This window comes from Streptomyces violaceusniger Tu 4113 (assembly GCF_000147815.2).
GTDB lineage: Bacteria > Actinomycetota > Actinomycetes > Streptomycetales > Streptomycetaceae > Streptomyces > Streptomyces violaceusniger_A.
Genome location: NC_015957.1, coordinates 10,145,804 through 10,203,474, shown reverse-complemented (window position 1 = coordinate 10,203,474; position 57,671 = coordinate 10,145,804). Strand labels below are relative to the sequence as shown.

Genomic DNA, 57,671 nt, shown 5'->3' with positions numbered 1-57,671 from the left:
TGCCCGGGTACACCCGGGTTGCCTTGTCGTACGTGACCGTGGCCATGGTGATCTGTCCCTTCACCGGCAGGAACGTGCCGGACGATCCGAGTAAAGGAGGGGTCTAGTCCACCGGAGGTGGATTGGCGTGACGCTATACCGGACAGGGCGGCCCTGTCTCTAGGCAGGCCCCGGGAATTTTCGAACGGATCACGCCCCGGGGGCGGGTACACTGCAGGGGATGCCGACTTAGCTCAGCTGGTAGAGCACCGCTCTTGTAAAGCGAAGGTCGTCGGTTCGAACCCGACAGTCGGCTCTCTACCTGAGCAGGGAAGAAGCCTCGGACGGTCTGCCGTCCGGGGCTTTTGACATCTACAGGTGACATCAAGCGTCGGAGCCCAGTTCGAGGGTAGCTTTCGCGTCAGTTGTGGCGAGAACGGTCCTGAGTACAGGTACTCATGTGCCTCCCGTGCGGGTCGTGATGGGCTGGACAGGTGGCTGAGCGAACCCCAAGCGGGTGTAGCGGGTGTGTCCTGGTCGGCGCTGAGCTGACTGCCCTGGTGTTGATCTTCCTCGCCTGGGGCGCTTCCTACTTCTCTTGGGATCCGCTGGACGTCGGAGACCCGATCAGTCCGTACATCGCGAAGGCGGCGCCGACCGCTTCGGGGGCGATGTCGGCCCAACAAGCAGAGGCAGCAGCTCCGCCGCCTTCCCCGACAGCGTGGCGCCCAGCGTCAGTTGATGCGGGATGGCCCGGTAGTCCCGGACGAACGGCCTCGCGTCCTCCCGCAGCGGCACCGGCACCCTGAGTCCCAGCAGGGAAGAAGCTCCGGATGGCCTGCCCTCCGGGGCGTTGGACATCCACGGCTGAATGACGAAAGCCCGCCATCGACGATGGCGGGCTTTCGTGACGGTGGAGCGTGTCAGCCGTGACCCGTGCCGAGCCGCTGCCGGCACCGCCACCGCGGCCCGCTCGGACGGCCGGTGTCGCGGTGGCCGCCCGCGGCCGGACGGGCGGCGGCACCTCCCGGGGGGCTCCGTGCGGGCGTTCAGGCACTCGCGCCGTGTGCGGTGAACGTGGGGTGAACTTTCCTCGGGGCCGGGTTCTTCACCTCCGGTGTTGCAGCATGTTCCGCTCTTGTGAAGTCTTCGCGGCCCGTCGTATTGCAGCTTCCTGCACCGGATGTTGCCTTCCGAGATTGAGTACGTTGATATGGTCTCGACGGATCGGATAACCCGTGCGTTCTTGGCGACGGGTTCTCGACGGCCACCGGTCGGTGGTCGCCGGACAGGGGGCAAAATGCATGAGCGGGAGTTCCGCGCTTTCGTATCCATCGCCGAGATAGGGCGTATGGATCAAGCGGCCAAGGCGCTCGGCTATTCACAACCGGCCATCAGCTACCAAATCAAGTGCCTCGAGCAGATGCTGGGCACCAAGCTTTTCACTCGCGACTCCACCGGTGCGCAGCTCACCAGGGAAGGTCGCATGATTCTTCCGTCCGCACGTGCGGTGCTCGCGTTGATCGACAGCATGAAGGGCGTCTGCGCCGCGGCCTGACGCGTGCTGCAATCGCTACTTCGGTCCGGATTGTGGCGGCCGTCACCCAGGAATGAGGAACTCCTCATGTGGATGATCGCCACATGGGTTTGGAGTGGTATGACCCGCTGGTTCGCGGCTCGTCGGAGTCGTTCTCCGATTCCCTATGTTCGCTGGCAGTAACAGGACAGAAACGACCCGGGACGCTCGCTGAAAGCCTCCTGACCGATGCGTACAGTGATGATCGCGACGGTGGGGGCGCCGGAGCTCGGGGGTTGCACTACAGCTAGCTGACAACTTCAGGGGTTCGCGCGGCGGGGCCGAGGGGGGCGTTAACGGGGCGGCCCACCTGCTCTTTCCGGGCCAACTCGGATGCATTGACTGGCGTAGGAGTGGGAACTACTGTCGGCCGCGCATCGATGATTGAAGTGTTCCGCCTTTCAACCTTTATCGACGGGACATACCTGGCCATTCAGGGGGATGGTCACTCACTTCAACCTCCCAGCCGCATCCTGGACCTACCGGTCCGAGGTCCGCTGGTGATCGTTGTGTCATAACGGGGGTAATAAGCGTGGCAGGTTTGGCGATGGCGCCTGTTTCCGCGAGAGCGCGGGAACAGGCGGCGATAAGCGCGGCTTCGGGAGCCGGCGGCCCCGAACCGGGGCGTGACGGTGTGGTGCAGGCACTGCTCCAGGCCCGTAAATTGATCGAATCGACGGTGAATCTGCACCGTCGCACCGTGGCCCGGCACGCCGTGGTGACGATGAAGGGGAATGACGCGGCCGTCGCGAACGCCGTGGAGGCGCTCGTCGACCGGGCCCGGCACGGCATCAGCATCGCGCTCCCCGCCGGCGGCGACCGGGCCGAGGTCATGCTCTCGGCGCTGCGCCGGCTGAACGGGCCGGACCATGAGCGCATTCCGGTGCGGCTGCTGTGCACGCCCGGTTCGCTTTCCGACCCGGCGATCCGGGCCGCCATGGAAAGCGGTGTGAACACGCAGGTCAAGGTCGTCGACGCGGTCATGGAGATGCTGATCGTGGACGGCGGCGTGGCGATGGTCCGGTCCTCCGCGGAGCGCGGGGGAGGGGATGTGGTGTCGGTCATCGAGGACACGGCGTCCGTCCGGGCCCTGGATCTGCTGTTCGCCGGTGCGTGGTCGGGCGCGGTGCGCCCCGCGGAGCACCGCTGGATCAGCGAGCGGCTGCGTACCGAGTCGGCCCGGCGCATCCTGGAGCGGCTCTGCAAGGGCTACACCGACGATGTCGCGGCCCGTGAGGTCGACGTCTCGTTGCGCACCTACCGGCGCCATGTCGCGGAGATCATGCGGGCGTTGGGGGCCAATTCCCGGTTCCAGGCGGGGGTGCGGGCGGTCGAGCTGGGTCTGCTGTCGACGGCCGAGTGACCTGTTGAGCGGCGCGGTGCGGCGCGGCGCGGGTCGGGCCGCGCCGCTGGGCGGACACGAGTGGGTGTTCCGCGCTTGATACGCGATGAAGAACTCACACGGGGGTGAGTGGTGTGCCATCCGGGATGTCCGAGAGCGCTTCGGGCAGCAGCCGTCGAGAGGTCGACCTCGTTCCGGTCGAGGCCGCCGATGAATTCGAACGGGAGCTGCTGGAAGTCAGCGCGCTCCTGGCGTCCACGGTGGACAGACGCCGCAACCAACTGCACCGCGACTCCTTGGTGGACGTCATCGACGCCCATGAGGACGCCGTCGAGACGGCGGCGCGGCTGGTCACCAATGCCACTACGCGCGTCGATGTGGTGCTCGCCGCGGAGTCCGCGTACTCCGACGCGGTCCACGAGGCCCTGACCGCGCTGCTGTCCGGTGCGGCGCGGAAGAGCTCCCGGGTGCGGCTGCTGTGCACGCCCTCGACGCTCGACTGGCGGTTCGTCTCGGCGCATGCCGCCGAACCGCGGGTACGGACCCGGGTGGCCCGGATCCCCGCCCTGGTGGCCGTGATCGCCGACAACGAGCACGCGCTGGTGTGCGCCGCGTCGGTGGCCGGCCGCCGGGCCTCGGTGGTCCGCGCCCCCGGTGTCATCCAGCCGCTGGTCGCGCTCTTCGACGGGGTGTGGCGCAACGCGGTCGAGGTCTCCGACCGCATCGAATTCGGCGACAAGACGCGGGCGGATATCGCCCAGCAGATACTCGAGCGGTTACGGGCCGGGGTGACCGATGAGGTCGCGGCCCGGGAACTCGCCATGTCCGTACGCACTTACCGCAGATATGTCGCGGAGATCATGGCGTTACTCGGGGCGAATTCACGATTTCAGGCCGGGGTGCGCGCCGCGGAACTCGGTCTGCTCATCTCGCAATCCCCCGGCGAGCGACGGTGATACGCCATCGCATTTTTTTCAGCCGCCCACGGCAGCTTCATGACGGGCCGTTGCCCGGTGCGTCGGGGCGCGGCTAGAACTGGCCGCAAGGAATGCGGGCGGGTCACCAGGGCGACGGGGGATCGGCCGACGATGACGAGGAGGTGCGTGGAGACGATGGCCGTCGGCATCGACAGCAAGTGGTTCCGCAGATACGGGACCGAGGCGGCGCCGCGCAGGCGGCTGGTCTGCCTGCCGCACGCGGGGGGTTCCGCCGGGTTCTTCCACGGCTGGGGGACCGCCTTCGACTACGGCGTGGAAGTACTCGCCACGCGCTATCCGGGCCGGCAGGAGCGGCTCGTCGAACCGGGCATCGACCGCATCGAGGACCTCGCCGACGAGGTCACCGCGGCCCTGCTGCCCTTCGCGGACGTGCCGTTGACCCTCTTCGGCCACAGCATGGGCGCGTCCGTGGGGTACGAGGTCGCGCTGCGGCTGGAGAGCCGGTACGGCATCCGCCTCCAGGCGCTCTTCGTCTCCAGCCGGAAGGCCCCGCACAAGCTGACGCCCCACACCACCTACCTGGGCGGCGACGAGGCGCTGCTGGAGGAGGTGCGGGGGCTCGGCGGCACCGATGGCGCGCTGCTGGACGACCCGGATCTGCGCGAGGTGGTGCTGCCCGCGCTCCGGGCGGACTTCAAGGCGGTCGGGACGTACGGCCCCCGTGCCGCGGCGCCGGTCAGCTGCCCGGTGGTGGCCCATGTCGGGGACGGCGACCCGCACATCACCGCGGAGGACATGGCCGCCTGGGGCGAGGTGGCACCGGCGGGCTTCGACCTGCGGGTGCTGCCGGGGCACCACTTCTACCTGGTGGAGCAGCGCGACGCCGTCGTCCGCGCGCTCGCCGAGCATCTGGGCTGAGCTCATGGCCCACTCGACGATGACCTCACCGCCGCTGCTGAGCGGAGTGGGCGTGCTCGACAAGGCGTCGCTGCTGCTGGGCGTGTTGGAGGGCGGCCCGGCCACACTGGCCCGGCTGGTCTCCGACACCGGTCTGAAACGGCCCACCGCGCACCGGCTGGTGCTGGCCCTGGAGCGGCTGGGACTGGTCGCCCGCGACGGGCACGGGCACTTCGCCCTCGGCCCCCGGCTGGGCGACATGGTCGTCGAGGCCCGCCAGGACCGGCTGAAGGCCGAGGCGGGCCCGGTGCTGGCGCAGGTGAGCGCCCGGACCGGGGCGAGCGCCCGGCTCCACCGGCGCCGCGGCCGGATGCGGATCTGTGTGGCCTCCTCCGAGGGGCTGGGCGGTGAGCCGATGCCGGTGGGCACCGCGTTTCCCATGAAGTCCGGGGCGGTGGCCCAGGTGCTGCTCGCGTGGGAGGAGCCGGAGGTGCTGTACGAGGCGCTGCGCGGGGCCCGGTTCACCGCGGCCATGCTCTCCGGCGTACGGCGGCGGGGCTGGGCGCAGAGCGTCGGGGGCTGGGAGCCGGACACGGCGACCGTCGCGGCGCCGGTGCGCTCCCCGGACGGGCGGGTGATCGCGGCGCTGTCGCTCTCCGGGCCGATCAGCCGGGTGGGCCGCAATCCGGGGCATCAGCTCGGCTGTGAGGCGATCGACGCGGCGGTGCGGATCGCCGAGTTGTCAGGTTGCTGACGCCTCGCGGACGGCGGGGCGGGACGAGGGCGGGGGTGGTCGGGCCGAACGACACCGAGGCCGTGGGGAGGCAGCAGTGCGGCAGGTGGAGTTCGGGATCCTCGGACCGGTGGAGGTGCGCGTGGACGGGCGGCTGCTGCCCGTCGACGGCGCCAAACAGCGGACCGTGCTGGCCGCCCTGCTGCTCTCCGGCGGCCGGGTGGTCTCGGACGACCGGCTCAGCGAGCTGCTGTGGGGACGCAATCCGCCGGTCACGATGACCGCGCAGCTCTACACCCATATCTCGCGGCTGCGCAAACGCTGCGCCCCCTGGCTCCATCTGGCCCGCCGGGGCCCGGGATACACGATGGACCACAGCGGGGCCCGGTTCGACTGGGAGGAGTTCCAGCGCCTGGCCGAGCAGGGGCGCGGGGAACTCGCCGACGGCCGGTACGCGGACGCCGCCGAGCGGCTGCACACCGCCCTGGCGCTGTGGCGGGGGCCCGCCCTGTCGGATGTGACCGGCTTCCTGGAGGAGACGGAGCTGCCGCGGCTGGAGGAGGCCCGGATCAGCGCGGTGGAGCACCGTATCGAGGCGGAGCTGGCGCTGGGCCGGCACGCCCGGTCCGTACCCGAACTGACCCGGCTGGTGGCCGAGCATCCGCTGCGGGAGGCGCTGCGCGGCCAGTTGATGACCGCCCTGTACCGGTGTGACCGGCGGGCGGACGCGCTGGCGGTCTACGAGCGCGGACGGCGGGTGCTGCGCGACGAGCTCGGGATGGACCCCGGCGCGGGGCTGCGCCATGTCCATCACGGCGTGCTGCGCGGCGATCTGCCCGGCCCCGCCGCCCCGGAGCCGGTCCGGGTGCGGCTGCACAAGGCGGGGCGGGCGGGCGTCCCCGGACCCGAGTCGATGGCCGGGGACATCTGGGCCGGCCTGGTGCCGGCCATGCTGCCGACCGACATCGGCGATCTGAGCGGGCGCGCCGAGCAGCTCGCGGTCGTGTCGGACGCGCTGCGGGCCCCCGGGCGCGGCGGGGCGACGGTGCTGACCGGAGCTCCGGGGACGGGCACCTCGGCGCTGGCGGTGCACGCCGCGCACCGGTGCCGTGAGGACTTCCCGCACGGGCAGCTCTACGCCGATCTGCGGGAGGAGGACGGCGGGCCCAAGGATCCGCTGGATGTGCTCGGCTGGTTCCTGCGGTCGCTCGGCGCAGGGCATCACGATCTGCCCGCCGCCCTGGACGAACGGGCGCAGCTCTACCGCAGCCGGCTGGACGGCCGCCGGGCGCTGGTGGTGCTGGACAACGCGGTCGAGGACCGGCAGGTGCGCCCGCTGCTGGTGAACGGCGACGGCTGCCGCACCCTGATCACCGGCCACTCCTCGCTCACCTCGGTGGAGGGGGTGCGCCTGGTGCGGCTGGATCCGCTGGACGCCGCGGAGGGGCGGCTGCTGCTGGCGGCGCTCGCGGGGCCCGGGAGGGTGGCGGCGGAGCCGGAGGCGGCCGAACGGATCGTGGCGCGGTGCGACGGGCTTCCGCTGGCGCTGCGGATCTGCGCGGCGCGGCTGGCGGCGTATCCGCAGTGGCGGCTGACGCATCTGGCGGACCGGCTGGCCCCCGCGGACCGGCGGCTGGGCGAGCTGTCCCTGGGCAGCCTCGATGTGCGGGCGACCCTGAGCCGCTGTCACGCCCGGCTGGCGCCGACGGCCCGGTACGCGTTCCGGGTGCTGGCGCACCAGGAGGAGGGCTCCGCGTTCACCGCGCGTCAGGCGGCCGTGGAGCTGCGGTGGCCGGAGGGGCGGACCGAGGACGTGCTGGAGTCGATCTCGGAGGTCCGCCTGCTGGACATCATCGCCGACGGGGATCAACTGCGGTACCGCTACCGCCCGTTGGTGCGGCTGTTCGCCCGTGAGCAGCGGGGTGGCCGGGGCCCGGGGCCGCAGCCGCCGGCGGACGGTACGGGCTGATCCGGCCGGGCCTTCGGGGCTTCACCGGGCCGGGCCCCGGGCGATCCTTGGCGGTCGCCGGGCCCCGGCCGATGCGCGTGGCCGATGCGCGTGGCCGATCCGGCGCACACGCCTCAGGACGTGTCCGCCATGGTGCTGTGGACGGCGTTGATGAGCATGGCCACCAGGCTGGCCCAGCGGGCTCCGGCGTCGCTCATCAGCGACTGCCGGGACCCGATGTACTCGGCGTACTCCGTGCGGTGCGGGTCGAGCGCCAGCTCCCTGACGACCGCGGCGAAGTCCGCCGGATCGCTGAGGTCCCGGCGTTCCAGGTGCCGCAGCCAGGCCGTGAAATCGAGTTCCACCCCGGCCGGAATCTCAGTGGTCGATACGTTTTCCACTGCACCTCCCTGGTTCGTGCGGACCGGCATCCATGTCCGCGGGACCAGGATGGAATGCCCGCCTATGGTTGGCCTATTCCCAAGGAGGTCCGTGGCTATAGGCCGGTGATAGACGGTTCGGCGGGCCGTACGGCGTCCGGCTAGACGCGCGGGAAACGGGCCTGCAGATTCCAGATGGCGGGGTTGTCCGCGAGCCCGTCGTGCAGATCCACCAGATCCGCGATCAGATCGTGCAGGAAGTCCCGGGCCTCGCGGCGCAGCGCGGTATGGGAGAAATTCAGCGGTGGTTCCGTGGCCGGTGCCCAGTCGGCGGTGATGTCCACCCAGCCGAAGCGCCGCTCGAAGCGCAACCGGTCGGTGGATTCGGTGAAGTCGAGTTCCGCGTGGACGGGGGTGGCGGAGCGGCTGCCGCGCGGATCCCGGTCGAGCAGTTCGACGATGTCGCACAGCGCCCAGGCGAAGTCCAGCACCGGCAACCATCCCCAGGCGGTGGACAGTTCACGGTCGGCCGCGGTGTCCGCCAGGTAGACATCGCCGCAGAACAGGTCGTGGCGCAGGGCCTGGACCGGTGCGCTCCGGTAGTCCGTCTGCGGCGGGTCCGGGAAGCGGTGGGAGAGGGAGTAGCCGAGCTCGATCACCGACCGATGGTGTCATGGTGTTCCGCCGGCCCGCGGCCGGGGCGGGCCATGCGCTGGCACCTTCCTGTTAGCGCCATTGTGGAAGATCAACGGACTCGGATAGAAATCCAGTCAGTTGGCGGAACACCCCGTGTCCAGTACGTGGACGGCGGGAGATCCGACTCCGGCGGTGGTCATCCCCCGAACGACCGCCGGTGTCTCCCTTCGGCGCGCCCGTGGTGCTCCGCGCACCCGCCGCGGCATGCCGGGGGAGGAGATCAGGGGCCCGGACACACCGTGCGAACCGATCACGGAACCGAGCCCCTGATCAGGGGATGGCGGCGGATGAGAACGCTTCGCTGGCAGCTTCCTGTACCGGCTGTTGCGCGGTTCCGGCCGCGCGGATAGTTCTGGTGGAAGCGCCGATAAATAACCGCCGTTGAGCGGGAATCCGGGTAGCGGGCAGGTCTGCCGACCGGGTTGTGGCAGCTTTATGCAGTGGGCATTGCGCGGTATGGCGGGGTGCCATAGAAAGATCCGAGTCCGAAATGGAAACGGCCTGCGGGTCGGCCTTGTTCGAAAGTGGGGGATCCATCATGAGTTCGGTGCACGAGGAGCGGGTGCAGAAGATCAAGGAGATCGTCTGCGACGTTCTGGAGATCGAAGAGGACGAGGTTACGGAGACCAGCCTCTTCAAGGAGGACCACTCGGCTGACTCGCTGCGTTCCATCGAAATTCTCGCGAATCTCGAGAAGGAATTCCACGTCACCATCGACCAGTCGGAACTTCCCCGGATGGTGCACCTCAAGGGTGTCTACGAGGTAGTCGCCGAGTCCGCCGGCTGGTAAAGCGGCGTTTTCGTAATCGCGGACACGGCCGGAACAGCGGACGAGGGGGACGGGATGGCGGAGTCGGGGCATGCGAGCCCGCGAAGAGTGGTGATCACCGGTCTCGGTGTGGTCTCCAGTATCGGTATGGGCGTCGAGGAGTTCCGGCGGGGACTGCGCGCCGGAAGCAGCGGGGCCAAGCCGATCACGGTGTTCGACGTCGAGGGGTTCGACCACGCGAACGGCTGTGAGGTGGAGGATTTCGACCCCGAGCGGTGGATACGCCACCTCGCGGTCGAGCAGCTCGGCCGGGCGACGCAGTACTCGGTCGCCGCGGCCCGGATGGCGATCGAGGACGCGGGGGTCTCCATCGCGGACTGGCGGTCGCTGCCGGGTCTGATCTCCATCGGGACCACCGACGGTGAATCGAGGGATCTGGACCACCTGGTCGAGGCCGAGATCACCCACGGTCCCGAGCACATGCCGCCCGAACTCGCCCGCCGCGTTCCGGCCGGCCGTCTGTCGGCGGCCATCGCGCAGGAGCTGCAGCTTTCCGATGTGGAGGCGGTGACGATTCCGACCGCCTGCGCGGCCGGCAACTACGCCCTGGGCTACGGCTATGACGCCGTCCGCTCCGGGGACGCGGAGTACGCGCTGTGCGGCGGCGCCGACGCGATGTGCCGCAAGACGTTCTCCGGTTTCTACCGGCTGGGCACCATCGCGCCGGACCGGTGCCGGCCGTTCGACGTCGACCGCAAGGGCATCCTCACCGGTGAGGGCGCCGGGGTGCTGGTCCTGGAGAGCCTGGAGTCCGCACTGGCCCGGGGCGCCCGGATCTACGCCGAGGTGCTCGGGTACGGCCTGAACTGCGACGCCTACCACCAGGTGGCGCCGAACCAGGACAGCGTCGGCCGGTGCATGCAACTCGCCCTGGAGAACGCCGGGGTCAAGGCCGACCAGGTGGACCTCATCTCCGCCCACGGCACCGGCACCAAGGCCAATGACGTCACCGAGGCCCGCGCCATCCGCGAGGTGTTCGGCAGCCGTCCGCCCAGGACCATCTCGATGAAGTCGATGATCGGCCACACCATGGGCGCCGCCAGCGCGCTGTCGGCCATCGGCTGCGCCCTGGCGATCACCGAGAAGTTCATTCCGCCGACCATCAACCACACGACCACCGATCCCGAGTGCGATGTGGACTGCGTGCCCAATGTGGCGATCGAGGCGGAGCTGAAGGTCGTGCAGAACAACGGCCTGGCCTTCGGCGGCAACAACGCGGTGGTGCTGCTCGGCCGGTACGACGGGGTGCCCGCATGAGCTGGGCGGTGACCGGCATGGGGGCCGTGGCCGCGGTGGGCGGCGATGTGGACGAGCTTTTCCACAACCTGTGCGCGGGCCGCTCCGGAGTGGCCGAGCTGCGCGGCTTCGACCACGCCCGGCACACGGCCCACCACGCCTACGAGGTGGACAACCGCCCCGCGCCCGGGGTGGACGTCACCCGCCGGGCGACCGGGCTGCTGCTGGACGCGGTCGGCCAGGCGGTCCGCGACGCGGGCCTGGACGAGAGCGATCTGAGCGGGGTGCCGATCCTGGTCGGCACCGGACTGCGCGAGCTGCGCTCGGTGGAGCTGTGGCGCACCCAGGGCGCCGAATTCCCCGCCGCGGAGCTGCACTTCGGCACCGCGCTGCGCGAGGCGTTCCGGGCCGATGACACCCACACCCTGTCCAACGCGTGCTCGGCCGGGCTGTATGCCCTGGCGCTGGGCGTGGACCTGCTGGCGCAGGGGGCGGACACGGTGGTCGTGGCCGGGGTCGATGTGCTCACCGAGACCATGTACGGCCTGCTGGAGCGGGTGCAGCCGGTGCCCCCGACCCGGGTGCGGCCCTTCGACCGCGACCGGGACGGCGTCCTGATGGGCGAGGGCGCGGCGGCGGTCGTGCTCAGCCGGGTCCCCGGCACACGTCCGGTGCACGGCCTGGTCCGGGACGTCGCGGTCAACTGCGACGCCTTCCATGTGACGGCGCCCGACCCGGCCGGTATCGCCGAGGCGATCAGGGAGGCGCACTCCCGTGGCGGGGTGAAGCCCGCGGACATCGACCTGCTGATGGTGCACGGCACCGGGACGCTGCTCAACGACGAGGCGGAGGCGACCGCGCTCGCGGACGTCTTCGGCCCGGACCGCGACAAGCCCCTGGTGACCGCCACCAAGTCGATGACCGGCCACACCTCGGGCGCCTCCGGGCTGCTCAACCTGGTGGTCACCCTGCGCTGCCTCGCCGAGGGGCGGGTGCCGCCGACCGTGGGTCTGGACAACCCGGTGGACGAGGCGGACGGATTCCGCTTCGTCACCGGCGAGGCGGCCCACCGGCCGCTGACCGTGGCCCAGTTGAACGCATTCGGCTTCGGCGGGATCAACGCCGTCGCGATCCTGGAGGCGGCTCGATGACCGTGGTGGTGAGCGGGGTCGGCGTGGTGCTGCCCCGCGCGAGGACGGCACCGGAGCTGATGGCACCGGTGGCCGAGGCCCCGCCGGTCGAGCCGAAGGACCTGGTCGGCCGGAAGGGCCTGCGGTACAAGGACCGGGCCACCCAACTCGCCTACTGCGCGGCCGACGCGGCCCTGCGCCACGCCGGTCTGCTGGACGACGACGGGGGCCTGCGGGTCCCCGGCGGAAGCGTCGCGGTGGTCGCGAGCTCCAACTACGGCAATCTCGACACCATCTGCCGGGCGATGGACACCATCGCCGAACAGACGGCGGCGGCGGGCAGCGCCATGGATCTGCCGAACGCCTCGAGCAATGTCATCGCCTCCTCCGTCGCCATCCGCTTCGGGCTGCGCGGCCCCAATCTGATGCTGTGCAACGGCGCCACCTCCGGGCTGGACGCCGTCCACTGGGCGGCCACGCTGATCCGCGGCGGCCGGGCCTCCCGGGCGCTGGTCCTCGGCGTCGAACCCGACAACGAGTCCGTACGCGCCTTCACCGGCGGGGCGCGGACCATCGACGGGGCGGCGGCGCTGGTGGTGGAGAGCGAGCAGTCGGCGGCCGAACGGGGCGCGCACGCGCCCGCCGTGCTCGGCGACTACGTCCGGGGTGCCGGACTGGGCCGCACGCTGGAACGGCTGGCCGAGGCGACCGGTGACCGGCCGGCCCTGTGGCAGCTGCCCGAACAGCGGGCCGCCGCCGTACCGGACACCTTGCTGGAGGGCGTGGACCGGCACGATCTGGCCGAGGTCTTCGGCCTGGGCTCGGGTGCGCTGGGAGTGCTCCAGTGCGCCGCGGCCGTCGGCTGGTTCGCCCAGGGCGGCGCCGGTCCGGTGTACGCCACCGCGGGCACCGACGCCGACGACGCCAGCGCGGGCATCGCGCTGCACGGGCGGGCAGCGGCCTGATGTCGACCGGTGACCGCCTCGTGCCGGGGCTCGCCCAGGAGGACGGCGGGCCCGCCGTGGAGTCCGCGCGGGGCGACAAGGACAGCCCCGTGGTCGTGACCCGGCGCGCCCAGGGCGAACCGGGGCGGGGCCGGGTGCTCCTCCTGCACGGACTGTCCAACAGCAGCTCGGTGTGGGACGCCTGTGTCGAGCACGGCCGCCAGGCCGGCGGGCCCGAGATGTGGGCCGCCGATCTGCCCTGGCGGGGCCGGAGCGTCGCCGGGTGGAGCGCCCGGGGCGATCTCGTGCCGTACATGGGCGACGCCCTGCGCGCGGTGCCGGGCGGCGCCGGTGTGGTGGTCGCCCACTCGATGGGCGCGAACGTCCTGATGGAGTTCCTGGGCCGCCGGATCGAGGAGGGCCTGGACCCGTTCACCGAGTTCGGCATCCATGGCATGGTGCTGGTGGCCCCGTTCTACCGGCGCACCGCCGAGGAGTTCGACTGGGCGAGCCTGGCGTACTCCGTGGACACCATGGCCCCGCTGATCGCCGAGGGCATCCGGGTGCACGCCGGGGACCGGGTCCCCGGGGCGACCCGCCACCACCTCGCCGAACGCATCCGGGACTGGGTCGGCCCCTACGGCTGGATGCGGTTCTTCGAGATCTATCTGCGCACCCCCGCCCTGCGGCTGGGACGGTTCACCGTGCCGTGCCTCGTGCTCTCCGGTGCGGACGACTTCGCCGCGCCGCCGGCCGAGGGCCGCGCGCTCGCGGACGGCCTTCCCGACGCCGAGTTCCGCCTGCTGCCCGACTGCGGGCACTTCCTGATGATCGAGCGGGCGCGGCAGTTCGCCGCCCTGCTCGATCGCTTCGTCAGCACGACCTGTTCGGCCGTCCGTCCGCACGGCGGTCCCGGCCTCGGATTCCCATGGGAGCACGATCGATGACCACAGTGGCCGAAAGCGCCGTCAAGAGGCTGCTCACCAGCGAGACGACCGCGTCGCTGCGCACCCGGTACGAGGGCTCCAACATCTGCACCTGGATCGGGTTCAAGCACATCAACTACCTGGTGGAGGAGGCCATCCTCTGCCACTTCGCCGACGCGGACCTGCCGGCGCGGGCGCTGTACGCGGAAGCCGGCCTCGGTGTGGACATCGTCGACCTCGACACCCGGATCCTGCACGCCCTCTACATGGACGAGACGGTCCAGGCGCATGTGGTGCCGAAGGCCGGGGACGACGACTCCTTCCTCTCCTTCACGGTGGCCCTGCACGCCGACCGGGACGGCGAGGACACCAAGGTGGTGGCCGCCAACGCCAAGGTGGTGCTGCGCTCGGACAGCTATGTCGAGGCGGCCGGTGAACCGCCCGCCGAGCTCGCCCGGTTCGTCACCGGCCGGCTGAGCACCCCCGGCGCCGTCGCCCCCGAGCCGCCGGAGCTGACCGGCGCCGACCTCACGGCCGTCACCACCTCGCTGTCGGCCGGCCGCGGCACCTCCGGCCCCGACCCGGTGCTCGACCTGCTGACCTCGGGGAAGAACGCGTTCGGCTGGAAGTGGCGGATCCCCTACCCGTACTGCCACTTCTCGGAGCGGCTCCAGATGTCGAGCTATCTGCGGCAGATGGAGGAGGTCGTGGACCTCTTCCTCGCCGACCGGGGCATCTCGGTGAAGACCCTGCTGGACGAGCGCCGGTGGATCCCCGCCTGCCCGCACTCCCGGATCCAGATCCTGGACGAGGCGCTGATGGAGGAGGACCTCTACACGGTCTACACCGTCGAGAACGTCTTCAAGGACTTCACCTACACCTCCCGCATGGACTGCTATGTGGTGCGCGACGGCCGGCTGGTGCCGACCGCGACCGGCAAGGTCACCCATGGCTACGCCCTGATCGAGAACCGGCGGGACTGGAACCTGATCAACTTCGACGAGCGCGTCTCCAAGGCGCTGCGCGGCGAGTCCTGACCGACGACGGCGACGAGCGACGGAGCAGACATGAGTGGCGGCACAGCTCTTGTGAATCGACCGGTCATCACGGCCTGGTCCGCGGTATCGCCCTTCGGGATCGGCCGCGCGGCCTTCACCGAGGGGATCAGGGAGCGCCGGCCCGCGGCGGCCCCGCTCGATGACGAGCGGTGGCAGGCGGCCGGGGACCGCGCCTGTCTGGTACCCGACTTCGACCTGCGCACGGTGCTCGGGAAGAAGGGGGTCCGCTCGATGGACCGGGTGACCGGCCTCGCGGTCACCACGGTCGCCCGGCTGCTCGACGACGCGCCGCGCAACCGGTGGGTGGCCACCGGCGAGGACGCCGCCCTCGTCCTGGGCACCACCACCGGCAGTGTGCAGAGCCAGATGGACTTCACGCGGGACTCGCTCACCGGGGAGAAGCCGTATCTGGTGGACCCGGCGCGCTTTCCCAACGCCGTCATGAACTGCGCCGCGGGGCAGAGCGCGATCTGGCACCAGCTCAAGGGGCCGAACACCACGATCGCCGGGGGCCACGCGGCGGGGCTGTACGCCCTCAACTACGCGCGCCGGCTGCTCACCTTCGGCCGGGCCAGGACCGTACTGTGCGGTGCGGTCGAGGAGTTCTCGCACTCCCGCTCCTGGCTGGAGCGGCACGCCCACCAGCCGGGCACCGAGGGGCCCGCCCAACTGCCCGGTGAGGGCTGCGGACTGCTGCTGGTGGAGCAGCGCGGCCCCGACGCGCGGGGCGACGCCGAGCAGCCGGTGCTGGCGGAGATCCTCGCGGTGGAGATGGGCATCGCCCTGGACGGCGGGGTCCGCCCCGCGCTGGCGTCCTGTCTGCGCCGGGCGCTGGACCGTGCGGAGGTGCGCCCGGAGGAGATCTGGGCGGTCTCCACCAGTGAGGCGCCCGGCCCGTCCGGGGAGCAGGAGCGGGCCGCGGTGGCGGAGGCCGCCGAGGGGGCGGACCTGGTCCACCTCACCCAGGCCGCGCTCATCGGGGACACCGGGGCCGCGGCGGCGGCGTTCCAGATCGCCGGGGTGCTGGTGCACGCCGAAACCACCCCCGAGGCCGCCGGCCGGGTGGCGCTGGTGACCTCCGTCGACCGTGACGGCGCGGTCGGCTGCGCCCTGCTGCGGCTGGCCGGGCCGCGATGACCGGGGCCGCCGGGACCGTTGGAACCACCACGATCACCGGGACCACCGGGAGTACCGGGAGTACCGGGACCACCGGGATCACCGGGACCACCGGAACGCCGGATACCCGGCCGTGCAGTCCGGTCGCCGCGCGGGTGGAGGTCGTCCGTCCGGCCGCCGCCGACGACCGCGGCAAGGTGCGTGCGGCGACGGCCGTCACGGTGGGCGAGGACGAGGCGGTCTTCCCCGGGCACTACCCGGGCTTCCCCATCTTCCCCGGGGTCTGCGTGATCGAGTGCGTGCACCTCAGCGGTCTGCGCACCCCGCCGCCGGGCTCGGCCGGTCTGGAGCTGGTGGCGGTGGAGAGCACCCGGTTCCTCAGCCCGGTCTTCCCGGGCGACCGGCTGGCGGTGGACCTGGTGTGGACCGGCGGGTCCGGGGCGTGGAAGTGCGCCGCCAAGGTGGCCACCGAACGCGGGCCCGCCGCCCAGGTCAGACTGCGGTTCGCCGCCGAGGAGGCGTGATGATCGGCCAGTTGGAGATCAGAAAGGTGCTGCCGCACCGGTTCCCGATGCTGCTGCTGGACCGGGTGACCGAGGTGGTGCCGGGGGAGCGGGTGACCGCCGTGAAGGCCGTGACCTGCAATGAGCCCTGGTACCAGGGGCTCGGACCGGACGCGCCGGCGGAGGCTTACGCCTATCCGCGGGTGCTGCTGCTGGAGTCCTGGTGCCAGTCGGCCGGGCTGCTGGCCACCTGGGAGTCGCCGGATCCCGATGTGCTCGACGGCCAGGTCATGCTCTTCGGCAGCGTCTCCGGGGTCGAGTACCACCGGCCGGTGCTGCCGGGGGACGTACTGGAACACCGGGCGTCCATCACCCGGGTGGTGGACGACACCGTGATCATCGAGGGCGGTTCCACGGTGGCCGGTGAGCCCGCTCTGACAGTCGGTCTCGCGGTGCTGGCCTTCCGCCCGGCGGCGGAGCTGCGGCCCGGGGACGCGGCCCCCGCCCCCGCCCTCGCCTGACCCCTGGCAACAGACCTCCGGCCCCCTGCGGCCGGCCGAATCGCTTTGGAGAACCAATGGCAGAGAACGCATCCCGGGTGGCGCTGGTCACCGGCGGTTCACGGGGAATCGGCCGGGCCACGGTGGTGCGTCTGGCGCGGGACGGCTTCGACGTCGCCTTCTGCTACCAGTCGAACGAGGCGGCCGCCCTGGAGCTGGAGAAGGAGGTCACCGAGGCCGGGGCCCGGGTGCTCAGCCGCAAGCTCGACGTCCGTGACGCCGAGGCGGTGCGCGCGCTGGTCGCCGAGACCGAGCAGACCCTCGGCCCGATCGACGCGGCCGTGACCGCCGCCGGGATCACCCGTGACAACCCCCTGCTGCTGATGAAGGACGACGAATGGCATGACGTGCTGGACGTCAACCTCGACGGGGTCTACCACGTCTGCCGCTCCGTGGTGTTCGGCATGATGAAGCGCAAGAGCGGGGTGATCGTCAACATCTCCTCGGTCGCCGGTGTGCACGGCAACGCCACCCAGTCCAACTACTCGGCCTCCAAGGCCGGGATCATCGGCTTCTCCCGGGCCCTGGCCAAGGAGGTCGGGCGGTACGGAATCCGCGCCAATGTCGTCGCCCCGGGGTTCATCGACACCGATATGACGTCTGTGCTCACCGGCCAGGTGAAGGACAAGGCGCTGGAGTCGGTGCCGCTCGGGCGGCTGGGGCGGGCCGATGAGGTCGCCGACCTCGTCTCGTACCTCGTCTCGGACCGTGCGGCCTATGTCACGGGCTCCGTCGTCCAGATCGACGGCGGCATCACCATCTAGCATCGCCCCGAACCCAGGAGGTTCCGTTGGCCGTCAAGCCACCGCGCTGGTATTTCTCACTCCGCAGCCCCTATTCCTGGCTCGCCTACCGTGAACTCACCGAGAACGCCCCCGATGTGGCGGACGCGATCGAATGGCGCCCGTACTGGGAGCCGGACGAGGTGAGCGAGGGCCTGCTGGCCGACGCCGGGATCCACCTTCCCTATGTCGCGATGTCCAAGGAGAAGCACTTCTACATCCTGCAGGACGTCAAGCGGGCGGCCATCGAGCGCGGCCTGCGGATGGTCTGGCCCATCGACACCGCTCCCAACTGGGACATCTCCCATCTCGCCTATCTGGTCGCCGAGGACGCCGGCCGCGGGCGGGACTTCATCGACGCCGTGTACCGGGCCCGCTGGGAGAACGGCGTCGACATCTCCGAACGCGCCACCATGGCCGCGATCGGCCATGAACTGGGCCTGGACCCGGATGCGTTGGCCGGTGCGGCCGACGATCCGCGGATCCGCCGGCGGGGCATCGAGGCGCTGCGCGCGGTGGACCGCGACGGAGTGTTCGGAGTGCCGTTCTTCATCCACCGGCACGACAAGTTCTGGGGGCTGGACCGGCTCTCGGGCTTTGTCGCGAGCGTCCGTGCCAAGACCCGGACCGTCGTCATCGAACGGCCGGAGAACGACCGCGGGATCGAGCCCGCCCTACTCGTCCCGGCCGGTGACGCCGGGCACGCCGGCGGCTGCGGCTGACCGGACGTACGCGAAAAGAACCGACAGACCTCATAGACCCTCGTCGACCCGATAGACCTGTCAGAAAGGCGATCACGCCATGAGCAACCCCTTCGAGGACGAGAACGGCAGCTACTACGTGCTGGTCAACGACGAGCGGCAGCACTCGCTGTGGCCGGCCTTCGCGGAGGTACCCGCGGGCTGGACCGTCGTCCACGGCCAGGACAACCGCCAGGCGTGCCTGGACTACATCAACGAGAACTGGACCGACATGCGGCCCAAGAGCCTGATCGAGGCGATGGGCTGACGCACGGCCACCTCCTCCCTTGCCACGGGGCCCGACCACCTGACGTCGGGCCCCGTGGTCTGTTTCCGGCGGGTTGCCGCATGACATCCGGGCAGCCACGGTCCGAGCAGGACGATCCGGACTACTGTTGACACCCTCTTCATCGCACCCGGGGGAACGTGCCATGACCTGGCTGGCTGCCACCAGCATCGACGACCTGTCCTTCGGACTGCTGATCGTGCTGATCGCCGTGTCGTCGCTGGGCGTCTTCGTCTTCGGCGTCTCGGCGATCTCCGGCCGGCTGCTCGGCATCCGGGTGGGGCCGCTGCGCGCCCTCGGCGCCGGTCTGGCCGGGCTGGGCGCGATGCTCGCCTTCAAGCCGACCATGCACGACCAGCAGAGCATGGGCGTGCTGTACGGGGTCCAGGTCGGGGTGTCCGTCCTCGCCGCGATGGCCGCCCTGGTGCTGGCCGAGGTCTTTCTGCCGCGCGGCAGTTGGGCGCTGCCCATGCGGCTGTGGCGCGCGCTGCGCAGCCGGCTGCGGCGCACCCGCCGCTATTCGCAGATCAGCCGGATCTTCATGCGCCACGGCCTGAGCCGTCCGCTGCGCAGCCGGCACAGTCTGGAACGGGCCCTGCGGCCCGGTGAGTTCGGCGAGCGGATGGCCAGGGGGCTGCGGCTGGCGCTGGAGGAGTGCGGCGGGGCCTTCATCAAACTGGGCCAGTTGCTCTCCACCCGGCGCGATCTGCTGCCCCCGCACTTCATCGACGAACTCAGCCGGCTGCAGAGCGATGTGCCGCCCGCGCCATGGGGGGACGTGGCGGCGCTGCTGCGCGAGGAGCTGGGCAGGCCGGTGGACGACGCCTTCGAGTGGATCGAGCAGATCCCGCTCGCCGCCGCCTCCATCGCCCAGGTCCACCGCGCCAAGCTGACCGGGGGCCCGGTGGTCGTGGTCAAGGTCCAGCGCCCGGGGATCCGCGAGCGGGTCGAGCGCGACCTGGACATCGTCGTCGCGATCACCCGCAGCCTCCAGCAGCGGTCCCGGTCCTCCCACGCCATGGGGCTGCGGGATCTGGGCGACGGCTTCTCCACGTCGGTGCGGGAGGAACTGGACTTCCGGATCGAGGCCAACAACGCCGCGGTGGTGGCGGCGTCCTGCGACGGGTACGAGGCGGACGCCCTGGTGCGGGTGCCCCGGGTGTACGAGGAGTTCACCACGGCCAGGGTGCTGGTCCAGGAGTGGCTGGAGGGGGTCACCTTCGACCGGGCGGCGGCCGTCGCGGACCGCAAGGGGCTGGACCGCCGCCAGATCGCCAGGACCGCCTTCGCCGCCATGCTCCACCAGATCCTGCGGGCGGGGGTGTTCCACGCCGATCCGCATCCGGGCAATGTGCTGCTGCTCGACGACGGGCGGATCGGCCTGCTCGACTTCGGCTCGGTGGGCCGTATCGACCCGACCGTACGCCACGCCCTGCAGGAGATGCTGGTGGCCGTCGACCGCGGCGACCGGGCCGGTCTGCACGACGCGCTGATGGCCCTGCTCGGCACGCGGGCCACCAGGAGCGAGGACCTCATGCTCAACTCGATGCTGCTGGAGCGTGAGTTGGGGCAGTTCATGGCCCAGCACCTGGGGGTGGGGGCGCGGCCGGACACCGAGATGTTCACCGCGCTGTTCCAACTGCTCGCCCGGTTCGGCCTCGCCGTGCCGCCGGAGGTGGCCGCCGTCTTCCGGGCCCTGGCGACCATCGAGGGCACCCTGGGCCGGGTCAGCCCCGACTTCAACATGATCGACGAGGCCCGGGCGATCGCCGTGGACCTCCTCACCGCCCGGCTGCGGTTCCGCGCCACGGGTACAGGCACAGGCACGGGCGCGGGGAGCGAGGAGGAGGACGGGATATCGTCCGGGTTCTCGTCCCTGGCGCGGGGCGCGGCCCATGAGTTCCTGTCCGCGCTGCCGATGCTGCGGCGGCTGCCCCGGCGGGCGGAGCGGATCGGCGCGTCGCTGGAGGAGGGGCGGTTCACGGTCCGGGTGCGGGTGCTCGCCGACGAGCGGGAGCGGCGCTTCGTCTCCGGGCTGATCCACCAGTTGACGGTCACGCTGCTGGCCGCCTGCACGGGGCTGATGGGGGTGGTCCTGGTGGTGTTCGGCACCGGGCGCGGGCCCCGGGTCACCGCGGAGGTGGAGCTGTTCCCGCTGCTCGGCTATCAGGTGCTCGCGGTCAGCGCGATCCTCATGCTGCGCGCCCTCTACACGGCGATACGCCGGCCCAACAGCCAAGACCCGTTCTAGCGCCCGGGCCGGGGCGAACCCTGGCCGACGCGGTACAAGACACCCGTTGCGCACACCCGTGGACCGGCTCCTGGGCGGAGCCGGTCCGGATACCTTATTCCTCAGGCGTCGCCGACCAGCAGGGGCTTTTCCCGCATGGTCCAGCCGTTGGCGTCCAGCACCCGCCGTACGCCCGCGACGGAGGTCGACTCCACGAGCAGTTCGACCAGACCGCTCGGCTGGTCGAGGGAGTGCTCGATGCGCACGTCCTCGATGTTGACCCCGGCCTCCCCGACGGTGGAGAACAGCCGGGCCAGCGCACCGGGCTGGTCCGGGATGGCCACCGGGATCGCCACGTACTCGGCGGGCTGCGAACGCTGTTTGTGCGGTACGCGGGCGTGGCCCCGGTTGCCGCGCCGCAGCAGCTCCTGGAGATCGGCGGCGGCCTGCCGGCGCGCCTCGGACTCCGCGCCGGGCAGCGCCCGCAGGACGGCGATCAGCCGCTCCAGGTCCTTGGCGAAACCGTCGAGGACGTCGGCCACCGCGTCGGCGTTCGCGGTCAGGATGTCGCTCCACAGGGCGGGTTCGCCCGCCGCGATGCGGGTGACGTCCCGCAGCCCCTGTCCCGACACCCGGATGTGCTCGGCCTCGGCGTGCTCCAGCCGGGCCGCCATCATCGAGGCGACCAGATGCGGGGCGTGCGAGGTCAGGGCGACGGCGCGGTCGTGGGCGTCGGTGTCCATCAGGACGGGGACGCCACCGCACAGCGAGACCAGCTCCAGCCCCCGGTTGAGCGCCGAGCGATCGGTGAGGGGCGAGGGGGTCAGCACCCAGGGGCGGCCCTCGAAGAGGTCGGCGCGGGCCGCGAGCGGACCGGAGCGCTCGGCGCCGGCCAGCGGATGTCCGCCGATGTAGCGGGACGGATCGCCGCCGGCCGCGCGGACCTCCTCGTGTGGCCGCACCTTGACGCTGGCCACATCGGTGTAGGTGTGCGCCAGCCCGTCCCGCTGGCAGCGGGCGAGCACGGTGCCGATGCTCGCGGGCGGCACCGCCAGGACGGCGAGGTCCACCTGCCCGGCGGGCAGCTCCAGCGAACCGGCCCCCATGGCCTCGGCGGTCCTGGCGGCCGTGGTGTCGGCGTCGTCCAGGTACACCAGGACGCCCCGGCGGCTCAGGGCGAGGGCGATGGACGTCCCGATCAGCCCGGTTCCGACGACGACGGCGGTTCTCATGTGTCACGTCCCGGTGTGGGTACGGTGGCGCCGGAGCGCTCGATCTCCGCCCGGAGGAAGGCGGCGAACCGCCCGATGCCCTCCTCGATCTCCGCGGGGCTCAGATAGCTGAAGGCGAGCCGGATCGACCGCTCGCCGCCGGGGCCCGGGTAGAAGTAGGCCATCGGCGTCCAGATGACGGCGTGGTCCCCGGCCGAGCGCAGCAGCGCGGCGTTGTCGGCGGGGAACGGCACCCGGACGGTGAGGAAGAAGCCGCCGCTTGGCCGGTTCCAGCCGATGCCGAGCCGGTCGCGGACGTCTTCGGGGAAGTGGCGGTCCAGTTGCTCCAGGGTGACCCGGAGCGCCTCGCCGTAGTGCTTGGCGGGCACCGCGTTGCGTTCGGTGAGCCGGCCGCCGCAGGCCAGCAGGGCACCGGCGACGGCCGCCTGGCTCAGCGCCGGGGTGTTCACCGTCACCATGCTCTTGATCTTGGCGAGTTCGTCGGCGAGCAGTGTTTCGGCCCCCGACGGATCCCGCACGGGCTGGTCCGCGACGACGAATCCGACGCGGGCGCTGGGGAAGACCGACTTCGAGTACGACCCGAGGTGGATCACTCGCCGCGCCCGGTCCATCGACTTCAGGGTGGGCAGTTGGACGCCGGGGCTGACCAGCCGGTACGGGCTGTCCTCGAGGATGAGCAGATCGTGCCGGGCGGCCAGTTCCAGCAGCTCCTCGCGGGCGCGCCGGGACATGGTGTTGCCCGACGGGTTCGAATGGTCCGGCACCACGTAGAAGGCGCGGGGGCGGCGGCCCCGGGCCCGCTCGGCGAGGACGGCGGTCTCGACATCGGCCACGTCCAGCCCGTCGGCCCGCTCCTCGACGGGGTGTACGGGGACCTGCAGCAGACTGGCGGCTCCGGTGATGCCCACGTAGCAGGGGCTGGCGACCAGCAGGACGTCCGCGGGGTCCGCGAAGAGCGCGCGCAGGGACAGCAGCATCCCCTCCTGCGCGCCCACCGTCACCACGATCGCCTCCGGTGCGGCGTCGATGCCCTCGTCGGCGCGGAGCGAGTCGCAGATCAGTCCGCGGATCTGGCCCGCGGTCGGCCCGTACTGGTACAGCGCGGTGCGGATGGCGTGGTCGGAGGCGCCGCCCGCGGCCAGGTGGTCGAGGTAGCGGCGGATGTGATCGAGGATCTCGTCCTTGTCGAAGAACTCCTCGTACGGCCTTCCGGGGGCGAAGGAGACCACGTCCGGGAAGCGGCCGGTGATCTCGTTGAGGAAGTTCATGGTGTCCAGCACCGGATCGGACACGCTGCGGTGCAGGTCCTGCTTGCGCAGCGCGGTCGCGGCGGTGTTCTGGGGCGTGGCAGTGTTCGCGGGCGCGGCCGGCAGCGACGTGTCCGCCACGCCGCGGTGCGGATCCTCCCCGGTCAGCAGCGAGGCGTCGGCGTCGGCGACGGTGGCGGTGCCGGTCAGCGTCATGGCCTCCGACAGCTCGTCGAGGACCAGGTCCAGGACGCCCGCCGCGCCGTCCGCGCCCGCCACGGCCAGGCCGTGCAGCACCGGGCGGCCCAGCAGTACGGCGTCCGCCCCCAGGGCGAGGGCGCCGAGGACGTCCCGGCCGCGGCGGACGCCGCCGTCCATCAGCAGGGGGCAGCGGCCGTCCACGGCGGCGGCGATCCGGGCGAGCACGTCCAGCGTGGCCGGTGCCCCGTCCAGCTGCCGTCCGCCGTGGTTGGAGACCACGATGCCGTCCGCGCCCGCGTCGATCGCGCGCCGGGCGTCCTCGGCGGTCAGGACGCCCTTGACCAGTACGGGCAGTTGGCCGACCGAGCGCAGCCAGGCGATGACCGACCAGTCGAGCGAGGGGTCGAGGCCGGTGCGGCCGTGCTCGGACGGGGACGAGTAATCGGCCTGGTCCGCGGGCAGGTTGGCGGGCACGATATGCGGCGGCAGCCGGAAGTCGTTGCGCAGGTCGCGCAGCCGGCGGCCGAGCCGCGGGGTGTCGACGGTCAGGACCAGGGCCTCGAAGCCCGCGGCCGCCGCGTGTTCGATGAGCCGCCGGGTCGTGTCGCGGTCGCGGAAGCAGTAGACCTGGAGCCACAGGGGCGAGCCGGCGGCCGCGGCGATCTCCGCGAAGGTCCGCCCGGCGAAGGTGCTCACCACGAGCGGGAGGCCGGCCGCGCCCGCGGCCCGCGCGGTGGCCGTCTCGCCGTCGGGGTGCATGAGGGTGTGGTAGGCCATGGGCGCCACGGCCACCGGCGCCCCCCACCGGCGTCCCAGGACCGTGGTGGACGGGTCGCACTCACCCACCCCGGTCAGGACTCGGGGGCTCAGCCGGGTGCGGTCGAACGCCGCCAGGTTGGCGGCGAGCGTCCGCTCCTCCCCGGCCCCGCCCTCGATGAAGTCCCAGACCGCCGGGTCCAGCCGGGTGCGTGCCCGCTCGGCGTACTCCTCGAGGGACAGCGGCGGCCGGGAGCCGCCGGAGGGGGCCGTACGGCCGGTCACGAGGTGGCCGCCCGGGCGCGCTCGACGGCCTCGTACAGCGCGCGGATGTTGGAGCTTCCGAAGCCCTGGGCCCCGTGGCGCTGGATGAGTTCGAAGAACAGGGTGCGCCGCTCGTAGGGCGAGCGGGTGAAGAGCTGCAGCAGGTAGCCCCACTCGTCGCGGTCGGCGAGCACATTGGCCTTGCGCAGATCGGCGATGGCCTCGTCGAGGTTGTCGATCCGCTCGGCGAGGGCGTCGTAGTAGGTGCCGGGCGTCTGCAGGAACTCGATGCCCAGGCTCTCGAATTCGAGAACGGCCGGGATGATCTCGTCCACGAGGAACGCCAGGTGCTGCACCCCCGGGCCGCCGTTGCGCTCCAGGAATTCGTCGATCTGGCCCGGCTTCTTGGTGCTGTCGGGCTCGATGATGGTGAAGGTGATCCCGGCCGAGGGGCTGCGCACCACGATGGAGTCCATGGCCTGCTCGCCGACGGTGACGTATTCGCTGGAGTACTCCTCGAAGCCGAATCCGTCGATGTAGTAGCGGACCGTGTCACGCAGGGTGCCGGCGTCCAGGCAGACCGCGATGTGGTCGAGCAGCCGCAGTTCGGTCGTCGTGCCGTCCTGGGCGGCGCGCTCCGGCGAGGCGATCCAGTCGCGGCCCGGGGGCAGCGCGTGCGGCTGCCCCGCGGTGCGCTTGAGGAGGGTGTGGCGGACGGCGCCGAAGCCGGAGACGGCGGGACCGGCCGGGTTGCCGGAGGTCAGATCGCGGGCGCCGGCGGCCAGGGCGCCCTCCCGGGCCGCGAGCGGGTCCTCGCAGGCGAAGGCGATGTCGGCGATGCCGTCACCGTGCGCGGCCAGGAAGTCGGCCGTGCCCGGTCCCGAGGTGATGAGGAGCTGGATGTCCTTCTGGCGCAGGAGTATCGAATCCAGCGCACCGGTCCGGCACCGGGCCTTTTCCTGGAAACCCATGCTGGACACGAAATAGTCCGTGGTTTTCCGCTGATCGCTGGTGTAGATCTCGATGTACTCGACGTCATACGCGGTCACGATGTCCCCATCCGACGATTGCCTCGCCACACGTGTGTGCAACTCGTGGAATCGCACGCTACCGGCACGGGGGAGCGGTGCCATGGGCCGCCAAGAATTCTTCTATGGCCGGAAAGAGACGGGTGCGGCATTTTTACGGAAGGCGGCGGAGGGGGTACCGCCGAGAAGGTCCGCCGACCGCGTCAATCGCCTCTTTTCGGGCGGTCGGCGGTGATCGAGAAGGCGGTCGGCGGACCCTGGCAACGGCTTATTCGATTCTCTTCATTTGAACGCTTTGCGGCGCACCGCGTATGCGTAGGTGACGGCGGCCAGCAGCGGCCCCCAGGCGAGCAGCGGCAGATAGGCGCTGACGAACACCCAGGCCCGCCAGCCGAGTTCGCCGACGTCATGGGTGAGCGATCCGCGCCAGCCGCCGTCCCCGAACTGGCGGCCGTCCAGCGCCTGCCCCCGCATGGAGAGGATCAGGGCCATGGTCCAGGTGATCGTGAGGGCCAGCGCCCCGAGTGCGGCGGGAATGATCGCGGACAGCGGCCGTATGGGCTTCCCGGCGACGAACGGGACCCAGCGCGGCCACATTTCGCCCCAGGTGGAGACCAGTCCCACGGCGAGGAAGGCCAGCCCCTCGGCGACGATGGACAGGATGACGACGTAGCGGGATCAGAAAAGCCGCACGTTGTGCCCACAGAGGCACCCCTTCGGCGGGAGTTCCGTGCAGCTTTCGATAGCCACGGGAAACGGCGGTCAGGATTCCGGACACGGGGCCCTCCAGTAAACACCGGGAAACTGCGTCAGTTGCCGGATCGCTGCCAGGATCATGGCATGGGGCACCCCGCGCCCGACGCCTCCCGCGGAGGCAAACCCACACGCCGTCGGGTGGAGCGCCCCTTCGCTTCCTCCTCCGTCCGGATGACCGCCGAGGAGTGGAGGAACGACTTTCGAACGCCCTCCGAGGGAGCTCGATAGAAATCCTCGAAGTGCGCCGGAAGAGCGCGGAAAACACTGCTATCAACGGGTCGGAGACGTCGTTCACCCACCCTGCGTCCGCGACATGTGTCCCGGGCCGACCGAGAGGACCCGACATATGGCCGAGGAGACGAGCCGGACGCCGGAGGTGCTGGGTGAGGACTTCATCCGCGACCCGTACCCGGTGTACGCCCGGCTCCGCGAGCGGACCCCGGTGGCGCGGGTCGTGCTCGGCGGGGCACCGATGTGGCTGGTGCTCCGCCATGAGGCGGCGCGCGCCGCGCTGACCGACCCGAAACTGCACAAGGACCCCGAGCGCTGTGCCCGGCTGGCCGCCAAGCACGCGGGCGTCGACCCCGTCGAGCAGCCCGCGGCGAAGTCGCCCGGCCGGCGGATGCTGGTGGAGCACATGCTGGGCATGGACCCGCCGAACCACACCCGGCTGCGCAAGCTGGTGGCCAAGGCGTTCACCGCACGGCAGATCCAGGCGCTCCGGCCGCGGATCGAGCACACGGTCGGTGCCCTGCTCGACGACATCGCGGGGCAGGGCGAGGTGGATCTGCTGAAGGTGTTCGCCTTCCCGCTGCCGCTCACCGTGATCTCCGAGATGATCGGCGTGCCCGAGGCCGACCAGGCCGCCTTCGGAGCGTGGTCCAACGCGCTGACCGTGGCCGTTCAGCCGCAGGAGATGCACCGCATCGCCGACGAGATGGCGGAGTACCTCACCGGGCTGATCGCCGCCAAGCGGGCCGCCCCGGCCGACGACCTGATCAGCGGGCTGATCCAGGCGCGGGACGACGAGGACCGGCTCAGCGAGAACGAGCTGGTGTCGATGGTCTTCCAGCTCCTGGTGGCCGGATACGAGACGACCGCGCATCTGATCGGCAACGGGATGCTCGCCCTGCTGCGCCATCCCGACCAGCTCGCCGCCCTGCGCGCGGACCGGTCGCTGCTGCGGGGCGCGGTCGAGGAGTTCTGCCGCTACGACAACTCGCTGCACCTGAACACGCTCTCGGTGACCACGGAACCGGTGGAGATCGCCGGTGTCCGCGTCCCGGCCGACGAGTTCGTCCTCGTCTCGCTCGGCTCGGCCAACCACGATCCCGAACGCTTCGATGACCCCGAGCGGTTCGACATCCGCCGGGAGGCCGGCGGCCATCTGGCCTTCGGCCACGGCATCCACCACTGCATGGGCGCGCCCCTCGCACGACTGCAGGCGGAGATCGCCGTCGGCGCGCTCCTGGACCGCTTCGCGCGGATCGAACTGGCCGTTGCGCCGACGGAGTTGCGCCGCGAGATGAACCTGACCCGGGGGCTGGAGTCACTGCCCGTCCGGCTCGGCTGAGCGAGACGGACCGGACCGGCGTACCGGCCGATGAAGAGGAGTCTGATGGATATCGCAATCTCCGCGGCTGGTCTGCGGAAGCGCTACGGCGACCACGAGGTGCTGGGCGGCGTCGACCTGTCGGTCGAGGCGGGCACGGTCTACGGGCTCCTGGGCCCCAACGGCGCCGGCAAGACGACCGCGGTGCGCACGCTGTCGACGCTGATCAAGCCCGATGAGGGCACCGCGACGGTGGCGGGCTACGACGTGCTGACCCAGGCCCACGAGGTGCGCCGCAGCATCGGGCTGACGGGTCAGTACGCCGCGCTGGACGGTGAGTTGACCGGCCGCGAGAACCTGGTGCTCATGGGCACGCTGCTGCACTTGGGCCGCAAGCGGGCCCGTTCCCGCGCCGATGAGGTGCTGGAGATGTTCGACCTCACCGGCGCCGCCGACCGGGTCGTCAAGACCTACTCGGGCGGTATGCGCCGCAGGCTGGACCTGGGCGCCAGTTTGCTCGGGAGCCCGCCGGTGATCTTCCTGGACGAGCCGTCCACGGGGCTGGACCCGGTCAGCAGGAACGCGCTGTGGGACATGGTGCGCAAACAGGTGGCCGAGGGCGTCACCGTGCTGCTGACCACCCAGTACCTGGAGGAGGCCGACCAGCTCGCCCACCGCATCGCCCTGATCGACAAGGGGCTGGTGGCGGCGGAGGGCACGCCCGACGAGCTGAAGAAGAAGGTCGGCGGCGAGCGGCTGGAGATCACCGTACGGACCACCGAGATGGTCGAGGCCGCCCGGGCCGCGCTGGCCCGGATCTCCGCACGGGGCTCCGCCCCGCCGGTCGTCGACGAGAGCGGGATGCGGGTGTCGGTCGCGCTGGAGACCGGTATCGCCGGTGTCTCCGCGGCGGCGTCGGAGCTCCAGGGGGCCTCGGTGGAGGTGGTCGACTTCCTCGTCCGGCGCCCCTCGCTGGACGACGTGTTCCTGGAGCTGACCGGAACCGGACCCGAGGCCGAACTGGAGACGACGAGCCGATGACCACCTATGTCCTGAGCGACGCGCTCGCCCTGGCGGGCCGCCACATACGGCACCTGAAGCGGGCACCGCAGCGGATCCTCAGCATCACCCTGATGCCGATCATGTTCGTGTTCCTCTTCGGCTACCTCTTCGGCAGTTCGATGAGCGTGCCGGAGGGCGACTACCACGAGTACATCATGGCGGGCATCTTCACCCAGATGATGCTGGCCGGCGTCATCAACACCGGTGTGGGGGTGGCCGAGGACCTCTCCAACGGCCTGGTGGACCGGTTCCGTTCGCTGCCCATGGGCAGGGGCTCGGTGCTGCTCGGCCGGACCCTCTCCGATGTGGTGCTCAACACGATCTCCTGTCTCGCGATGCTCTCCGTCGGCCTGCTCATCGGCTGGCGCATCCACGGCGGGCCGCTCAAGGCCCTCGCGGGCTTCGGTCTGCTGCTGCTGCTCGGCTACGCCACGGCATGGCTCGGCTCGCTCATCGGGCTGCTGCTGCGCGATCCCCAGGCGGTCAACTCGGTGGCCATGGTGATCACCATGCCGCTCACCTTCCTGTCGGCGACCTTCTACCCGGCCGAGAACCTGCCGGGCTGGGTGCGTCCGGTGGCCGAGTGGAACCCGGTGACCACCCTGACCACCGGGATGCGCGAGCTGTGGGGGAACCCCACGGGGAACGGCGCCGATCCGGCGTTCCCGCTGCGGCATCCGGTGGCGGCCTCGCTGATCATGGTGGTGGTCCTGCTGATCGTGGTGATCCCGCTGGCCAACCGGGCCTACGAGCGGGCCGCCGCACGCTGACCCGCGGCCGTAGGAGACCCAGCAGCCGAAGCCCGGACGACCGTGAGCGGTCGTCCGGGCTTCGGCTCGCCCCGCCGGGGGAGCGCCGCCGGGTCAGCTCCCCAGATGCGCACGCCAGGTGTCATGGAGGCGGGCCAGGTGCTCGAAGCCGCCGACCACCACATCGGTCGGCACACCGAAGTCCACCAGACAGGCGACCTCGTCCACCCCCGCGTCCCCCAGCTGCTTGAGCATCGCCATGCAGTCGTCGACGGTGCCGAACATCCCGCTGGTGTCGAAGTACCGGTCGAACGCCTGGGCCACGAGGAACTGACGGTCCTCCGGGCCCATGCTCTTCAGCTCCCGGGACATGTCCGCGCCCTGGGCGCCCGCCGCCTCGGCCGCCTTGATCAGCAGGTCGAAGGAGCTGGCCAGGTAGCGGGAGAACGGCTCGCGCACGGTCTCCCGCACGGCGTCGCGGTCGGTGCCGACGAAGGTGTGCACCATCAGGGCCACATGCCCCTGCCCGGCCGAGGCGCTCTGGTGCTCCCGGTACGCCCGGCGGTACTCGGCGATGCGCTGCGCGAGGACGTCGACCTCCTGGCCGAGCAGATGGGTCAGCATGCCCATCCCGTTCTCACCGGCCAGGGTGAACGTCGCCGGGGTGCCACCGCTGGTCAGCCACATCGGCAATTCGGGCTGGACGGGCGGCGGGAACATGGTCAGCTCCACCGTCTCGCCCGCCCCGTCGGTCAGGGACACGCTCTCCCGCCTCCAGAGCCGGCGGATGGTGTCGACCGTCTCCATCAGCCCGGACTTGCGGGTCTCGTAGTTCTCCGGGCGGAGCGCGAAGTCCGCGGCGTGCCAGCCCGAGGCGAGTGCCACCCCGGCCCGGCCGCCCGACAGGTTGTCGACGACCGACCACTCCTCGGCGATCCGCATCGGGTGGTGCAGCGGCGCCACGACGCTTCCGGCGCGCACCGCGACCCGTTTGGTGACCGCCGCCACCGCGGCGCCCGTCACCGAGGGGTTCGGGTAGAGCCCGCCGAACGGATGGAAGTGGCGTTCGGGGGTCCACACCGCGGTGAAGCCGTTGTCATCGGCGAACCGGGCGCCGTCCAGCAGCAGCCGGTAACGGTCGTGCTCCTCGGCGTCGTTGTTGGCGAAGTAGAACAGGCTGAAATCCATGAGTCCTCCGGAAAGCGAAAGAAAAGCGCCCGGGGCGCGCTGACGGCGGGGCCCGGGCGGTGTCGCTGCTGTGCGCCGTTTCAGAAACGCACCGGCAGGTCGATCATCGGGCGGACCATCAGTCCGGGCCGATAACGCACCTCCGAGGGGTGCACGGCCAGCCGGATGCCGGGAAAGCGTTCATAAACCCGTCGAATCGCCAACTCGGTCAGGGCCTTGGACATATGGGAGCCCAGGCAGTAGTGGATTCCGTATCCGAAGCTCACATGCGCGGGCTTGGGACGGGTGATGTCCAGCTCCGAGGCACGGTCGGCGAAGGCGTGCGGATCGTGGTTCGCCCCGGCCAGCGAAATGATGATGATCTCGTCCTTGGGGATCTTCACCCCGCACAGCTCGACCGGCTCCAGCGTGACCCGCTGCAGGGAGTTGATCAGCGGGCTGGTGAACCGCAGCAGCTCCTCGACCGCGTTGGGCAGCAGGCTCCAGTCGGCCCGGATCTTGTCGGCCTCGCCGGTATGGGTGAGCAGCGCCGCGAAGGAGCCGTTGAGCAGGCTGGTGGTGGTGTCGTTTCCGCCGGTCATCAGGGCGAACGCGGTGGACAGCGCCTCCGCGGCGGTCAGCCGCTTGTCCTCGTCGGCGTGGACCAGCGCGGAGATGAGATCGTCCTGCGGGGCCCGCTGCTTGGTGGCGATCAGCGCCTTGAGGTAGTCCGACAACTGCCGGGTGTGCTCGGCGATCATGCCCGTCGGATCGCTGGCGTCCACCCGGCGCAGCGTGTTCGTCCACACCAGGAACCGCGGCCAGTCGGCGTCGGGCACGCCCATCAGCTGCGCGATGGTGATGATCGGAAGCGGTTCGTTGAGCCCGGAGACCAGGTCCCGGTTGTCGTTACGGACCATCTCGTCGAGGAGGTCGTCGACCACCTTCTCCCAGCCGTCGCGCAGCCCCCTGACCCGCTTGGGGGTGAAGGCGAAGGTGAGCGCCTTGCGCAGCGGGGTGTGGCGCGGCGGATCGGAGTTGGCCAGGTGGTTGCTGATCTCGTCGGCGGGCTTGATCTCCTGGCCGAGCTGCTTGCCCAGCGCGGCGTAGAGCTTGCCGATGTCCCGGCCGAGCCGGGGGTCGGAGAGCGCGTCGCGGACGTCGTCGTAGCGGCTCACCACCCAGGCCCGTACCCCGTCCGGGGTCTCCACCCGGCACACCGGCTGTTCCGCGCGCAGCTGGGCGAGGAAGGGATAGGGGTCCTGTGTGTACTCGTCGCTGAACATCCAGTAGCGGGACAGCGTGCCGGTGTTGGTCACCAGTACTCCCTGAAGTCGCGGTGCGGGTAGCGGGCCCGCGGGCGCTTGACGGCACGCGGCCGAACCGATGACAGCACGACCGGACCGGACCGGTCAGCGGCAGTGCGAATTCTTCGAAGTGGGCCACTTCCGCGCCGCGCGGCGCGCAAAACGAAGTTTTTGCAGCGCCGTTGTCGGGTGGACCGGCCGGAGATGAGACTCGGCGATCCAGGCTGGTGGCAGGCGACCGAGCCCTTTTGTCGGCGACTCCGGAATGACGAGTGGAGATTTCCATAATGACGCGAGCAGCCATCGACGACGTCCTTCCGCTGTGGCCACTGCAGGAAGGTCTGCTGTTTCAGACCCTGTACGGGGAACAGAAACTCGATGTCTACGTCGCCCAGATCCTGATCGACCTCGACGGCCCCCTGGACGCCGGGGTCATGCGCGACTCGGTGGCCACGTTGCTGCGCCGGCACCCCCATCTGCGTGCCAGTTTCCGGTACGAGAAGCTGAGCCGGCCGGTGCAGGTGATTCCGCGGGAAGTCCCGGTACCCTGGCGGGAGTTCGACCTCACCGGGCTCGACGAGCGGGCCCAGAAGCGGGAGCTGGAGCGGCTCGCCGCCGAAGAGGCGGCGCACCGGTTCGACCTGGGGACCGGTCCGCTGCTGCGCTTCACGCTGATCAAGCTGGGCCCGCGCACCAGCCGGCTGATGTTCAACTCGCATCACATCCTGCTCGACGGGTGGTCCACCGCCCGGCTCATGTACGAGCTCTTCGAGATCTACCACCGTCGCGGCGACGGCTCGGGCCTGCCGCCGGTGACGCCGTACCGCGAAGCCTTGAGCTGGCTGGAACGGCAGGACCGGGCGGTGGCGGAGAACGCCTGGCGCACCGTGCTCGCCGAGGTGGAGGAGCCCACGCTGATCGCGCCCGGCGACACCGGGGCGCGGATCGCGCCGGCCGAGATGGTCGTCACCATGCCCGATGAGCTGGCCGCCCGGGTGCGGGACACCGCCCGGCGCAACGACCTCACGCTGAGCGCGGTGTTCCAGGGCTGCTGGGCGCTTCTGCTGGGGCAGCTGACCGGCCGTGACGACGTGGTGTTCGGCTCGACCGTATCGGTGCGCCCCGCCGAGCTGGCCGGTGCGGACCAGATGGTCGGCCTGTTCATCAACTCGGTGCCCGTCCGGGCGCGGATGCGCCCGCAGGAGAGCCTGCTGTCCCTGCTGACCGGGGTGCAGCGCCAGGCGGCCGGAATGGTCGAACACCACCACCTCAGCCTCCCGGACATCCAGCGGGCCGCCGGGCACGGCACCCTGTTCGACACGCTCACCGTCACCGAGAACTACCCCATGGGCGGGGACGACCTGCCCGAGCTGCCCGGCGACCTCACGCTGACGGGCGCCAAGGGCACCGACGCCAACCACTACCCGCTGAGCATCGCGGCGCTGCCGGGCGACGGGCTGCGGCTGCACTTCGGCTATCGGCAGGAGATCTTCACCCGCGAGGACATCGAGGTGCTCGGCGAACGCTTCCGCCGCCTCTTCGCGGCCTTCGCGGCCGATCCCGAGCAGCTGATCGGCCGACTGCCCCTGCTGAGCGACGCCGAGACGAGGCGCATGCTCGACCTGGGCATGCCCGCACAGCCGCTGCCGGGCGGTGATGTCATCCCCGCGCTCCTCGCCGAACAGGTACGGCGGCATCCGGACGCCGTCGCCCTGGTCCACGAGGACACCACCCTCTCCTACGCCGAACTGGACCGCCGCGCCAACCGCCTGGCCCGCACCCTGATCGAGCGGGGCGCGGGGCCGGAGCGGGTCGTCGCGCTCGCCCTGCGGCGCTCCCCCGAACTGGTCGTCGCCATGCTGGCGGTGCTCAAGGCGGGCGCGGCCTACCTGCCGGTGGACATCTCCTATCCGGCCGACCGGATCGCCTATCTGCTCACCGACTCCGACCCGGCGCTGGTCCTGGCCACCTCCGCGTCGGCAGAGGTGATTCCGGACGGCTGCGCCGCGCCGCGGGTGCTGCTGGACGACCCGGCCACCGTCCGGGAGACCGACGCGAGGCCGGACACCGATGTCGAGCCGGGCGAGCGGCGGGGGGCGACGACGTCCGCCAACCCCGCCTACGTCATCTACACCTCCGGTTCCACCGGCCGTCCGAAGGGCGTCATGGTGACGCACTCCGGTCTCGCCGGTCTGGTCGCCACCCACGTCGAGCGGTTCGACGTGGGACCCGGCAGCCGGGTGCTGCAGTTCTCCTCACCCAGCTTCGACGCCGCCGTCTGGGAGACCTACACCGCCCTGCTCACCGGCGCCACGCTGGTGCTCGCCCCCGCCGAACGGCTGCGGCCCGGCCGGGCGCTGGTGGACCTGGTCACCGAGCACCAGGTCACGCACGCGCTCATCCCGCCCGCCGCGCTGGCCGTGCTCACCGAGGGCGATCTGCCGTCGATACGCCTGCTGGTGGTCGGCGGTGAGGCGTCCGCGCCGGAGCTGGTCGAGGCGTGGTCCGGCGACCGGACGATGATCAATGCCTATGGGCCGACCGAGAGCACCGTCTGCGTCACCCTCAGCGAGCCGCTCTCCGGCGCGGTGGCGCCGCCCATGGGCACCGCCCTCGGCACCGCGCGGCTGCGGGTGCTCGACGGTGCGCTGCGGCCGGTGCCGCCGGGTGTCACCGGGGAGCTGTACGTCTCCGGCCCCTGCCTGGCGCGCGGCTATCTGAACCGGCCCGGTATGACCGCCGAGCGCTTCGTCGCCGATCCGTTCGCGGGCGGCGGGATGCGGATGTACCGCACCGGTGACCTGGTGCGCTGGAACACCGAGGGCGAGCACCCCGTGCTGGAGTTCGCCGGCCGGGCCGACGACCAGGTCAAGATCCGCGGGTTCCGGATCGAGCTGGGGGAGATCGAGTCGGTCCTGGCCGCGCACGAGCGGATCGACCGTGCGGTGGTCGTGGTGCGGGAGCCGACCCCGGGCGACAAGCGGCTCGTCGCCTATCTGGTGCCGGTGAGCGGAGAAGAGGTGCCCGCCCCCACCGTGCTGCGCGAACACGTGGGCGCCTCGCTGCCCGAGTACATGGTGCCCGGCGCGTTCGTCGCCCTCGACGCCCTCCCGCTGACCCCCAACGGCAAACTGGACCGCAAGGCGCTGCCCGAGCCCGGCGCGGCCGGGCCGGCCGGGCGCGGGCCGCGCACCCCGCAGGAGGAGATCCTGTGCGCGCTCTTCGCGGAACTGCTCGGCGTGGCCGAGGTGGGCGTGGACGACGACTTCTTCGACCTCGGCGGCCACTCGCTGCTGGCCACCCGGCTGGTCACCAGGACCCGCGCGGTCTTCGGCGAGGAACTGTCGCTGCGCGCGGTGTTCGAGACGGCCACGCCTGCCGGGATAGCCCGCCGGCTGCACCAGGCCGTGGACGGCCGGCCCGCGCTGGAGGCGGGGCCGCGTCCCGAGCGGGTACCGCTGTCCTTCGCCCAGCGCAGGCTGTGGTTCCTGGACCGGTTCGACGGCGCCAAGCCGATCTACAACGTCCCGCTCACCGTGCGGCTGACCGGTGAACTGGACCTTAACGCGCTGCGCCATGCCTTCCAGGACGTCCTGGCCAGGCACGAGAGCCTGCGCACGGTGTTCCCGGACGTGGACGGCGACCCGTATCAGCGGGTGCTGGATCCCGCGGAGGCCGAGCTCGACCTGTCCCTGGTGGATCTGAGCGCGGCACCGGAGCGGCTGGACGAGGCACTGAAGGAGGAGGCGGCCGCCGGGTTCCGGCTGGCCGGTGAACTCCCGCTGCGGGTGCGCGTCTTCCGCACCGGCGACCATACGTACGTCCTGCTCGTGGTGATGCACCACATCGTCGGGGACGGCTGGTCGCTGGGCGTCTTCGGCCACGACCTCTCGCTCGCCTACGCGGCCAGGCTGAAGGACGCCGCGCCGTCGTGGGAGCCGCTGCCCGTGCAGTACGCGGACTACACGCTGTGGCAGCAGCGCGTACTGGGTGAGGAGGCGGACGAGAACAGCGCGATAGCCCAGCAGTTCGCCTACTGGTCGGATGCCCTGGCCGGGATCCCCGACGAGCTCAACCTCCCGGTGGACCGGCCGCGCCCCGCGGTGGCGAGCTACGCGGGCGACACCGTGACGTTCCACCTCCCCGAGGAGCTGCACAAGCGGCTGCTCACCATCGCCCGTACCTCCCAGGCCAGCCTGTTCATGGTGGCCCAGGCCGGTCTTTCGGTGCTGTTGTCGCGGTCCGGCGCGGGCACCGACATCCCCATCGGCACGCCGATCGCCGGTCGTACCGACGACGCCCTCGACGAACTGGTCGGGTTCTTCCTCAACACGCTGGTGCTGCGCACCGACACCTCCGGCAACCCGACCTTCCGCGAACTGGTCCAGCGGGTGCGGGAGACCGACCTGGCCGCATACGCCAACCAGGACGTGCCGTTCGAGCGCCTGGTCGAGCAGCTCAACCCCGAGCGCTCCCTCGCGCGCCACCCGCTGTTCCAGGTGATGTTCACCGTGCAGAACAACCGCCCGGCCGAGCTTTCGCTGCCGGGCCTGCGGGTGGACCCGTACGACCACCTCGGCGACATGGCCAAGTTCGACCTGTTCGTCGGGCTGACCGAGCGGCGCACACCCGACGGCGCACCGGACGGTATGGCCGGGTGGATGGAGTACAGCACCGATCTGTTCGACCGGGAGACGGTCCAGCGGCTCGCCGACCGTCTGATCCGGGTGCTGGCCGGGGCGGCCGAGGACCCGAAGCGGCCGATCGGCTCCCTGGACCTGCTCGACCCGATCGAGCGGCACCGCCAGCTGACCACCTACAACGACACCGCGCACCAGCTCGACGGGGCCTTCCTCCCGGAACTGCTCGAGCGGCAGGCGCACGCGCTGCCGGACGCCCCGGCCGTGGTGCACGGCGACACGCGGATGTCGTACGCCGAGCTGAACGCGGCGGCGAACCGGCTGGCACATGTGCTCATCTCACGGGGCATCGGACCGGAGGACACGGTCGGCATCGCGCTGCCGCGCTCGGCGGAGCTGCTGGTGGCGGTGTGCGCGGTGGTCAAGACCGGAGCGGCCTATCTGCCCATCGACCCGGAGTACCCGGCCGAGCGCGTCTCCTTCATGCTGGCCGACGCGGCGCCCTCGGTGGTGCTGACCCGGACCGGGGTGCTGCCGGGCGGTCACCGGGCCCCGGTGCTCGCCCTCGACACACCGGAGACCGCCGCCCTCCTGGCCGGGCAGGCGGACAATGACCCCACCGACGCGGATCGCACCCGTCCGCTCCACCCGGCCGCCCCGGTCTACGTCATCTACACCTCCGGCTCCACCGGCCGCCCCAAGGGCGTCGTGATGCCCGCGGGCGCCATGGCCAACCTGGTCGCCTGGCACCACGGTGAGATCGGCGGCGGCGCCGGGACGCGGGTCGCGCAGTTCACCGCGATCAGCTTCGACGTCTCCGCCCAGGAGATCCTGACCACCCTGCTCACCGGCAAGACGCTGGTGGTCCCGGACGACGCGGTCCGCCGCGACGCCGCCGCCTTCACCCGGTGGCTGGAGGAGCACCGGATCAACGAGCTGTACGCCCCCAACCTGGTGGTGGACGCCGTCGCGGAGGCCGCCCTCGAGGGCGGTGTCGCCCTCGGCGAGCTGCGCGTGATCGCCCAGGCGGGCGAGGCGCTGGGGCTCACCCCGCGGCTGCGCGCCTTCTGCGCCGAACGCCCGTGGCTGCGGCTGCACAACCACTACGGCCCCACCGAGAGCCATGTGATCACCGGCACCACCCTGCCCGCCGACCCCGCGGACTGGCCCGCCGCGGCGCCCATCGGCCGCCCGGTGTGGAACGACCGGGTCTACGTCCTGGACGACGCGCTCGGCCCGGTGCCCCCGGGGGTCGTCGGAGAGCTGTACCTGGCCGGCGCCGGGCTGGCCCGCGGCTATCTGCGGCGGCCGGGCCGCACCGCGGAGCGCTTCGTCGCCGACCCCTTCGGCCCGGCCGGGTCCCGGCTGTACCGCACCGGTGACCTGGTGCGCTGGGGCAAGGACGGACAGCTCCAGTTCGTGGGGCGGGCCGACCACCAGGTCAAGGTGCGCGGCTTCCGGATCGAGCTCGGCGAGATCGAGACGGCGCTCGCCGCCCACCCCGACCTCGCCTCGGTGGCCGTCCTGGCCCGGCAGGACCGGCCCGGGGCGCCCCAACTGGTCGGCTATCTCGTCCCGTTGGCCGACCGGACCGCCCCGGCCCCGGCCGAACTGCGCAAGCACCTGGCCGCCACCCTGCCCGAGTACATGGTGCCCAGCGCGTTCGTCGCCCTGGACGCCCTGCCGCTGACCCCCAACGGCAAGCTGGACCGCCGGGCGCTGCCCGCGCCGGTACGGGAGGACGCCGAGCGGCGCGAGCCGGCCACACCGCAGGAGGCCGCGCTGTGCGCGCTGTTCGCCGAGGTGCTCGGGGTGTCCGAGGCCGGGGTGGACGACAACTTCTTCGACCTCGGCGGCCATTCACTGCTCGCCACCCGGCTGACCAGCCGGATCCGTACGACCCTGGGCGCCGAGCTCAGCGTGCGCGACCTGTTCGAGTCGCCGACGCCCGCCGGCCTGGCCGGGCTGATCGGCGACGCGGGCGGGGCGCGGCGCGCGGTGACCGCGCGGGAGCGGCCCGAGGAGGTGCCGCTGTCCTTCGCCCAGCGCAGGCTGTGGTTCCTGGGCCGGTTCGAGGGGCCCAGCGCCACCTACAACCTGCCGATGGCCCTGCGGCTGACGGGTGAGCTGGACCGGGAGGCGCTGCGCGCGGCGCTGGCCGATGTGGTCGCCCGCCACGAGAGTCTGCGCACCGTCTTCCCGGAGGTGGCCGGCCGCCCCCGCCAGGTGGTGCTGGACGTGGTGCCCGAGCTGCCGGTGGCCGAGGTCACCGAGGCCGGTCTGGACGTGGCGCTCGCCGAGGCCGCCGGGTACGCGTTCGACATCGCCACCGAGATCCCGGTACGGGCGCGGCTGTTCGCGCTCGGCCGGACCGAGCACGTGCTGGCGCTGGTGGTCCACCACATCGCGGGCGACGGCTGGTCCATGGCCCCGCTGGGCCGCGATCTGTCCGCCGCCTACGCGGCCCGCAGGGCGGGCCGCGCCCCGCAGTTCACCCCGCTGCCCGTGCAGTACGCCGACTACACGCTGTGGCAGCACGAGGTGCTGGGCAGCGAGGACGACCCGGACAGCACCATCTCCCGGCAGGCCGGGTTCTGGCGGTCGGCCCTGGAAGGGGCGCCGGAGGAGCTGGCGCTGCCCGCCGACCACCGCCGTCCGCCCGCCATCAGCTACCGCGGCGATATGGTCACCTTCCGCTTCGACGCCGAGGTGCACCGCGGCCTGCGCGACCTGGCCATGGAGCACCGGGCCAGCCTCTTCATGGCCGTCCAGGCCGGTCTGGCCGCGCTGCTCAGCAGGCTCGGCGCGGGCACCGACATCCCGCTCGGCACGGCCATCGCGGGCCGCACCGACGACGCCCTGGACGATCTGGTCGGCTTCTTCGTCAACACGCTGGTGCTGCGCACCGACGTCTCCGGCGACCCGACCTTCGCCGAGCTGCTGGAGCGGGTGCGGGAGACCGACCTGGCCGCGTACGCCCACCAGGACCTGCCGTTCGAGCGGCTGGTCGAGCTGATCAACCCCGAGCGCTCGGCGTCCCGGCATCCGCTGTTCCAGGTGATGCTGGCGTTCCAGAACACCGCCGAGGGCAGGGTCGACCTGCCCGGGGTGGTCGCGGCGCCGCAGCCGATCGGCCATGACGTGGCCAAGTTCGACCTGTCCTTCACCCTGTCGGAGACCCATACGGACAACGGCGCGCCCGCGGGCATCGAGGGGGCGCTCACCTACAGCACCGACCTGTTCGAACGGGACACCGTGCGGATGCTGGTGGACCGGCTGGCGCGGCTGCTGGCCGCCGCCGTCGCCGATCCGTCCGCCCCGGTGGACCGGCTGGACGTGCTGCTGCCCGGGGAGCGCCACCGGATCGTCGAGGAGTGGAACGACGCCGCGGTCCGCGAGGTGCCCGCCGCCACCATGGCGGAGCTGTTCGCCGGGTGGGTGGCCCGCACCCCGGACGCACCGGCCCTGCTGACCGAGAAGGGGACCTGGACCTTCGCCGAACTCGACGCGAGGGCCGAGCGGATCGCCCGGGCGCTGGCCGCGCGGGGAGCGGGACCGGAGAAGCTGGTGGCGGTGGCGCTGCCGCGGTCGCCGGAGCTGATCGTCTCGCTGCTCGCGGTGGTGCGGGCGGGGGCGGCCTATCTGCCGGTCAACCCGGAGCTGCCGGGCGACCGCATCGGCTACATGCTCGACGACGCCGAGCCTGCCCTGCTGCTGACCTCCGGCGCCGTCGCCGGACGGCTGCCGCGGACCACCGTGCCCACGGCGCTGTTCGACGCGCTGGACGCGACGCAACCCTCTGACGCGGCCGACGCGGCCGTGCTCCCCGGCGCCCTGTCGCCCCAGCACCCCGCCTACGTCATCTACACCTCCGGATCGACCGGCAGGCCCAAGGGCGTGACCGTGACCCACGCCGGAGTGGCGCACCTGTGCGCGACGCTCGTGGAGCGGGCGGGCGTCGGCCCGGGCGCCCGGGTGCCGCAGCTCGCCTCGGCCAGCTTCGACGCGGCGTTCCTGGAGCTGGCCATGAGCCTGCTGGTGGGCGGCGCGCTGGTGGTCGTCCCGGCCGAGCGGCCCACGTCCGGACAGGCGTACCTCGACCTGTGCGCCGAGTACGGCGTCACCCACGCCTTCATCACCCCCGCCTCCCTGGCCGCGCTGCCCGAGGGCGGGCTGCCCGAGGGCATGGAGATCGTCGTCGGCGGTGAGTCCTTCGGACCGGAACTGATCGGCCGGTGGCGGGACACGGTGCGGATGCACAATGTGTACGGCCCGACCGAGACCACCTGTGTGGCGGCGATGAGCGGGCTGCTGACCGACGACGCCGTACCGGCGCTCGGCGCGCCCGTCGCCGACTCGCGGCTGCATGTGCTGGACGAGCGGCTCCGCCCGGTACCGCTCGGCTGCGTGGGCGAGTTGCACATCGCGGGCGTCTCGCTGGCCCGCGGCTATCTGGGCCGCCCCGGGCTGACCGCCGAGCGCTATGTGGCCGACCCGTTCGGGCCGCCCGGATCGCGGATGTACCGCTCCGGCGACCTGGTGCGCCGGCGCGCCGACGGTGAGCTGGAGTTCGTCGGGCGCACCGACGACCAGGTGAAGCTGCGCGGGCTGCGGATCGAGCTGGGCGAGATCACCGCGGCCGTCTCGGACCACCCCGATGTGCACCGCGCCACCACCATCGTGCGCGAGGACCGCCCGGGGGTGCGGCTGCTGACGGCCTATGTGGTGCCCACTGCCGGGGCGGGCGACCTCGACGTCGACGCACTGCGGGCCGGGCTGGCGCGACGCCTGCCCGACTACATGGTTCCGGCGGCGTTCGTGACGCTCGACACGCTTCCGCTGACCACCAGCGGAAAGATCGACCGCAAGGCGTTGCCCGCACCGGAGCAGGACGGCACCTCCCGTGCGCCGAGCGGCGCCCGTGAGGAGACCCTGCGCCGGCTGGTCGCGGAGGTGCTGGGGCTCGGGGTCGAGGAGGTCCGCGTCGACGACAGCTTCTTCTACCTGGGCGGCGACAGCATCGTCTCGATCCAGTTGGTGGCCAGGGCGCGCGCCGCGGGTCTGGTCTTCACCCCGAAGGACGTCTTCCGCCACCAGACGGTCGCGGCCCTCGCGGCCGCCGCGGGCACCGTCCCCGAGGCCGAGGCGGAGGACCCGGACGCCGGTATCGGGGAGATCCCCGCGATCCCGATCCTGCACTGGCTCAGCGAGCGGAACGGGCCCATCGACCGGTTCCACCAGTCGATGCTGCTGCAGACGCCCGCCGATCTGGACCTGGACCGGCTGGTCACCGCCGTGCAGACGCTGCTGGACCACCACGACGCCCTGCGGGCACGGCTGAACCGGACCGAAGGGGCATGGTCGCTGGAGGTGGCGGCCCGCGGCGCGGTCCGCGCGGCGGACCTGATCCGGCGGGTCGACCTCACCGGCCTGGACGACGCGGCGCGGAGCGCCCGCCTCGCCGAGCACAGTGACGCGGCGGTGGGCCGGCTCGCGCCCGAGGACGGCACGATGGCCCAGTTCGTGTGGTTCGACGCCGGGCCCGGTGAGCGCGGCAGGCTGTGGTTCTCGCTGCACCACCTCGTCGTCGACGGCGTCTCCTGGCGGATCCTGCTGCCGGACCTGGCGCGAGCCTGGGAGGCGGTAGGGGACGGGCGCACCCCCGGACTCGACCCGGTGGGCACCTCCTTGCGCCGCTGGTCGCGGACGCTGGCCGAGGAAGCCGTGACCCCGGAGCGGATCGCCGAACTCCCGGTCTGGCGCCATCGCCTCGCCCAGGCCCCGGAGCCGCTGGCCGAGCTGACCATCGACCCGTCCCGGGACCTGGTCCGTACGCAGCGCGCGATCACCATGGCGCTGTCCGCGGACACCACCCGGACCCTGCTCACCCGGCTGCCCGAGATGTTCCGCGCGTCGGTCAACGACGTGCTGCTCACCGGGCTGACCCTGGCGGTGGCCGACTGGCGCCGCCGGCACTTCGGCGGGGCCACGGGCGGGCTGCTGGTGGCCCTGGAGGGCCACGGCCGCGAGGAGATCGCCGAGCACACCGAACTGTCCCGTACGGTCGGCTGGCTCACCAGCATGTACCCGCTGTTCCTGGACCCCGGGCGGATCGACTGGGGCGAGGTGTGGACCGGCGGGGCGACCGTCGGTGACGTCCTCGCCCGGATCAAGGAGCAGTTGCGCCAGGTGCCCGACAATGGCGTCGGCTACGGCCTGCTGCGCCATCTCAACCCGGACACCGCGCCCTCGCTGCGGGGCCTGGCCGAGCCGCAGATCGGGTTCAACTACCTGGGGCGGTTCAACTCCTCGGGCACGCCCGAGGCCGCCGACTGGGCGCTCGCCCCCGAAGCGGGCGCGGTCGGCGGCGAGGATCCGGACATGCCGGTCGCCCACGCCCTGGAGGTCACCGCGTCCACCCAGGACCGCCCGGACGGCCCCGAGCTGTCGGTGCTCTGGCAGTGGCCCTCGGCGCTGCTGGAGGAGGCCGTGGTGCGGGACCTCGCGGAGGCGTGGATCCGGGCGCTGGAGGCGCTGGCCCGCCATGCCGACACCCCGCAGGGCGTCCGCCACACCCCGTCCGACATGGATCTGATCGACGTCAGCCAGGACGAGTTGGACCAGCTCGCGAGCGAACTGGACAACTGGCAGTAGCCCACTTCGGAGTTGTTTATGTGCGGCTTTCGCCGGGCCGCAGCGCCATTACGGTCGGATCGGCGGGCCTCGCCGACGGGCGAGAAGGGCCCCGCCGATCCGACTGCGCACTCGTCACACATCGCATTACGAAGACGCCCAGGGAGCCTGTGCAGTGAAGCAGACACGTATCGAGGACCTTCTGCCTTTGTCGCCGCTCCAGGAAGGGCTGCTCTTCCACGCGCAGTACTCCGAGGACGCGGACGCGCTCGACGTCTACACGGTGCAGTTGGCGGTGAGGATCCAGGGCCCGGTGGACGCCCCGGCGGTGCGCCGCGCGGCGGCCACCCTGATACGGCGGCATGCGAGCCTGCGCGCGGGATTCCGGCGTCGCACGACCGGCGACCCGATGCAGGTGATCCTCCGGGACCTCGAACTCCCGCTGACCGAACTGGACTTCAGTGACGTCTCCGAGGAGGAGCAGCGGGCGAAGGTCCGGGAGTTCGCCGCCGGGGACCGCAGGCGGCGCTTCGACATGGAACGGCCGCCGCTGCTGCGGGTCACCATGATCAAGGTCGCGGCCGACGCCTTCTGGCTGGTGCTCACCGCCCACCACATCCTGCTGGACGGCTGGTCCGCCCCGCTGGTGATGCAGGAGCTGTTCCAGCACTACCGCGCGGGCGGCGAGGACATCACCCTGCCGCCGGTCACCCCCTACCGCACCTATCTCGCCTGGCTGGCCCGGCAGGACAAGGCCGCGGCGAAGCGGGCCTGGCAGGAGGCGCTCGCGGGGGTGGACTCGCCCACGCTCCTGGTGCCCGAGACGGGCCCCGGCGCCGAGGTGCTGCCCGAGGACCTGGTCGCCGAGGTGCCCGCGGACCTCACCGCCCGGCTCGGCGAGCTCGCCCGCTCCGCCGGCGTCACCCTGAACACGCTGGTGCAGAGCGCCTGGGGCGTCCTGATCGGCCGGCTGACCGGCCGAAGCGATGTGGTGTTCGGCGCCACCGTGTCCGGGCGCCCGGCGGACATCCCCGGGGTGGAGTCCATGGTGGGGCTGTTCATCAACACCCTGCCGGTCCGGGTGCGGGTGGACCACGGCGCCCCCTGGACCGAGCTGCTGACGGCGGTCCAGCGACAGCAGGCCGCGCTGCTGGACCACCACCACCTGCCGCTGTCCGCCGTACAGGAGTCCACACCGGTCACCGGTGAACTTTTCGACACCCTCGTCGTCTTCGAGAACTACCCGCTGGACTCCGACGGCATCACCGAGCCCATCGACGGGCCGCGGATCACCGACATCACCGGCCAGGACGCCACCCACTACGCGCTCACCCTGTTCCCGACCCCCGGCCCCACCCTGCGGCTGCGCCTGGGCTACCGGCCCGATCTGTACCCGGCCGAGCGGGCGCGGGCCCTGCTGGACGGCTTCCGCCGGATGCTGGAGCGGATCGAGGCGGACCCGTCCCTCCCGGTGGGCCGCACCGAAGTGCTCGCGCCCGAGCTGCTGCGCACCGTCCTGGACGGCTGGAACGAGCCCGACGCCGGGGCCCCGGACACCTCGGTGCCCGAGCTGTTCGAGGCCGCGGTGGCCGCCGACCCGGCGGCGGTGGCCCTGGTCGCGGACGGGGCCGAGATGTCCTACGGCGAACTGGACGCCCGCGCCAACCGGCTGGCCCGGCTGCTGTCCGGGCTCGGCGTCGGCCCCGAGACGCGGGTGGCGGTGGCGCTGCCGCGCGGGGCGGACCTGGTGGCCACCCTGCTCGCGGTGGGGAAGACCGGCGGCGCGTACATCCCGCTGGACCCCGAATACCCGGCCGAGCGCGTCGAGTACATCGTGGCCGACGCCGCGCCCGCGGTGGTGGTGACCGACTCCTCGGTGACCTCGGTGCCCGCGGCCGACGGTATGGCGCGGGTACTGCTGGACGACCCGGCGGTCCGCGACCGGCTGGCCGCCCTGTCCGGCGAGGCCCCGGGGCTCCCCCCGGTGGCGGGGGACCACCCCGCGTACACCATCTACACCTCGGGTTCCACCGGCCGGCCCAAGGGCGTCGTCGTCACCCGGGACAACCTCACCAACTTCGTCCAGGACATGCGGGACCGGTTCGCCCTGCGGCCCGGGGACCGGCTGGCCGCGGTGACCACCATCGCCTTCGACATCGCGGGCCTGGAGCTGTACACCCCGCTGGTGTCCGGCGCCGGGGTGGTCCTGGCCACCCGGGACGAGGTGATCGACGTCCCCAGGCTGGCCGCGCTGCTGAAGAGCACCGGCGCCTCGGTCATGCAGGCGACCCCCACCCTGTGGCAGGCGCTGGTGTCCCAGCAGCCCGAGGCGCTCCCCGGGCTGCGCGTGCTGGTCGGCGGTGAGGCGCTGCCCGCCGGGCTCGCCTCCCGGCTGTGCGAACTCGGCTCCGAGGTGACGAACCTGTACGGCCCCACCGAGACCACCGTATGGTCGACCGCTGCCCGCCTCGCCGAGGTGTCCGGCCCCCCGGCCATCGGCAGGCCCATCGCGAGCACCCAGGTCTATGTCCTGGACGCCGGGCTGTCACCGGCCCCGCCCGGGGTCCTCGGCGACCTCTACATCGCCGGGCGGGGCGTGGCGCGCGGCTACGCGGGCCGTCCGGACCTGACCGCGGAGCGGTTTCTCGCCTGCCCCTTCGGCGCGCCCGGCACCCGGATGTACCGAACCGGTGACGTGGCCCGGTGGACGGACGACGGGGAGCTGGAGTTCGCCGGCCGCACCGACGACCAGGTCAAGGTGCGCGGCTTCCGCATCGAGCTGGGCGAGATCGAGACCGTGCTCGCCGAACTGCCCGAGGTCGCCCAGGTGGCGGTCGTGGCCCGCGAGGCCGGGTCGGGTGAGCAGCGGCTGGTGGCGTACGTCGTCGCGGCCCCGGACGCGGCGGTGCCGGTGCCCGCGCTGCGCCGGTCCGTCGCCGCGCGGCTGCCGGAGTACATGATCCCCTCGGCGTTCATGGTGCTGGACGCGCTGCCGCTGACCCCCAACGGCAAGACCGACCGCAAGGCGCTGCCCGCGCCCGACTTCGGTGAGCTGTCCACCGGCGCCGCCCCGCGCACCCCGCAGGAGGAGATCCTGTGCGGGCTGTTCATGGAGACGCTGGACCTGGACGCGGTCGGCATCCACGACGACTTCTTCGAGCTGGGCGGGCATTCGCTGCACGCCACCCGGCTGGTCAGCCGGGCCCGGGCGGCCTTCGCCGTGGAGCTGCCGCTGCGGGTGCTGTGGGAGGCCCCCACGGTGGCCCGGCTGGCGGCCCGGCTGCGCGGCGCCGACGAGGCCCGGCCGCCGGTGCGCGCGGTGGAGCGGCCCGAGCGGATCCCGCTGTCCTACGCACAGCGCCGGCTGTGGTTCCTCAACCGGTTCGAGCACGGCGCCGCGGCCCACAACATCAGCATCGGCCTGCGGCTGAGGGGACGGCTGGACCAGGAGGCGCTGCGGGCGGCCGTCCGCGACGTCACGGCCCGGCACGAGACGCTGCGCACGATCTTCCCCGAGACCGACGGGGCGGCCCGGCAGCTGATCCTGAGCCCGGAGCGGGGGGCGGCCGACCTGGTCGTCACCGCCGTGGACGAGCGGGACCTGGACACGGCGATCGCGGAGCAGGCGGCGCGCGACTTCGACCTGGCGACCGAGACCCCGCTGCGGGTGACCCTGTTCCGGATCGGCCCGGAGGACCACGTCCTGCTGCTGCTCCTCCACCACATCGCAGGTGACGGCTGGTCGGTCGGCCCCCTGGCCGGCGATCTCACCTCCGCCTATCTGGCCAGGGCACAGGGAGCGGCACCGGCCTGGGAGCCGCCGCCCGCCCAGTACGCCGACTACACGATGTGGAACTACGAGGTGCTGGGCGAGGAGGGCGATCCGCAGAGCCCGGTCGCCCAGCAGCTCGACTTCTGGCGCAAGCGGCTGGAGGGCATCCCCGATGTGCTGCCGCTGCCGACGGACCGTCCGCGGCCCCCGGCGGCGGACTACACCGCCGAGACGGTCGAGATGGACATCTCCCCGGAGCTGCACCGGGCGCTGACCGTCGTCGCGCGGAAGACCGGGACCAGCCTCTTCATGGTGCTCCAGGCCGGTCTGGCCTCGCTGCTTTCGGCGCTCGGCGCGGGCTCCGACGTCCCCATGGGCTCGCCGATCGCCGGGCGCAACGACAAGGCGCTCGAGGGGATGATCGGCTTCTTCGTCAACACGCTGGTGCTGCGCACCGACACCTCCGGCGCCCCGACCTTCCGGGAACTGCTGGACCGCGTCCGCGAGTACGACCTCGCCGCGTACGCCAACCAGGAGGTGCCCTTCGAGCGGCTGGTCGAGCTCCTCAACCCGGAGCGCTCGCTGGCCTGGCACCCGCTGTTCCAGATCTGGCTGAACGTGCAGAACGTCGAGGCCGCGGGCAGCGCGCCGGTCGGTCTGCCCGGTGTCGACGCCGAGGCGTATCCGGTGCCGGTGAACGCCACCCAGTTCGACCTCGCGTTCACCTTCAACGAGCGGACCGCCGCCGACGGCGGCCCGAACGGGATGCAGGCGCTGATCGACTTCCGGCTGGACCTCTTCGACCGCCGGACGGTCGTGGACCTCTTCGGCCGGCTGGAGCTGCTGCTGGAGCGGGTGGCCGCCGACCCCGAGCTGCGCGTACAGGACCTGTCCGTGCTGACCGAGGACGAGCGGACGATGCTCTCCCGCGTCAACGACACGGGCCGCCCCGACCTCGGCCGGGCCACCTTCCCCGAGCTGTTCGCCCGGCAGGTGGCGAAACACCCCGACGCCCCCGCGGTGGCCTTCGAGGGCAGCGAGCTGTCCTACGCCGAACTCGACCGCCGGGCCAACCGGCTCGCCCACGTCCTGTGTGCCGAAGGCGCCGGCCCCGAGGGGTTCGTGGCCCTCGCGCTGCCCCGCTCGCAGGAGTGGCCGGCCGCGGTGCTGGCGGTGCACAAGGCCGGCGCGGCCTATCTGCCGCTGGACCCGGCCTATCCCGCCGAGCGCCTGGCCTACATGCTCTCCGACGCCCGTCCCGGTGTGGTCGTCACCACCCGGGCCATCGCGGCCACCCTGCCGTCCACCGGCTCGGCCACGGTGCTGGTCCTCGACGACGAGGCCACGGCCGCCCGGGTCGCCGGGGCGCCGGACACCCCGCCGCAGGTGTGGGTGTCGGTGCGGCACCCCGCGTATGTGATCTACACCTCCGGGTCCACCGGCAGGCCCAAGGGCGTGGTGGTCTCGCACGCCGGTGTCGCCGCCCTGGCCACCGGCTACGCCGAGGCGCTGGGGCTGGGCCCGGGCAGCCGGGTGCTGCAGTTCGCCTCGCCGAGCTTCGACGCGGCGTTCGCCGAGCTGTGCCAGTCGCTGCCGGTCGGCGCGACCCTGGTGATGGCGCCGCCCGAGCGCCTGGATCCGGGCGCCCCGCTGGCCGGGCTCCTCGCCGAGCAGCGCGTCACCCAGGCGACCATTCCGCCCGCCGCGCTCGGGGTGATGGGCGACGGCGAGGTGCCGGCGGGCACCACCCTGCTGGTCGCCGGTGAGGCGACCCCGCCGGAGCTGGCCGGCCGCTGGTCGGCCGGGCGGCGGATGGTCAACGCCTACGGCCCGACCGAGACCACGGTGTGCGCCACCATCAGCGCACCGCTGTCCGGGGTGGCCGAGCCGCCCATCGGCACGCCGATCCCGAACACCCGGGTCCATGTGCTGGACGCCGAACTGCGGCCGGTGGCCACCGGCATGGCCGGTGAGCTCTACATCGCGGGCGACGGGCTCGCCCGCGGCTACCTCGGCCGCCCCGGCACCAGCGCCGAGCGCTTCGTCGCCGATCCGTCCGGCCCGGCCGGCAGCCGGATGTACCGCACCGGGGACCTGGCCAAGTGGACCCGCGACGGACAGCTGATGTTCCTCGGCCGCGCCGATGAGCAGGTCAAGCTGCACGGCTTCCGGATCGAGCCCGGCGAGATCCGCTCCGTACTGCTGAGCCGCCCCTCGGTGGCGCAGGCGGAGGTGATGGTGCGTGAGGACCGCCCGGGGGACCAGCGGCTGGTGGCCTATGTGGTGCCCGGGACGGGCGCCGCACCGCTGGACGGCGCCGAGCTGCGCGCCCAGGCGGCCACCGCGCTCCCGGACTACATGGTGCCCGCCGCCGTGGTGGTGCTCGACGCGCTGCCGCTGACCCCCAACGGCAAGACCGACCGCAAGGCGCTGCCCGAGCCGGAGTACGCCGGCGCCGCCGCCCCCACCGACGGGCCGCGCACCCCCGGGGAAGAGCTGCTGTGCTCGTTGTTCGCGGAGGTCCTCGGGCTGGAGCGGGTCGGCATCCACGACAGCTTCTTCGACACCGGCGGGGACAGCATCATGTCCATCCAGCTGGTCCGCCGGGCGCGTGACGCGGGCGTCAAGCTGACGCCGCGGGATGTGTTCGAGCACAAGACGGTGGCCGCCCTCGCCAAGGCCACAGCCGTCGAGGACGTTCCCGCGGAGGCCGCCGCGGCCGAGCCCGTGGCGGCCTCCGCGGGGATCGGCGACGTACCGCTGACGCCGATCATCCACTGGATGCGCGAGCGGGGCGGCCGCCCCGACCGGTTCAGCCAGACCAACATGATCATGGTCCCGGCCGATCTCGGCGAGCAGCGCCTGCGGTCCGGGTTGCAGACGGTGCTCGACCACCACGACGCGCTGCGGATGCGGCTGCGCCGCACCGGTGGCGTGGTGTGGAGCCTGGAGGTGCCCGAGCGTGGCGCGGTCCGGGCGGCGGACTGCCTGCGCCGGGTCGATCTGACCGGGCTGGACGAGGAGCGGGCCCGGGCCCGTATGGCGGAGGAGACCAAGGGCGCCTGGGACCGGCTCGACCCCGAGGCGGGGCTGATGCTCCAGGCCGTCTGGTTCGACGCCGGCCCGGACGTCGCCGGCAGGCTGCTGCTCACCATCCACCACCTGGCGGTCGACGGTGTCTCCTGGCGCATCCTGCTGCCCGACCTGACCGCGGCGTGGTCGCAGACGGACGGCGGCACCTCCGGGCTCGACGCCGTCGGCACCTCGTTCCGGGAGTGGGCGCAGCGGCTCACCGACGCCGCCCAGCGGCCGGAGCGGATCGAGGAGCTGAAGTTCTGGCTGGACACCCTCGCCGAGCCCGACCCGGCGCTCGCCGACCGGCCGCTCGACCCCGCGCGGGACATCACCGCGACCACCAAGCGGCTGATCCTCACGCTGCCCACCGAGCAGACCTCGGCCCTGCTCACCACCGTGCCCGCCGCGTTCCACGCCCGGATGAACGATGTCCTGCTGAGCGCGTTCGCGGCCGCCGTCACCCAGTGGCGCGCACAGCGGGGCCACCAAACCGGCCCTCTCCTGGTCAACCTGGAGGGCCACGGCCGTGAAGAGCTCGACGAGGGCGTCGACCTGTCCCGGACCGTCGGCTGGTTCACCAGCCTGTTCCCGGTACGGCTCGACCCCGGCCCGCACGACTGGGCCGAGTACCGCGCGGGCGGCCCGGCGACCGGCCGGGTGCTCAAGCGGGTCAAGGAGCAACTGCGCGACCTGCCGGACAACGGGATCGGTTACGGTCTGCTGCGGTACCTCAACCCGCAGACCGCTCCGGTGCTGTCGCGGCTGCCCGAGCCCCAGATCAGCTTCAACTACCTGGGCCGTTTCCCCGCCGCCGTGGCGACCGCGGAGGCCACCTTGGCCGAGGGTCCGGCCCCGGACGGCTTCGACCTCGACGGCGGCAGCGACCCCGAGCGCCCGCTCGCGCACACCGTCGACATCACCGCGATGACCCAGGACCTGCCGGACGGCCCTCGGCTGGTCGCCGATGTGTCCTGGGCGGGCGAGCTGCTGAGCGAGGACGAGGTCCGCGAGCTGGGCCAGAACTGGCTGACCGCGCTCACCGCCCTGGTCAGGCACGCCGAGCGGCCGGAGGCGGGCGGCTACAGCCCCTCCGACCTGACGCTGGTCCCGCTGACCCAGGACGAGATCGAGGCGGTCGAGTCCGCCGGGGCGGAGCGGTTGGAGGACGTCCTGCCGCTCACGCCGATGCAGGAGGGGCTGCTCTTCCACGCCCAGTTCGACGAGGACGAGCCCGACCTCTACACCGTGCAGCTCGGCATCGACCTCGCGGGCGCCCTGGACGCGGACAGGCTGCGCGGCGCGGCGCGGACCCTGCTGCGGCGCCACGCCAACCTGCGCGCGGGCTTCCGCCAGCAGGGGCTGAGCCGCCCCGTACAGGTGGTGGCCGGCGACCTCGAACTGCCCTGGACCGAGCTGGACTTCGGCCATCTGCCGGCGGCGGAGCGGGCCGCCCGGCTGGACGCGCTGATGGACGAGGACCGGGTGCGCCGGTTCGACCCCGAGCGGCCGCCGCTGCTGCGCTTCACCCTGATCCACATGGGCGACCAGCTGGCCCGGTTCCTGATGACCAATCACCATCTGCTGCTCGACGGCTGGTCGGGCCCCCTGCTGATGCGTGAGCTGTTCGCGCTGTACGAGGCGGACGGCGACGAGTCGGTGCTGCCGGACGTCACGCCGTACCGCGACTATCTCGCGTGGCTCGGCCGGCAGGACAAGCAGGCGGCACGCGAAGCATGGCGCACGGTGCTCTCCGGGGTGGACGGCGCGACGCTCATCGCGCCCGACAGCGACGGACGGACCGCCGAGGTTCCCGGCGACCTGCTCGTGGAACTCCCCGAACGCACCACCACGGAGCTGACCGGGCTGGCCCGACGCCACGAGGTGACCCTGAACACGGTAGTGCAGGCGGCCTGGAGTGTGGTGCTGTCCGGGCTGACCGGCCGGACCGACGTGGTGTTCGGCGCGATCGTCTCCGGCCGCCCCGCGGACCTCCCGGGTGTGGAGACCATGGTCGGCCTGTTCATCAACACCGTCCCGGTCCGCGCCGAGCTGAAGCCGGCCGACACCTGGACGACGCTGTTGGAGCGGCTGCGAGGCCAGCAGACGGCGGTGATGGACCACCACTACCTGGGCCTCCAGGACGTGCTGCGCCTGGTCGAGCCGGACACGCTGTTCGACACGATCGTGGTGACCGAGAACTATCCGCTGGAAGGCGACGGAATGCCGGCCGTCGAGGACGGTTTGCGCATCATCGGCACCTACGGCTCGGACGCCAACCACTACCCGATCAGTCTGGTGGCGATGCCGGGACGCGCCCTGCGGCTGCGTCTGGGCTACCGGCCGGACGTCGTGGACCGCGACGCCGTGGAGGCCATCGGCGACCGGCTGGTGCGGGTGTTCGACGCCATGATCGGCGCGCCGGAGCAGCCGGTGAACCGGGTCGATCTGCTGGCCACGGACGAACGCCGCACGCTGCTGGAGGAGTTCACCGCCACGGCCCGGCCCGCGCCCGCCGCCCTGGTGCCCGAACGCTTCCAGGCCCAGGCCGCCCGTACCCCGGACGCCCCGGCGCTGCTGGACGCGGACGGCACCCGGCTCAGCTACGCGCAGCTCGACGCGGCCGCCGACCGGCTGGCCGCCGAGCTGATCGGGGCCGGGGTGGGCCCCGAGCGGCTGGTGGCGCTGGCGCTGCCGCGCTCGGCGGACCTGGTGATCGCCGCTCTCGCGGTGCTCAAGGCGGGCGGCGGCTATCTGCCCGTGGACCCGGGCGACCCGGCCGACCGGCTGGCGCACGTCCTCACCGACGCGGCTCCGGTGCTGGTGCTGAGCCGCTCGGATGTCGCGCCCGGACTGCCCAAGGCGGCGGCGCCGGTGCGGCTGCTGGACCGGCCGTCGGACGGGCCCGCCCCCGCCGTCCCCGCAGGTCAGCGCTGGCATGCGCAGAGCCCCGCGTATGTGATCTACACCTCGGGGTCCACCGGGCGGCCCAAGGGCGTCGTGGTGGAGCACCGTTCGTTCGCCCAGTACCTCGACTACGCCGCCGAGGCGTACCCGTCGCTGGGAGAGCGGGCCCTGCTGCACTCGCCGGTCTCCTTCGACATGGCGGTCACCTCGCTGTTCGGCCCGCTGACGACCGGCGGCTGTGTGCAGGTGGCGGAGCTGGAGCAGCCCGCGGAAGGGCGGGTCCGGCCCGCGTTCTGCAAGGTCACCCCGTCGCATCTGCCGCTGCTGGCCGGTGTGGACCCGGAGTGCTCCCCGGCCCGTGAGCTGGTGATCGGCGGTGAGCAACTGCTGGGCGAGGCGCTGGCCCCCTGGCGCGCCGCCCACCCGGACGTGGCCGTGGTGAACGAGTACGGGCCCACCGAGGCCACCGTCGGCTGCGCCGTGCTGCGGCTGGAGCCGGGCGAGGAGACCCCGTCCGGCGCGGTGCCGATCGGCCGGCCCACTCCCAACACCCGGCTGTACGTGCTCGACGCGGGGCTGCGGCCCGCGCCGCGCGGCGCCGTCGGGGAGCTCTACATCGGCGGCGGCCAGCTCGCCCGCGGCTATCTGGGCCGGCCCGCTCTGACGGCGGCCCGGTTCGTGGCCGATCCGTTCGGCACGCCGGGCGGCCGGCTGTACCGCACCGGCGACCTGGCACGCTGGAACGCGGACGGGCAGCTGGAGTACCTGGGCCGGGTGGACGAGCAGGTCAAGGTCCGCGGCTACCGCGTGGAACTCGGCGAGATCGAGGCCGCGCTGGCCCGGGACCCCGAGGTGGGCCGCGCCACGGTCGTACTGCGCGGCGACGAGGGCGCGGGCAAGCGGCTGGCCGCCTATCTGGTGCCGGCGGCGGGCAGCGGGCTGGACACCGCGGCGGTGCGCCAGCGGCTGGCCGCGGCCGTACCGGACTACATGGTCCCGGCCGCGTTCATGGTGCTCGACGAGCTGCCGCTGAACGCCAACGGGAAGGTCGACCGCAAGGCGCTGCCCGCACCCGACTACCACCCCCGCGAGTGGAGCGGCCCGCGCACCCCGCAGGAGGAGATCCTGTGCGGACTGTTCCGGGAGGCGCTGGGTCTTGACGTGGTGGGCGTCCACGACAGCTTCTTCGACCTGGGCGGCGACAGCATCATGTCGATGGGCCTGGTCAACCGGATCCGGTCGGCGTTCGGCGTGAAGCTCGGCATGCGGACGGTGCTGACCGCGCCCACCGTCGCCGAACTGGCCCAGAAGCTCGGCGGCGACGCGGAGCAGGACTCGCTGGATGTGCTGCTTCCGCTGCGCGAGCACGGCAGCCGCACCCCGCTGTTCTGCGTCCACCCCGCGGGCGGGCTGAGCTGGAGCTACTCGGCGCTGCTGCGGAGCGTGGACGCCGAGCATCCGGTCTACGGGCTGCAGTGCCGCGGGCTGGGCGGCGAGGGGGGCGAGGCAAACGCGCTCCCCGCGACCCTGGAGGAGATGGCGGCCGACTATGTCGCCCAGATCCGCCGGGTCCAGCCCACCGGACCGTATGCCCTGCTCGGCTGGTCGCTCGGTGGCACGGTCATCCACGCCATGGCGGCGCTGCTGCAGGCCGAGGGCGAGGAGGTGGCGCTGCTGGTCAACCTGGACGAGTTCCCCCTCGACCGCTCCCAGCCGCTGCCCGACCGGCTCCCGGACGAACAGGACGCGCTGCGGGTGCTGCTGGACTTCGAGGGCTACGACGTGGACGCCCTGGGCGATGTGCGGCTGACGCACGGCCAGGTGGTGACCATGCTGCGGGAGCGGCAGTCCGTGCTGGCCAGCCTGGACGAGGACAACGTGGCCGCCCTGGCCCGTGCCTTCGCCAACAACCGACGGCTGTTCCTGGCCTATGAACCGGCCCCCTACCGGGGCGACCTGCTGGTGCTGGTGGCCGAGGAGGACCCCTCGGTGCCCGCGGCCGACCTGGCCGCGCGCGCCGAGCGGTGGCGGCCCCATGTCGACGGACGGATCGAGTACCGGCGGATCGGCTGTGCCCACCCGTACCTGATGCGGCCCGAACCGGCCGCCGAGATCGGCCGCGTACTCAACGAGAAGCTCCGGGAACTCAAGTGACCCGATTGGTGGAGAGATGAGCGTGCAGACAGCGACGAGCCGCGACGAGATACCGGAGGAGATCTCGGCCATCAACCTGGTCGATACCCGAACCTACCTCGAGCACGACATGGACGCGTACTGGCGCCGGCTGCGCGCCGACCACCCGCTGTACTGGCATCCGCCGGTCGACGGCACACCCGGCTTCTGGGTGGTCAGCCGCTACGCCGACGTGATGGCGCTCTACCGGGACAACCAGCGGCTCACCTCGGAGAAGGGCAACGTCCTGGTGACGCTGCTGGCGGGCGGCGACTCGGCCGCCGGCCAGATGCTGGCGGTGACCGACGGCCGCCGCCACAAGGACCTGCGCAACGTGATGCTCAAGGCGTTCTCGCCGCGAGCCCTGTCCAAGGTCGCGGAGCTGGTCCGGGTCAACGCCCGCCGGATGATCGCCGACGCGGTCCGGCGGGGGGAGGGGGACTTCGCGTCCGAGGTGGCCTCGGTGATCCCGCTGACCACCGTGGGCGGTCTGCTCGGGGTGCCGGTGAAGGACCACTCGTATCTGCTGGGCCTGACCAAGTCCTCGCTCAGCTCGGACGAGGCGGACCAGGCCCCGGAGGAGGCGTTCCTGGCGCGCAACGAGATCCTGCTGTACTTCAGCGACCTGGTCGCGGAGCGGCGCGCCGATCCGCAGGACGACGTGATCAGCACGCTCACCGCCAGTGAGATCGACGGCGTGCCGCTGACCGATCAGGACATCGTCTTCAACTGCTACAGCCTCATCCTGGGCGGCGATGAGACCAGCCGGCTCACGATGATCGACTCCCTCTACACCCTCAGCCGTGAGCCGGAGCAGTGGAAGCGGCTCAAGGAGGGCTCGGTGACGCTGGAGTCGGCGACCGAGGAGGCGCTGCGCTGGGCCACCCCCGCGATGAACTTCGGCCGTACCGCGCTGGTCGACATCGAGATGGCCGGGGGGACCATCAAGGCGGGCGACGTGGTGACGCTGTGGAACACCTCGGCCAACCGCGACGAGTCGGTCTTCGACGACCCGTACGTCCTGGACCTCGGCCGTTCGCCGAACAAGCACATCACCTTCGGCTACGGTCCGCACTTCTGCCTCGGCGCCTATCTGGCGCGGGTGGAGGTGAAGGAGATGCTGGACGCGATGCGGACCTTCAGCGACGGTATCGAGCTCACCGGTGAGCCGCGCCGGATCCACTCCAATCTGATGGCCGGGATGTCGACCCTGCCGGTCCGGTTCCGGCCGGACGAGGCGGGGCTGGCCACCGCCGACGACTGACCGGTCCCGGACCCCGGAGAGACGACCGCCCGGCGCCCCCACGAGGGGACGCCGGGCGGTCTTGTGCTCGCCGGGCCCGTCAGCCCGTCAGCCCGTCAGCCCGTCAGACCGTCAGCCCGTCAGGGCGGCCCCGGCCTCCTGGGACTCGACGGCCGCGGGCCGGGCGGAGCGCCGACGCCGGTAGTAGTGCACCGTCAGGACGCCGAGCAGCGGCCCCCAGGCGACCAGCGGCGCGTACGCGATCCAGAAGGCCACGGACTGCCAGCCGTGGATGGCCAGCCCGAGGGGCTCTCCGGTGATCTTCATATCGAAGGCGATCATGACCAGCGCGTAGGGAAAGAGCAGCAGCGCCACCGAACCGAGGCCGGCCGGGATGACGGCCGCCAGGGTCGGCACCCGGCGCCCGCGCAGACCGGGCATCCAGTTCGGCCACACCTCGCCCCACCGGGTGACCAGTCCGAAGGACAGGAACGCCAGCGCCTCGCTGAAGACGCTGAGCCCGATGACGTACCACCAGCCGCCGGTGAACAGGTGCGGGGTCTCCGAGGAGCCCGGGCCCGTCGAGTTGTGCTCCAGCAGCGGCGCACCCAGGTTGACGCCCGCGATCCGCCAGATGCAGGAGGGCAGCGTGACCAGGGTGATGGCGTAAGCGGTGCGCACGGCCCAGCGGGGCACTCCCGCGGCCACCCGGCCGTGCATCTTCGTCAGGATGGTGCGGGCGGTCATGGGCGAATCCTCCTCGTCCGGATGCCGGGTCGGTGCGGAGGACCGGGTGCGTCCGCCGACCCGGCCGGCGATGCCTGCCTGTGGCCCTTCAAAGATCGCAGTGGTTCGATGCCCCGCACATCCACCGCAGGAAGGGCCCGGCTCAGCCGTGTGGGGGAGGCGGTCTGCACCGCACGCAGGAGGGGCACCCGGGCAGCCCCCGCGGGGTCCGGCCCCGGGCGTACTCAATTCTTTGCACTGTCGTTGTCGCACCTCACGGGCGTCGGAGAGGCTGCGAAGCGTGAAGGCTGTTCAGCCGACCGTCTCCTTTCTCCCATCGAATGTGGAGTGAGTGC

General features: G+C 72.0%; 35 protein-coding genes, 1 tRNA gene and 1 pseudogene (1 of these 37 cut by a window edge). 26 read left to right on the top strand and 11 right to left on the bottom strand.

The genetic code is table 11. The features are described 5' to 3' along the window. Positions 1-46, bottom strand: the start of a protein-coding gene (locus tag STRVI_RS41600; RefSeq protein WP_014061571.1) for an ABC transporter ATP-binding protein. The gene continues 1,091 nt to the left of window position 1, outside the view; 46 of the gene's 1,137 nt are visible here — the first part of the coding sequence; its start codon is at positions 44-46; the stop codon falls past the left edge of the window. Between the two features lie 176 nt (positions 47-222). On the opposite strand from STRVI_RS41600, the gene STRVI_RS41595 reads away from it, so the two are divergent. Continuing rightward, a tRNA-Thr gene (locus STRVI_RS41595) sits at positions 223-295 on the top strand. A gap of 362 nt (positions 296-657) precedes the next feature. Here the strand turns inward: STRVI_RS41595 and STRVI_RS56575 are convergent. Continuing rightward, positions 658-789: pseudogene (locus STRVI_RS56575) on the bottom strand (FtsK/SpoIIIE domain-containing protein); the annotation flags it as partial. Positions 790-1,279: 490 nt separating this feature from the next. On the opposite strand from STRVI_RS56575, the gene STRVI_RS41590 reads away from it, so the two are divergent. The 6 genes from STRVI_RS41590 to STRVI_RS55805 all read left to right on the top strand — a co-directional run bounded on the left by STRVI_RS41590 (position 1,280) and on the right by STRVI_RS55805 (position 7,434). Further along, complete coding sequence (locus STRVI_RS41590; RefSeq protein ID WP_014061570.1) at positions 1,280-1,537, top strand: LysR family transcriptional regulator; 258 nt, start codon at positions 1,280-1,282, stop codon at positions 1,535-1,537. A gap of 652 nt (positions 1,538-2,189) precedes the next feature. Beyond that, positions 2,190-2,918, top strand: a complete 729-nt coding sequence (locus STRVI_RS41585; RefSeq protein ID WP_050993861.1) for a helix-turn-helix transcriptional regulator — start codon at positions 2,190-2,192, stop codon at positions 2,916-2,918. A gap of 125 nt (positions 2,919-3,043) precedes the next feature. Beyond that, a complete protein-coding gene (locus STRVI_RS41580; protein WP_014061568.1) occupies positions 3,044-3,853 on the top strand; it encodes a regulatory protein LuxR in 810 nt (269 codons plus the stop codon). A gap of 156 nt (positions 3,854-4,009) precedes the next feature. Further along, positions 4,010-4,753 (top strand): thioesterase II family protein, encoded by a 744-nt coding sequence (locus STRVI_RS41575; RefSeq protein ID WP_014061567.1) that lies wholly within the window; start codon positions 4,010-4,012, stop codon positions 4,751-4,753. A 4-nt stretch (positions 4,754-4,757) separates the two neighbouring features. Next, positions 4,758-5,486, top strand: coding sequence for an IclR family transcriptional regulator (locus STRVI_RS41570; RefSeq protein WP_014061566.1), 729 nt, complete (start codon positions 4,758-4,760; stop codon positions 5,484-5,486). Positions 5,487-5,562: 76 nt separating this feature from the next. Continuing rightward, positions 5,563-7,434 (top strand): AfsR/SARP family transcriptional regulator, encoded by a 1,872-nt coding sequence (locus tag STRVI_RS55805; protein WP_014061565.1) that lies wholly within the window; start codon positions 5,563-5,565, stop codon positions 7,432-7,434. A 113-nt stretch (positions 7,435-7,547) separates the two neighbouring features. On the opposite strand, the gene STRVI_RS41560 is transcribed toward STRVI_RS55805, so the two are convergent. Next, positions 7,548-7,814, bottom strand: coding sequence for a hypothetical protein (locus STRVI_RS41560; RefSeq protein WP_014061564.1), 267 nt, complete (start codon positions 7,812-7,814; stop codon positions 7,548-7,550). A 140-nt stretch (positions 7,815-7,954) separates the two neighbouring features. After that, the gene (locus STRVI_RS41555; RefSeq protein ID WP_014061563.1) at positions 7,955-8,452 is read right to left on the bottom strand and encodes a hypothetical protein; all 498 of its coding nucleotides are present in this window, start codon (positions 8,450-8,452) and stop codon (positions 7,955-7,957) included. A 575-nt stretch (positions 8,453-9,027) separates the two neighbouring features. On the opposite strand from STRVI_RS41555, the gene STRVI_RS41550 reads away from it, so the two are divergent. The 13 genes from STRVI_RS41550 (at position 9,028) to STRVI_RS41490 (ending at position 20,850) form a co-directional block, all read left to right on the top strand. Next, the gene (locus STRVI_RS41550) at positions 9,028-9,279 is read left to right on the top strand and encodes an acyl carrier protein (protein WP_014061562.1); all 252 of its coding nucleotides are present in this window, start codon (positions 9,028-9,030) and stop codon (positions 9,277-9,279) included. A 54-nt stretch (positions 9,280-9,333) separates the two neighbouring features. Further along, positions 9,334-10,575, top strand: coding sequence for a beta-ketoacyl-[acyl-carrier-protein] synthase family protein (locus tag STRVI_RS41545; RefSeq protein WP_014061561.1), 1,242 nt, complete (start codon positions 9,334-9,336; stop codon positions 10,573-10,575). Then, complete coding sequence (locus STRVI_RS41540) at positions 10,572-11,705, top strand: beta-ketoacyl-[acyl-carrier-protein] synthase family protein (protein ID WP_014061560.1); 1,134 nt, start codon at positions 10,572-10,574, stop codon at positions 11,703-11,705. The genes STRVI_RS41545 and STRVI_RS41540 overlap by 4 nt, the downstream gene beginning before the upstream one ends. Further along, positions 11,702-12,649 (top strand): beta-ketoacyl synthase N-terminal-like domain-containing protein, encoded by a 948-nt coding sequence (locus STRVI_RS41535; protein ID WP_014061559.1) that lies wholly within the window; start codon positions 11,702-11,704, stop codon positions 12,647-12,649. The genes STRVI_RS41540 and STRVI_RS41535 overlap by 4 nt, the downstream gene beginning before the upstream one ends. Continuing rightward, positions 12,649-13,575 carry an alpha/beta fold hydrolase gene (locus STRVI_RS41530; protein WP_014061558.1) on the top strand — a complete coding sequence of 309 codons (927 nt, stop codon included), beginning with the start codon at positions 12,649-12,651 and terminating at the stop codon, positions 13,573-13,575. Before STRVI_RS41535 ends, STRVI_RS41530 begins: the two co-directional genes overlap by 1 nt. Further along, complete coding sequence (locus STRVI_RS41525) at positions 13,572-14,591, top strand: hypothetical protein (RefSeq protein WP_014061557.1); 1,020 nt, start codon at positions 13,572-13,574, stop codon at positions 14,589-14,591. The genes STRVI_RS41530 and STRVI_RS41525 overlap by 4 nt, the downstream gene beginning before the upstream one ends. A gap of 30 nt (positions 14,592-14,621) precedes the next feature. Beyond that, a complete protein-coding gene (locus STRVI_RS41520) occupies positions 14,622-15,749 on the top strand; it encodes a beta-ketoacyl synthase N-terminal-like domain-containing protein (protein ID WP_014061556.1) in 1,128 nt (375 codons plus the stop codon). 134 nt (positions 15,750-15,883) lie between these two features. Next, entirely contained in the window at positions 15,884-16,252 is a 369-nt protein-coding gene (locus tag STRVI_RS41515; protein WP_106686031.1) for a 3-hydroxyacyl-ACP dehydratase FabZ family protein, read from the top strand. Further along, positions 16,252-16,752: a 3-hydroxyacyl-ACP dehydratase FabZ family protein gene (locus STRVI_RS41510; protein ID WP_014061554.1), complete on the top strand. Its 501-nt coding sequence runs from the start codon at positions 16,252-16,254 to the stop codon at positions 16,750-16,752. Before STRVI_RS41515 ends, STRVI_RS41510 begins: the two co-directional genes overlap by 1 nt. A gap of 56 nt (positions 16,753-16,808) precedes the next feature. Next, positions 16,809-17,555: a 3-oxoacyl-[acyl-carrier-protein] reductase gene (gene fabG / locus STRVI_RS41505; RefSeq protein WP_014061553.1), complete on the top strand. Its 747-nt coding sequence runs from the start codon at positions 16,809-16,811 to the stop codon at positions 17,553-17,555. Between the two features lie 26 nt (positions 17,556-17,581). Then, a complete protein-coding gene (locus tag STRVI_RS41500) occupies positions 17,582-18,295 on the top strand; it encodes a 2-hydroxychromene-2-carboxylate isomerase (protein ID WP_014061552.1) in 714 nt (237 codons plus the stop codon). Between the two features lie 79 nt (positions 18,296-18,374). After that, positions 18,375-18,581: an MbtH family protein gene (locus tag STRVI_RS41495; RefSeq protein ID WP_014061551.1), complete on the top strand. Its 207-nt coding sequence runs from the start codon at positions 18,375-18,377 to the stop codon at positions 18,579-18,581. A gap of 163 nt (positions 18,582-18,744) precedes the next feature. Next, on the top strand, positions 18,745-20,850 hold the full coding sequence (locus tag STRVI_RS41490; protein ID WP_014061550.1) for an ABC1 kinase family protein: 2,106 nt from the start codon (positions 18,745-18,747) through the stop codon (positions 20,848-20,850). Positions 20,851-20,951: 101 nt separating this feature from the next. On the opposite strand, the gene STRVI_RS41485 is transcribed toward STRVI_RS41490, so the two are convergent. From STRVI_RS41485 to STRVI_RS52280, 4 genes are all read right to left on the bottom strand, one after another. Next, positions 20,952-22,061: a prephenate dehydrogenase gene (locus tag STRVI_RS41485; RefSeq protein ID WP_014061549.1), complete on the bottom strand. Its 1,110-nt coding sequence runs from the start codon at positions 22,059-22,061 to the stop codon at positions 20,952-20,954. Continuing rightward, the gene (locus STRVI_RS41480; protein WP_014061548.1) at positions 22,058-24,550 is read right to left on the bottom strand and encodes an aminotransferase class I/II-fold pyridoxal phosphate-dependent enzyme; all 2,493 of its coding nucleotides are present in this window, start codon (positions 24,548-24,550) and stop codon (positions 22,058-22,060) included. The genes STRVI_RS41485 and STRVI_RS41480 overlap by 4 nt, the downstream gene beginning before the upstream one ends. Continuing rightward, complete coding sequence (gene hppD / locus STRVI_RS41475) at positions 24,547-25,578, bottom strand: 4-hydroxyphenylpyruvate dioxygenase (protein WP_043237420.1); 1,032 nt, start codon at positions 25,576-25,578, stop codon at positions 24,547-24,549. Before hppD ends, STRVI_RS41480 begins: the two co-directional genes overlap by 4 nt. A 261-nt stretch (positions 25,579-25,839) precedes the next feature. Beyond that, positions 25,840-26,181, bottom strand: coding sequence for a hypothetical protein (locus STRVI_RS52280; protein ID WP_150112961.1), 342 nt, complete (start codon positions 26,179-26,181; stop codon positions 25,840-25,842). A 478-nt stretch (positions 26,182-26,659) separates the two neighbouring features. On the opposite strand from STRVI_RS52280, the gene STRVI_RS41465 reads away from it, so the two are divergent. From STRVI_RS41465 to STRVI_RS41455, 3 genes are read left to right on the top strand one after another with little or no spacing between them, the layout of a single operon-like run. Then, positions 26,660-27,886 carry a cytochrome P450 family protein gene (locus STRVI_RS41465; protein ID WP_014061546.1) on the top strand — a complete coding sequence of 409 codons (1,227 nt, stop codon included), beginning with the start codon at positions 26,660-26,662 and terminating at the stop codon, positions 27,884-27,886. A 45-nt stretch (positions 27,887-27,931) separates the two neighbouring features. Next, the gene (locus STRVI_RS41460; RefSeq protein ID WP_014061545.1) at positions 27,932-28,906 is read left to right on the top strand and encodes an ATP-binding cassette domain-containing protein; all 975 of its coding nucleotides are present in this window, start codon (positions 27,932-27,934) and stop codon (positions 28,904-28,906) included. Continuing rightward, a complete protein-coding gene (locus STRVI_RS41455) occupies positions 28,903-29,697 on the top strand; it encodes an ABC transporter permease (protein WP_014061544.1) in 795 nt (264 codons plus the stop codon). The genes STRVI_RS41460 and STRVI_RS41455 overlap by 4 nt, the downstream gene beginning before the upstream one ends. Positions 29,698-29,790: 93 nt before the next feature. Here the strand turns inward: STRVI_RS41455 and STRVI_RS41450 are convergent, their stop codons facing one another. After that, complete coding sequence (locus tag STRVI_RS41450) at positions 29,791-30,864, bottom strand: LLM class flavin-dependent oxidoreductase (protein WP_014061543.1); 1,074 nt, start codon at positions 30,862-30,864, stop codon at positions 29,791-29,793. Positions 30,865-30,944: 80 nt separating this feature from the next. Then, positions 30,945-32,162 (bottom strand): cytochrome P450 family protein, encoded by a 1,218-nt coding sequence (locus tag STRVI_RS41445; RefSeq protein WP_014061542.1) that lies wholly within the window; start codon positions 32,160-32,162, stop codon positions 30,945-30,947. A 275-nt stretch (positions 32,163-32,437) separates the two neighbouring features. Here STRVI_RS41445 and STRVI_RS41440 point away from each other — a divergent pair, with 275 nt between their 5' ends. The 3 genes from STRVI_RS41440 to STRVI_RS41430 all read left to right on the top strand — a co-directional run bounded on the left by STRVI_RS41440 (position 32,438) and on the right by STRVI_RS41430 (position 56,610). Further along, a complete protein-coding gene (locus STRVI_RS41440; RefSeq protein ID WP_014061541.1) occupies positions 32,438-43,444 on the top strand; it encodes a non-ribosomal peptide synthetase in 11,007 nt (3,668 codons plus the stop codon). Positions 43,445-43,598: 154 nt separating this feature from the next. Then, positions 43,599-55,328: an amino acid adenylation domain-containing protein gene (locus tag STRVI_RS41435; protein WP_014061540.1), complete on the top strand. Its 11,730-nt coding sequence runs from the start codon at positions 43,599-43,601 to the stop codon at positions 55,326-55,328. 16 nt (positions 55,329-55,344) lie between these two features. Then, on the top strand, positions 55,345-56,610 hold the full coding sequence (locus tag STRVI_RS41430) for a cytochrome P450 (RefSeq protein ID WP_014061539.1): 1,266 nt from the start codon (positions 55,345-55,347) through the stop codon (positions 56,608-56,610). Positions 56,611-56,721: 111 nt separating this feature from the next. On the opposite strand, the gene STRVI_RS41425 is transcribed toward STRVI_RS41430, so the two are convergent. Beyond that, entirely contained in the window at positions 56,722-57,336 is a 615-nt protein-coding gene (locus STRVI_RS41425; RefSeq protein ID WP_014061538.1) for a hypothetical protein, read from the bottom strand. Between the last annotated feature and the right edge of the window lie 335 nt (positions 57,337-57,671).

Coding starts and splice junctions, on each gene's coding strand:
- STRVI_RS41455 (WP_014061544.1), top strand. CDS start 28,903: ATGACCACCTATGTCCTGAGCGACGCGCTCGCCCTGGCGGGCCGCCAC.
- STRVI_RS41525 (WP_014061557.1), top strand. CDS start 13,572: ATGACCACAGTGGCCGAAAGCGCCGTCAAGAGGCTGCTCACCAGCGAG.
- STRVI_RS41510 (WP_014061554.1), top strand. CDS start 16,252: ATGATCGGCCAGTTGGAGATCAGAAAGGTGCTGCCGCACCGGTTCCCG.
- STRVI_RS41575 (WP_014061567.1), top strand. CDS start 4,010: ATGGCCGTCGGCATCGACAGCAAGTGGTTCCGCAGATACGGGACCGAG.
- STRVI_RS41580 (WP_014061568.1), top strand. CDS start 3,044: ATGTCCGAGAGCGCTTCGGGCAGCAGCCGTCGAGAGGTCGACCTCGTT.
- STRVI_RS41550 (WP_014061562.1), top strand. CDS start 9,028: ATGAGTTCGGTGCACGAGGAGCGGGTGCAGAAGATCAAGGAGATCGTC.
- STRVI_RS41495 (WP_014061551.1), top strand. CDS start 18,375: ATGAGCAACCCCTTCGAGGACGAGAACGGCAGCTACTACGTGCTGGTC.
- STRVI_RS41530 (WP_014061558.1), top strand. CDS start 12,649: ATGTCGACCGGTGACCGCCTCGTGCCGGGGCTCGCCCAGGAGGACGGC.
- STRVI_RS41425 (WP_014061538.1), bottom strand. CDS start 57,336: ATGACCGCCCGCACCATCCTGACGAAGATGCACGGCCGGGTGGCCGCG.
- STRVI_RS41540 (WP_014061560.1), top strand. CDS start 10,572: ATGAGCTGGGCGGTGACCGGCATGGGGGCCGTGGCCGCGGTGGGCGGC.
- STRVI_RS41520 (WP_014061556.1), top strand. CDS start 14,622: ATGAGTGGCGGCACAGCTCTTGTGAATCGACCGGTCATCACGGCCTGG.
- STRVI_RS41590 (WP_014061570.1), top strand. CDS start 1,280: ATGCATGAGCGGGAGTTCCGCGCTTTCGTATCCATCGCCGAGATAGGG.
- STRVI_RS41570 (WP_014061566.1), top strand. CDS start 4,758: ATGGCCCACTCGACGATGACCTCACCGCCGCTGCTGAGCGGAGTGGGC.
- STRVI_RS41485 (WP_014061549.1), bottom strand. CDS start 22,061: ATGAGAACCGCCGTCGTCGTCGGAACCGGGCTGATCGGGACGTCCATC.
- STRVI_RS41545 (WP_014061561.1), top strand. CDS start 9,334: ATGGCGGAGTCGGGGCATGCGAGCCCGCGAAGAGTGGTGATCACCGGT.
- STRVI_RS41465 (WP_014061546.1), top strand. CDS start 26,660: ATGGCCGAGGAGACGAGCCGGACGCCGGAGGTGCTGGGTGAGGACTTC.
- STRVI_RS41430 (WP_014061539.1), top strand. CDS start 55,345: ATGAGCGTGCAGACAGCGACGAGCCGCGACGAGATACCGGAGGAGATC.
- STRVI_RS41440 (WP_014061541.1), top strand. CDS start 32,438: ATGACGCGAGCAGCCATCGACGACGTCCTTCCGCTGTGGCCACTGCAG.
- STRVI_RS41450 (WP_014061543.1), bottom strand. CDS start 30,864: ATGGATTTCAGCCTGTTCTACTTCGCCAACAACGACGCCGAGGAGCAC.
- fabG (WP_014061553.1), top strand. CDS start 16,809: ATGGCAGAGAACGCATCCCGGGTGGCGCTGGTCACCGGCGGTTCACGG.
- STRVI_RS41535 (WP_014061559.1), top strand. CDS start 11,702: ATGACCGTGGTGGTGAGCGGGGTCGGCGTGGTGCTGCCCCGCGCGAGG.
- STRVI_RS41490 (WP_014061550.1), top strand. CDS start 18,745: ATGACCTGGCTGGCTGCCACCAGCATCGACGACCTGTCCTTCGGACTG.
- STRVI_RS41460 (WP_014061545.1), top strand. CDS start 27,932: ATGGATATCGCAATCTCCGCGGCTGGTCTGCGGAAGCGCTACGGCGAC.